This is a genomic window from Marinobacterium sedimentorum, assembly GCF_024267675.1.
GTDB classification, from domain to species: Bacteria; Pseudomonadota; Gammaproteobacteria; order Pseudomonadales; family Balneatricaceae; genus Marinobacterium_A; species Marinobacterium_A sedimentorum.
This window is the reverse complement of record NZ_JALDYX010000022.1, coordinates 1-57,671: the sequence shown is the minus strand read 5'-3', so window position 1 is coordinate 57,671 and position 57,671 is coordinate 1. Positions and strand designations below refer to the sequence as shown.

Below are 57,671 nucleotides of genomic sequence, written 5' to 3'. Positions count from 1 at the left end.
AGTGCACGGTGCATGCGGGCAATCTTGCCCTTCATGACGGCAAAGCGTGCGCCGGTCAGCTTGGCGGCGGTTTCAAAATCCAGCTCGCCGTGCTGCTCACCCAGATCAATGTGATCCTTTGGCGTGAAGTCAAAGGTGCGCGGCTGGCCCCAGCGACGCACCTCAACGTTATCATCTTCGCTCAGCCCTTCGGGTACGCTCGCATCCGGCAGGTTGGGCACCCCCAGCAGCAGATCGTCGAGCGCGGCCTGCAGATCAGCCAGGTTAACCTTGGCCGCGTCCAGCTGCTCGCCCAGAGCCTTAACTTCAGCCTTGAGCGGCGCTACATCTTCCTTGGCGGCCATGGCCTTACCGATCTGCTTGGAACGGCTGTTACGTTCATTTTGCAGGTTTTCGGTGATGACCTGCACTTCCTTGCGCTGCTGTTCCAGTTCGCTAAAGCGCTCGACGGGAAAGTCGAAGCCCTTTTTCTTTAACAGCTGTGCGACTTCTTCTGGATTAGAGCGGACGTATTTAGGGTCTAGCATGGGTTCTCAAAGCACCTTTTAAATCACAGCAGACGGGTTAGCGACATGCCGACATAAAGGGCGGCAAGGCACAGAATAACGCTCAATGATACATAGATTAAAGCGGACATGACATGCCCCTCCTGCAGCATCACCACCGATTCCAGCGCGAAGGTGGAGAAGGTGGTGAAAGCACCGAGAAAGCCGACCATCAGCAGGGGGCGTAACTCAGGACTCAGGCGTGCCTTTTCGAGCACCAGCACGAAGAGCGCGCCCATCAGCAGAGAGCCCGCGACGTTACACGTCAGGGTGCCCAGCGGAAAGCGGCCATTGGCATTGTTGAGCAGGCCACTGATCCAGTAACGCCCCAGCGCACCCAGGGCGCCCCCAGTGGCAATCGCTAACAAGTGCAGCATGAATCATCCTTATGTCTCGCGGGCATTCAATTCAGCTCAGACCGACAGCAACGCTATCGCTGCAGTTGAAATAATGCGGGTGAAATTATTCGGGCGCATAGCGGCGTCGGGCGCTGCGGGCATCGAGGCTGGCCAGATGATCCAGCTTGTCGGCAATCTTTTGCTCCAGCCCCCGCCGACTCGGCTCATAGTAGCGCCGATCAGCAATCGACTCCGGCAGGTAAACTTCTCCCGCTGCGTAGGCTCCGTCTTCATCGTGCGCATAGCGATACTCGTCGCCATAGCCCAGCTCTTTCATTAGTTTGGTCGGCGCATTGCGCAGGTGTACCGGCACCTCAAGGCTGGCATCGGCGGCAACATCGGCCCGGCATTGATTAAAAGCACGGTAGACCGCATTGCTCTTGGGCGCACAGGCGCAGTAGATCGCAGCCTGGGCGATAGCCCGTTCGCCTTCCGCCGGCCCCACCCGCTCGAAGGCATCCCAGGCGGACAGCGCGACCTGCATGGCTCTGGGGTCAGCATTACCGATGTCTTCAGAGGCAATGGCCACCAGACGGCGCGCCACATACAGCGGGTCACAGCCGCCATCGAGCATGCGGCAATACCAGTAGAGCGCACCGTCGGGCGATGAGCCGCGTACCGACTTGTGAAACGCCGAAATCATGTCGTAGAACAGATCACCCTGCTTGTCGAAGCGACGCCCGCCGGCACCGAGCACCTCCGTCATGACCGACTCATCAATGCGCTCAACGTCGCCGTCAGGCTGGGCCAGGTCTGTGGCAATTTCCAGCAGGTTCAGTGCCCGCCGCGCATCACCATCGGCCGCCACGGCAATCTGCTGCAGCACGCCTTCGGCGACATCAAGGCGCCGCTGTCCCAGACCACGCTCGCTATCCTTGAGCGCATGGTGCAACAGGCCCAGCAAGTCCGCTGTTTCCAGGCTGCGCAGCAGATAGACACGGGCGCGGGACAGCAGTGCGTTATTGAGTTCGAACGACGGATTCTCGGTGGTGGCGCCAACAAAGATGACGGTGCCATCCTCGATATAGGGCAGAAAGGCATCCTGCTGTGACTTGTTAAAGCGGTGCACCTCATCCACAAAGAGGATGCTCTTGCGTCCCGACTGGGCCTTGTAGGCACGGGCTTCCTCGATGGCCGCACGGATATCCTTGACCCCCGAAAGCACTGCCGACAGCGTCAGAAAGTGGGCATCAATCTGCCGCGCCATAAGCCGCGCCAGGGTCGTTTTGCCGACACCAGGCGGCCCCCAGAAGATCATCGAATGAGCGACACCCTGCTCCAGCGCCAGACGCAGAGGCTTGCCAGGTGCCAGCAGATGCTGCTGGCCGGCGTATTCATCAAGGTTGCGGGGGCGGATACGGGCTGCAAGCGGCTCATAACCTGGGGTGTCATCGGCAAACAGATCGTCCATCAGGCACCCGGATCGAGTATCAGGTCTGCGCCGTCGGGCACATCAAAGCTGAACAGGTCAGCGCCCAGAGACGGGTTCTGCTGCTGGTTGTGAAACTGGATGGTGGTGCGCTGACCCAGCGAGTCTTCCAGCATGAGCTGACCAATCTGATCTTCGACAAACAGCAGACGGATGCGGGTAAAGGTGCTCTGCTCGTTGCGTGGCAGCAGTTCAAACAGCGCCTCGCTGCCGGACTCATTCACCAGCCTGATAGTGAAATCCTCGCCCAGGCGGTCGATCTGGCCATTCAGAATCAGGGCCGGCGCGCTGTTGCCATTGGCATCAAAGGGCTTGCGCGTAACCTGCATCAGATCGGGGTCGTAAATCCACAGGTAGGTACCATCGTTGACGATCACCTGGGGGAACGGCTCTTCGCTGGTCCAGCGGAACAGGTTGGGCTTGCGCAGCAGCAGAGTGCCGTTGGTCGCCTCGGTGCGCTGACCATTGTCCGTCACTGAAAACTGCTCGAATTCGGAACTGAAGGTATCGTAGCCCTGCAACATCTGCTGCAAGCGCACATCCGCCTCCAGCGCCCAGAGCGGCGCCGAAAATAACGACAAAAGACCTGCAAAACCAACAGCAACTAACTGTTTCATAATCAATCTCTCGGTGGCGGTGGCGCGAGTACTTCGCGCTGACCATTGCTGCCTGCCGACGTAACTACGCCAGCAGCTTCCATGGTTTCAATCATTCGGGCGGCGCGGTTGTAACCAATCTTGAGCTTGCGCTGCACACTCGAAATCGATGCCTTGCGACTCTCCAGTACAAAAGCTACGGCTTCGTCGTAGAGCGCATCCTGCTCATCATCGAACATGCCGGCAGAAGGTGCGCCGCCTTCCGATGGATCGCTCAGAATGTCGTCTATATAGGCGGGCGCACCGTAGAGTTTCCAGGCATCCACGATGCGGTGCACTTCCTCATCGCTGACAAAGGCACCGTGCACGCGGTTCGGCACGCTGACGCCCGCCGGCAGATACAGCATGTCGCCGTTGCCCAGCAGATTTTCCGCACCCGACTGATCCAGGATGGTGCGCGAATCGATTTTGGAGGACACCTGAAAGGCAATGCGCGTCGGCACGTTGGCCTTGATCAAACCGGTAATAACATCCACTGACGGGCGCTGTGTCGCCAGGATCAGGTGAATGCCCGCCGCACGTGCCTTCTGGGCGATACGTGCGATCAGCTCTTCCACCTTCTTGCCGACGATCATCATCATGTCGGCAAACTCGTCGATCACCACCACTATGTACGGCAGCGTTTCAAGCGCTGGCGCCGGGGTATCAAACGGCAGACCTTCCTGTTCCGGATTCCACAGCGGATCCTTGATCGGCTGTCCCTGCTCCTGCGCCTTGAGCAGCTTCTCGTTAAAGCCCGACAGGTTACGCACCCCCATCTTGGCCATCAGCTTGTAGCGCCGCTCCATTTCGGCCACACACCAGCGCAGACCACCGGCGGCTTCCTTCATGTCGGTAATAACCGGCGTCAGCAGGTGCGGGATACCTTCATAGATCGACAGCTCCAGCATCTTGGGGTCGACCATCATCAGGCGCACTTCATCGGGCGTGGCCTTGAACAGCAGGCTGAGCAGCATGGCATTGACGCCCACCGACTTGCCCGACCCCGTAGTACCGGCCACCAGCAGATGGGGCATCTTGGCCAGGTTCACCACCACCGGATTACCGGCGATGTCGTTCCCCAGCCCCAGCGTCAGCTTCGATGCGGCCTCGCGATAGGGCTTGGAGTTCAAAACCTCACTCAGGCGCACTGTCTGGCGGGACTCATTCGGTATCTCGATACCCACCACCGACTTGCCCGGAATGACCTCCACCACCCGCACGCTGAGCACCGCCATGGAGCGGGCCAGATCCTTCGCCAGATTGGTGATCTTGCTGGCCTTGACGCCTGGCGCCGGCTGCAATTCGAAACGGGTGATAACCGGGCCCGGGTTCACTTCCACCACCTCGGCAACCACTCCGAAGTCCTTCAGCTTGTCTTCCAGCAGGCGCGACATCATTTCGAGCTGTTCGTCGCTGTAACCCTGCTCCTGATGCAATTCAGGCGGGTCCAGCAGGTCAAGCGAGGGCACCTGCTGGCGCGCTGGACGCAAACCTGTGGAGGCCTGATTATGATCAAGCCCCAGGTCGCTGTCCTGCATCGGCTTGTGAGCCTCGGCCAGTGGCACTATGCGCACACCCTTGCGCACCGCCTCGTCCATTCCCTGCCCTGCAGCGCCACTTGGTGCCGCCATGCGGCCTACTGCGCTATCCAGCACTTGCGATACGGCGACAGGCCCCGGCGCGACGGCTCTGGCATCTGTTGCGTTCGGCATAGCCTGTTCAACAGCAAAAGGCGCATCAGCATAATCGCTGTAGTCCTGACTCACGCTGTCGCGCGGATCTTGCGGCGCTGACCTGGCAGCCGGGTTTTCTTCGAACGAGAAGCTCGGTTCTACACGCTCAGGCCGGGGCACGGGACGGCCAGCTGCAGTCTCACTGCTACGGCTCTGGGCCTGAGAGGGCGCATCTTCATCGGCAAATTCAGGCGTCAGGAACAGCGGTGCCTGCTCTTCTGTCAAACCGCTGAATGTCGAGCCCTGAGCTGCTGTGCTCTGTAAAGGCTCAGTGCGAACCCGCGCGCTGGATACACTGCTGCTATAGCCCGGTGCAGCGGCCGGCTTCGCAGCGGCCGGCGTCTGCGTATGAGCACCGGAACGCGATACACGGCGCGCGCGCAAACTCCCCAGGGACGCAATCCGGGCGGGCAGGCTCAGCAACCCGCGCCCAACCCAATCCAGCGCCTGGCCGATCGACACTTCAACATAACAGGTCAGCCCCACCAGCATCAGGGTCCAGAGCACGACAGAGCCGCCCAGCACACTGAACCAGGACACGATCCAGTCTGACAATGCCTGACCAATCAGACCGCCGGCAGTAAAGGGATACTCAAATACCTCGTTTGATAGATGCAGCGATGCCAGCGCACAGAGCCCGGCCACGAACATCAGGCCGCCACTGGTGCGCAGAATCAGGTACGGCATGCCATCGAGCAAGCTAATCTTGCGGCGCAGCAAAAAGCGCAGGGACGGATAGGCGAGCAGTATCGGCACCAGCCAGGCGCCAACACCAAAGAAGGAAAACAGCCAGTCCGCCACCCAGGCACCGGCGGTACCGGCAAGGTTCCTGACCTCTGGCTGATAGCCCAGGTGAGACCAGCCCGGATCCCGGCCGTCGTACCCCAGCACCGCTATCATCAGGTAGAGACAGACACCCAGCACTAGCATCAGCGCCGATTCCTTGGCTATACGCACCAACAGTTCCGTAAACGACAGCGATGCTTTCAAATTCTGTTCACTCAAACAACAAGCCCTTAATTTAGCCCGATTTTTCAGGCCAACAACATACCACAATTGGCGGTTTGGGTTGACTCGCTATTGATGCAAAGACATGAATAAGCGATAGTTACCCGCGATGCGGCACTTGCGGTTACTGAATCAGCACACCGATAGCCGAACCCGATGTCTGAACCCCATAACAAAGACTATACAGGGCAATTCTGACAGCCGACTGAACAGATGCCCAGACACTCATATAGTTGGACACCCGCATATGCGCCAGGGATTGAATTCAGCGCCCAGTGCCCTCATTTTGAAAGCCTGTCACTTTTCACAGCGGGTTTTCACAATGAAAACAGGCGTCAACCCAAACAGGAATCCGGCCTGACGAGCACTAATCTGTGACCAATACGCCCGAGGCGCCCTGCACCTGCCTTGCAGCAGCCGGCCAACTCCCGTCATAGACAAGATGCCCGTCAGGCTCGCGACGCTACTCATCAAGCATCGAATCAGACATTTCATTTAACATCGACACGGACCTAACATGAGCGAAGTCAAACACCACCGCCTTATTATTCTCGGTTCCGGCCCCGCCGGTTACACAGCCGCCGTTTATGCTGCCAGGGCAAACCTTAACCCGGTGATCATTACCGGCATGCAGGCCGGTGGCCAGCTGACCACCACCACTGATGTCGACAACTGGCCAGGCGATGCCGAAGGCGTACAGGGTCCCGAGCTGATGCAGCGCATGCAGGCCCACGCCGAGCGCTTCAACACTGAAATCCTGTTTGACCATATCAATGAAACAGACCTGCGCAGCCGCCCGTTTCGCCTCAAGGGCGACATGGGCATCTACACCTGTGACGCCCTGATCATTGCCACTGGCGCATCAGCACAGTATCTGGGCATGGAATCCGAAGAAGCCTTTATGGGTAAAGGCGTTTCCGCCTGCGCCACCTGCGATGGTTTCTTCTACCGCAACCAGAAAGTTGCGGTTATCGGCGGCGGCAATACCGCGGTTGAAGAAGCGCTGTACCTGTCCAACATCGCTGCCGAGGTCACCCTGGTGCACCGTCGTGACAGCCTGCGCTCCGAGAAAATCCTGCAGGACAAACTGTTCGAACGCGCCAAGAACGGCAACATCAAGATTGTCTGGAACCACACCCTGGACGAAGTCCTGGGCGATGACACCGGCGTCACCGGCATGCGCATCCGCAGCACCGAAGACGACAGCACCCAGGACATGGAACTGGCCGGCGTCTTTATCGCCATTGGCCACAAGCCCAACACCGATATCTTTGAAGGCCAGCTGGACATGCACAATGGCTACCTGAAGATTCGCTCCGGGCTCGAAGGCAATGCCACCGCCACCAGTGTTGCCGGCGTTTTCGCCGCCGGCGATGTCAGTGACCACGTCTACCGCCAGGCGGTTACATCCGCAGGCTTTGGCTGCATGGCCGCGCTGGATGCCGAGCGCTACCTCGACGATCTGGAAAAGTAAGCCACGCAATACCCGGGCAGGCCCTGCGGCCTGCCCGCTGACTGACACTCGGGGAACCCTCGATGATTTCCTGGCTTTCCCGCACGTCCCATCAGTTCCCGCCCGCGTCCCAGGCACTCCAGGATCCCAACGGCCTGCTCGCAGCCGGTGGCGACCTGAACCCCGAACGCATACTCCATGCCTACCGCAACGGCATCTTCCCCTGGTACAACCCCGGCGAGCCCATTCTGTGGTGGAGCCCGGACCCGCGCTGCGTCATCTATAGCGACCGCTTGCATATTTCCCGCAGCCTGCGCAAACGCCTCAGGCGTACCGACTATCAGGTGACCTTTGACCAGGCATTCGGCGCTGTCATGGATGGCTGCGCAGCCCCCCGGGCCGGCAGTAGCGGCACCTGGATCAGCAGCGAGATGCACGCAGCCTATCGACAGCTGCACCGCAACGGGCATGCACATTCGGTGGAAATCTGGCAGGATGGTGAGCTGACGGGCGGGCTTTATGGCATTGCGTCTGGGTGCATGTTTTTTGGCGAATCCATGTTCAGCCGCCGCACAGACGCCTCTAAAATCGCCTTCGCCTGGCTGGTCGTACAACTTAAAAACTGGGGCTATCCTTTAATTGATTGCCAGGTACACAACCCGCATCTCGTCACCCTGGGAGCCGAAGAGATCACACGGGAAACCTTTCTTCAGGAACTGGATCGAATTATCGATACTCCCAACAGCCCGAGCTGGAAATTCGATATAGATGCCAGCGCATTTGGAGGCTAAGACTCCGTGACTACCCTGCGACAGCTGCACTTCTACTCCACACCGGAACACGAGTGCAGCTATATTCCCGGACGCATGGCCCGCACGCTCTTTGTCGACCCCCAGGCCGTCATCAGCACAGATGCCTATAGCCAGTTGTCGGACCTCGGGTTTCGTCGCAGCGGCAAGCACATTTACCGCCCCCACTGCGAAGGCTGCCAGGCCTGTGTCTCGGTTCGCATTCCCGTGGACAACTACCGCCCCGGCAAAAACCAGAAGCGTGTACTGAATCGCAACCGGGATCTGTCCTGCAATCGCGTGGCGCCGATCATGACCGATGAGCACTATGCCCTCTACGCGCGCTATATCAATGCGCGTCACGCCGACGGCGACATGTATCCTCCATCGATTGAACAGTTTCGGGCATTCCTGGTGGAGGGCCACGACAGCAGCTTTTTCTTCGAAGTGCGCCTGAACGACCAGCTGCTCGCCGTTGCGGTAACCGATCAGCTGACCCAGGGGCTTTCGGCGATTTACACCTTTTTCGACCCCGATATACCCAAGCGCAGCCTTGGCACCTACTGCATCCTGACGCAGATAGAACAGACGCACCAACTGGGCCTGCCCTACCTCTATCTTGGCTACTGGGTGAAGCAATGCCATAAAATGAGCTACAAGATTGGCTTCCGCCCCCTGCAATTACTGCTCGACGGACACTGGAGTGCATTACGCTAATCACTTCAACACGCGAATCTCTTTGATATAACACCGCTTTTAAGGCAGAATACTGCGCTTCACTGGGAAGCGCTGATGATATTCGTATTAAATCAGCGTGGAAGACTGGGTTAGCAACAGCCTTAACAAGGTAGGTACTGAATGGCCAAAGAAGATAGCATTGAAATGGAGGGCACCGTCATCGATACGCTGCCGAACACCATGTTTCGCGTAGAACTCGAGAACGGTCACGTTGTAACAGCACATATTTCCGGAAAAATGCGCAAGAACTACATCCGCATTCTGACCGGCGACAAAGTCAAAGTAGAACTGACGCCGTACGACCTGAGCAAAGGTCGCATCGTCTACCGCGCCCGCTGATTGCACGCCTTACCCAGCTCTCTTCCGCTTTATCAGCTTCAGTGGCAGCACCCTCGCTGTCACTGTGCTGCGCGTTTCAGCTCTGAAGAATGCCTGCGTTAACTTCATCGCCCGCCTGACGGCTAAAAGATACTGCCAAGCCCGCGCATCAGCCGCGAACACCAAGCTGTGCCGTTTTTTCGCAGGCACAGAAATTTGCCTGTACACGCGCTTTGAATCGGACGTCAAAATGCGGCGTATTGACGCAACGCAATAGGGTTTGGCTGGTAGCGACAAGCAAAAGGCAGCGCAGCTAAGTGCGTAAACACTTCGGATGACAGAATTCGGATGAAAGAAAAGAGCAACTGCAGCGACTGACAAGAATAGCCAGTCGCCGCAGTCAGATCAGTGACAGCCCTCCGGCTGTTCCGACACCACATGCAACGCCAGATCACCGTCGTCACCGACACTGATCTCCACAGTACCGCCCTCTTGCGCCAGCTCGCCGAACAGAATCATCTCTGCCAGCGGTTTTTTCAGCTGCTCCTGAATCAGACGCTTCATGGGCCGGGCACCCATAGTGTCATCGTAGCCTTTCTCCGCCAGCCAGGTACAGGCGGCATCATCGACATGCAGCACGACCTTTTTCTCATCCAGCTGCGCCTGCAGCTCGGTAAGGAACTTGTCGACCACCCCACGAATAATATCCGGTGACAGCGACTTGAACTGGATAATGCCATCCAGGCGGTTACGGAATTCCGGCGAGAACATGCGACGAATCGCGGCCATGCCATCGCTGGCATGATTCTGGTGCGTGAAACCAATGGACGGCCGACTCATCGCCTCGGCACCGGCATTGGTGGTCATCACCATGATCACGTTACGGAAGTCCGCCTTGCGGCCGTTGTTGTCAGTCAGGGTGCCGTTGTCCATTACCTGCAACAGCAGGTTGAACACCTCGGGATGCGCCTTCTCGATTTCATCGAGCAGCAGCACACAGTGCGGCGACTTGGTCACCGCTTCAGTCAGCAGCCCGCCCTGATCGTAACCCACGTACCCCGGCGGCGCACCGATCAGACGCGATACGGTGTGACGCTCCATGTACTCGGACATGTCAAAGCGCACCAGCTCAATACCGAGAATCCGCGCCAGCTGCGAGGTCACCTCAGTCTTGCCGACACCGGTGGGGCCCGCAAACAGGAAACAACCCACCGGCTTGTTGGCCTCCTTGAGGCCGGCCCGGGACAGTTTGATGGCAGAGGACAGCGTATCAATCGCCTGCTCCTGGCCCAGCACCACCATTTTCAGATTGGAATCGAGCTTCTTGAGCAGGTCCTTGTCGGAAGCAGACACGCTTTTCGGCGGGATACGCGCGATCTTGGCCACCACGATTTCCACTTCAGGCACATCGATCAGCAGCTTGCGACTTTCCTCCGGCATCAGACGCTGATAGGCCCCTGCCTCGTCTATAACATCGATGGCCTTGTCCGGCATATGCTTGTCATTGATATATCGATCCGCCAGCTCAGAGGCTGCACGCAGCGCCGCGTCGGTGTACTTGAGCTGGTGATGCTGTTCGAAGCGATTCTTCAGTCCTTTCAGAATCTGGTAGGTATCCAGCACGCTGGGTTCCAGCACGTCGATCTTCTGGAAGCGACGGGCCAGCGCCCGGTCTTTCTCGAAGATGCCGCGGAATTCCTGATAGGTCGTCGAGCCAATACAGCGAATCTCGCCGGAGCTGAGCATGGGCTTGAGCAGGTTGGAGGCATCCATGGAGCCACCGGAGGCGGCACCTGCACCGATAATGGTATGAATCTCGTCGATAAAGAGTATCGAGTGCTCCTGGCTACGAATCTCGCCCAGCAGCGACTTGAGACGCTTCTCGAAATCACCGCGGTACTTGGTACCCGCCAGCAGCGCACCCAGATCCAGTGAGTAAACCACGCTATCTGCAATCACCGATGGTACCTGCCCCTCGACGATTAGCTTGGCCAGACCTTCGGCAATGGCGGTTTTGCCAACCCCGGCTTCGCCAACCAGCAGCGGATTGTTCTTGCGCCGGCGCGACAGAATCTGGATAACGCGCTCAACCTCCGCATCCCGGCCCACCAGCGGATCTATACGCCCCTGCTGTGCCAGAATATTGAGATTGACGGCATACTTGGACAACGCGCTCTTGTCCTTGTCATCACCGGCCTCGGAATCTACCGACACCTCATGCTCCTGGGCGTCGTGATCCGAAACGCGGGAAATGCCGTGGGAAATGTAATTGACCGCATCAATGCGCTCCACGCCCTGCTGCTGCAGAACGAAGACGGCCTGGCTCTCCTGCTCACTGAAGATCGCTACCAGCACATTGGCGCCGGTGACTTCGTGGCGCCCGGACGACTGTACATGAAAGACAGCACGCTGCAGTACACGCTGAAAACCAAGCGTGGGCTGGGTTTCCATGTTGGGAATATTCTCCGGCAGCAGCGGAGTTGTCTCGTCTATAAAGGTAGTCAGCGACTGCCGCAACTTTGCGATATCAGCGCCACAGGCATTCAGTACCCCCTGAGCTTCGCGGTTATCTAGCAACGCGAGCAACAAATGCTCAACCGTCATGAACTCATGCCGCTTGTCCCGGGCTACCCGGAAGGCTGCGCTGAGGGTCTCTTCCAACTCTCTGTTAAGCATGGCGGACTCCTGATCAGACGCTTTCGACTTCACACAGCAAGGGATGTTTATTTTCCCTTGAGTATTGATTCACTTGCGCGGCTTTAGTTTCAGCCACATCGCGTGTGTAGATACCACAAACGCCCTTACCCTGAGTATGGACGGCCAACATGATCTGTGTCGCCTTTTCCTGATCCAGCGCGAAAAAAATCATCAACACCTCAATCACAAAATCCATGGGCGTGTAATCGTCATTCATCAACACCACCCGATACATGGGCGGGCGCTTCAATTTTGGCTTGGCCTCTTCAGTGGCCAGCCCTGAATTATGATCGCCATGCTGCTCATCATGCCCATCGTTGTCATTATCAGACGAAAGCCTGACTGATACGGAACTGCTCATGCCTGAATGTTAGCCTTTACTTTGGTCAGTAGATGAAATTGGGACTGACAATTAGCGTCCCGGATAGCCGGTGCTATACTGCCGTGACGCAGGAGGGATCCAGTATCAGCAGTACCTGCCTCAATGTAAAGAAGTCGCCCCGGGCCCACTTCATCATTGTAGCAAGTCAGCGTCTGGGAGTTGAGGCTTGTTTCCTGCAGACAAGCGCTCAGGGCAGTCAACGAGGGGAATTCGCGCATGCAGACAGGGAAAGTAAAGTGGTTCAACAACGCCAAGGGATATGGTTTTATTCTTTCGGATGACCACAACGAGGACTTGTTCGCCCACTACTCGGCGATCCAGTCCGACGGCTACCGCAGCCTCAAGGCAGGACAACTGGTCGAGTTCGAAACCCAGCCAGGCCCCAAGGGGACCCATGCTGTCAATATCAAGCCAATAGGCACGAACTGAGCCACAACACCCATACTGCCACTGACTGATTGAACTGAACCCGCGAAGCAGCCTGCCTGCCCGCGGGTTTTGTCGTTCCAGCCTCAGATTCAGGCCCCAGACAGCAAAAAACCAGCCCGACGGCTGGTTTTTTTATGGCTTTCTTACTGACAGGTTAAATCATCAGCTCACTGCATTCGGGCAATAATGGCGTCACCGAATTCCGAGCTTTTCAGCAAGGTGGCACCGTCCATCTGACGCTCAAAGTCGTAGGTCACTGTCTTGGCGGCAATGGCGCCATCGACACCCTTGAGGATCAGATCCGCCGCCTCCACCCAGCCCATATGTCGCAACATCATTTCAGCCGACAGGATCAAGGAGCCCGGATTGACCTGGTCCTTGCCGGCATACTTGGGTGCCGTGCCGTGGGTGGCTTCAAAGATCGCCACTTCGTCAGACAGATTGGCCCCAGGCGCTATGCCAATACCCCCAACCTCCGCGGCCAGCGCATCGGAAATGTAGTCACCGTTAAGGTTCAGCGTCGCTACCACATCGTATTCAGCCGGACGCAGCATTATCTGCTGCAGCATGGCATCGGCAATGACATCCTTGACCACTATCTGCTTGCCGGATTTGGGGCTTTTGAAACTCATCCAGGGGCCGCCATCCAGCAAGGTGGCACCGAACTCTTCCTCGGCGAGCTCATAACCCCAGTCCTTGAAGGCACCCTCGGTGAACTTCATGATATTGCCCTTGTGGACCAGGGTAACCGAAGCGCGGTCGTTATCCACCGCGTATTGAAACGCCTGACGTACCAGGCGCCGCGTACCCTGGCGGGACACGGGCTTGATGCCGATACCGCAATTCTCGTCAAAACGGATTTTGGTAACGCCCATTTCTTCTTTGAGAAAGCGAATGACCTTGTCGGCCTCCGGCGAACCGGCCTTCCACTCCACGCCGGCATAGATGTCTTCCGAGTTTTCACGGTAGATCACCATGTCCACATCCTGCGGGTTTTTCAAAGGGCTCGGCACCCCTTCAAACCAGCGTACCGGACGCTGACAGACATACAGATCCAGCTCCTGACGCAGCGCCACATTCAGCGAGCGGATGCCGCCACCCACGGGCGTGGTCAGAGGGCCCTTGATGCCCACCACGAACTCCCTGAACGCCGCCAGAGTTTCATCCGGCAACCAGGTATCCTGCTCATAGACCTGCGTCGCCTTCTCGCCGGCGTACACCTCCATCCATGAAATCTTGCGCTTGCCGCCGTACGCCTTGTCGACAGCAGCATCCACCACCTTGATCATCGGCGGGGTGACATCAACACCGATACCGTCGCCCTCGATGTAGGGGATGATGGGGTTGTTGGGGACATTCAGGGAAAAGTCGGTATTGAGCGTGATCTTTTCACCTTCGGTTGGCACCTGAATTTTCTGATATCCCATTCTCTACTCCACTGAATACATTCGTAGTAGTATCGCCCGACTGAGTATACACAAAGGCAATTCTGCCGCTATCGCACTATAGCCCATCAGGTCCAATGTCCCAGCTGATCCTGTTCAACAAACCTTTTCAGGTACTGACCCAGTTCACCGATGATCAGGGTCGCAAGACTCTGGCCGATTTTATCCGCCAGAAGGATGTTTATGCCGCCGGCCGGCTGGACTATGACTCTGAAGGTCTGCTGTTACTGACGGACGACGGCGCACTGCAGCATCAGTTGAGTCATCCGCGCCACAAGATGGAGAAGACTTATCTGGCCCAGGTCGAGGGCGACGTCAGCGAAGCGGCACTGGCGGCCCTGCGCAGGGGCGTGGAGCTCAAGGACGGCATGACAGCACCGGCCAGGGCCGTACGCGTCGAGGATCCCAAGCTGTGGCCACGCAACCCGCCGATCCGCCAACGGGCAGAGATCCCCACCAGCTGGATCGAGTTGCGCATCACCGAAGGGAAAAACCGCCAGGTCAGGCGCATGACCGCGGCCGTTGGCTTTCCGACCCTGCGCCTGATACGCACCGCCATAGGCCGCTGGTCACTGGATGATCTTAAGCCTGGCCAGCACCGCAGCATTGAAGCCCCTCAACCCGTACAGGGCAACAGAAGCACCACAGGCCGCGCTCCTGGCGGCGATCAAAGGCGCCCCAGCCAGAAACCCGCGAATGGAAAAAACAGGGGAAAAACGACTCCAAGAAAGCCACCAGGACGGCGACGCTAGACCATCACTATCCGTTCAACAGGGCCCTTTCGTAGCCTGGCACAGGGCAGCTTTGGGCTCTTAGGACTCACCAGTTACCATTTTGCAGCCGCATCCAGGTCAGTACCCTTTTGCTCGACCCAGCGCGCATCATCACCCAGCAACTCCTTTTTCCAGAACGGCGCATCGCGCTTGAGGTAATCCATGATGAACTGGGCCGCCTCGAAGGCCGCCACCCGGTGGCGCGATGCCACGCCAACGTAGACGATGTTATCGTTGCCCAGCAGTTCACCAATGCGATGAATCACGCAAACCTGCCCCAGCGGCCAGCGCTCCCGGGCCTGGGCAACAATTTTGGCCAGCGCCTTTTGCGTCATGCCGGGGTAATGTTCAAGGAAAATGCCCCGCAGCCGTTCGGCGCCTTCGAGCTCGCGCACAATGCCGGTAAAGGTGACAATAGCACCGCAGCTGGCATCCTCTGCACGCAGCTGCGCGTGCAGAGCGGCGATATCAAAGTCCTGGGTTTGAATACTGATAAAATCACTCATACATGACTCCTGTTGCGGGCGGGAAAAATCATAGCATTAATGCTATCGTGTGCACCCCTTGAATTGGCTGAGATGAAACCGATGTGCTGGACGCCCCACGCAACCGTCGCCACCATCGTCGAGCGGGATGGTCGCTTCCTTGTGGTCGAGGAAGAATCCGACGGCCTGCGGGTGTTCAATCAACCCGCAGGCCATGTCGAGGAAGACGAAACCCTGGTGGTGGCCGCAGTGCGTGAAACTCTGGAAGAAACCGGCTGGCAGGTGCGCCCGGACTCTCTGGTTGGGCTCTATACCTATAAGGCGCCGTCCAACGGAGTAACCTATTACCGTTTTTGCTTTGTTGCGACGGCGCTTGCGCGCGCGCAAGATTACCAGCTGGACGATGACATCATTGCGGCCCACTGGCTCAGCCGCGACGAGCTGCAGGAGCGCCGCGATCAGCTTCGCAGCCCGCTGGTGCTGCAATGCATTGATGACTACCTGGCGGGACGGCGTTATCCGCTTGAATTTGTGACAGAACATACCTCCCTGAGATCCGATCCGACATCACCATGAGCGCACACACCAACACCAAAGTAATCGTCGGCATGTCCGGCGGCGTCGACTCCTCCGTTTCAGCCCTTTTGCTCATGCAGCAGGGGTATCAGGTCGAAGGCCTGTTCATGAAAAACTGGGACGAAGACGACGGCACCGAATACTGCACCGCACTGGCCGACCTCGCCGATGCCCAGGCCGTCTGCGACCGCCTGGGCATAAAGCTGCACCAGGCCAACTTTGCCGCCGAGTACTGGGATAACGTGTTCGAACACTTCCTTGATGAATACCGCGCTGGCCGCACGCCCAACCCCGACATTCTGTGCAACCGGGAAATCAAGTTCCGTGCCTTTCTCGATTACGCCTGCGAGCTGGGGGCCGACCTTATCGCCACCGGCCACTATGTGCGCCGCCAGGACCAGGATGGGCACACCCGCCTGCAAAAGGGGCTCGACAACAACAAGGATCAGAGCTATTTCCTGCACCAGGTCGGCGAAGCTGAACTGGCCAAGACCCTGTTCCCGGTGGGCGAGCTCGAAAAGCCCGAAGTACGCCGCATCGCCGAAGAACATGATCTGGCCACCCATGCCAAGAAAGACAGCACCGGCATCTGCTTTATCGGCGAACGTCGCTTTGCGGACTTTCTGAAACAGTACCTGCCCGCCCAGCCCGGGGATATCGAAACCCCTGATGGCGAGGTCATCGGCCAGCACACCGGCCTGATGTACTACACCATAGGGCAGCGTCAGGGCCTGCGTATCGGCGGACTGAAAAACCATCCGGAAGAACCCTGGTTTTCCGCCTGCAAGGATCTGGAGCGCAACGTGCTTGTCGCCGTACAGGGCAAACAGAACGATCTGCTGTTCAGCGACTGGCTCAGCGCCACTGATATTTTCTGGATCAATGGCCAGTGCCCGCCGTTGCCCCACCGCTGCAGGGCCAAGGTGCGCTATCGCCAGGCCGATCAGGACTGCGTGATCGACGCCGGTACAGATGGCGGTTACCGGGTGCGTTTTGATCTGCCCCAGCGCGCCGTCACACCCGGCCAGTCCGTGGTGTTCTACGACGCAGAGACCTGCCTGGGTGGCGGGGTCATTGAAACCACGGGTAAAACCGGCTCGGAGTAAGCGCTCAAGATGTCACGCCAACAGGATCAACAGGCCATCGCTCTGGCCGCCATGTGCCAGGCCGCAACCCTGGTGGATCAGATCGCAACCCGCGGCATGATTCCGCAGAACAGCTTTGAAACCAGCCTCTACAGCATTTTCGTCACCAAGCCTGACTGCACCGAAGACATTTACGGCGGCGCCCATGACCTGCCCCACAATCTGCATCTGGGCCTGAAGACACTGGGCGACCTCATCGAAAAGCGCCGTGGCGATCAAAACCGCAACCTGATCAACTATGTGCTCAGCATGATCACCCTGCAGGCCAAGCTAGCCTCCAACCAGGAAATGCTCGCAACCCTCGGCAAGCGCATCGAGCAGATTAGCCAGCAGGCGCAGTATTTCAACGGCCAGGATGGCGATCTGATGGACAACCCGGCGGTGTTCACCCACACCAACGTGGTGGCCAATATCGCCAGCCTGTATCAGGAGACGATCAGCACCTTCAGTTTTCGCATCAACGTGGGCGGCGACCCGCGCCATCTGCAGAATGCCGACAACGCCGCCAAGATCCGCGCCCTGCTGCTGGCGGGTATTCGTGCCGCCATGCTCTGGCAGCAGGTGGGCGGGCGGCGCTGGCAGCTGCTGTTTTTCAAGCATCGGGTACGGCCGTCGCTGCAGCGCCTGCAGGCCCCGCAACAAACCGAATAGGCCCGGCATAGACTCGGACCTGAGGCTCGCCTGCGAATCTGCGCATAAGTCATACGCGGGCGCTGCATTTCCGGTATAATGCGCCCACTTTTTTAACCCTACAGTCACAGCGAGACGTTTCATGGAGCTCTCTGCCCTTACCGCCATATCCCCCATCGACGGCCGCTACGGCAGCAAAACTGCTGACCTGCGCGCCTTTTTCAGCGAATTCGGCCTGGTCCGTTTTCGTGTCGAAGTGGAGATCCGCTGGCTACAACAGCTGGCCAACCACCCAGGCATCGTCGAGGTTCAGCCGTTCAGCGCCGCCACAGACGCGCAGCTGAACGCTATCGTCAGCGAATTCAGCGAAGCCGATGCCCAGCGCGTCAAGGATATCGAGCGCACCACCAACCACGACGTCAAGGCCGTTGAATATTTCATCAAGGAAAAATTCGGCAGCAACGACGAACTGGCCAAGATCAGCGAATTCGTGCACTTTGCCTGCACCTCCGAAGACATCAACAACCTGTCCCACGCATTGATGCTGAAAAACGGCCTGGCCGTGATGCAGGATCAGATGCAGCAGGTGAAAGATGCCATCGCCACCCTGGCCCGCGATTTCGCCGCCCAGCCGATGCTGTCCCGCACCCACGGCCAGACAGCCTCGCCCACCACCCTGGGCAAGGAAATGGCCAACGTGGCGCACCGTCTGCAGCGCCAGCTCAAGCAGCTGGAGCAGATGGAGTTCCTCGGCAAGGTGAACGGTGCGGTCGGCAACTACAATGCCCACCTGTCCGCCTACCCCGATGTCGACTGGCAGGCCTACGCCGAGTCTTTCGTCACCAGCCTGGGCCTGGACTGGAACCCCTACACCACTCAGATCGAGCCGCACGACTACATCGCCGAACTGTTTGATGCGATCTGCCGCTTCAACACCATCCTGATCGACTTCGATCGCGATCTGTGGGGCTACATTTCCCTGGGTTACTTCAAGCAGCGCACCATTGCCGGCGAAGTGGGCTCGTCCACCATGCCGCACAAGGTGAACCCGATTGACTTCGAAAACTCCGAAGGCAACCTCGGCATCGCCAACGCCATCATGCAGCATCTGGCCGCCAAGCTGCCGATTTCCCGCTGGCAGCGCGACCTGACCGACTCTACGGTACTGCGCAACCTGGGTGTCGGCTTTGGCCACAGCCTGATTGCCTACCAGTCGGCCCTCAAGGGTATCAGCAAGCTGGAACTCAACGCCGTGCGCATGGATGCAGACCTCGAGAACGCCTGGGAAGTCCTGGCCGAGCCGATTCAGACCGTGATGCGCCGCTACGGCATCGAAGAGCCGTACGAAAAGCTCAAGGCACTGACCCGTGGTCACACCATGAACCGCGAGACTATCCAGAACTTTATCGATACGCTGGATATGCCGGACGATGCCAAGGCATCGCTCAAGGCTCTGACGCCGCAGAATTACATCGGCAATGCTGTGGCACAGGCCGAATCAATCTGATTGATCCGGGCTGAATGAACGGGGCCCTCGGGCCCCGTTTTCAATGCTGGCCGCAGTCTGAGCCTGGCCGACGCTGCCTGCGCAGGCCGATAGACGCATAACCCGAACTGCCTTCGGAACTCCCATGCTCAAGAATATCCGCATTGTACTGATCAACACCTTTCACCCGGGCAACATAGGCGCTGCGGCGCGGGCCATGAAGAACATGGGACTGACGCAACTCTGGCTGGTGGAACCGCGTGAATTCCCCCACCCCGATGCCGACTCCCGTGCCGCCGGCGCCAAGGATGTGCTGGACGACGCCAGGGTCGTTGGCAACCTCGATGAAGCCATCGCCGACTGCCAGCTGGTGATAGGTACAAGCGCGCGCAATCGCACCTTCGACCTGCCCCAGCTGGATGCCCGCGAATGCGGCATCAAGTGCGCGGCGGAGTCCGGCGACGGTGAAATCGCCATCGTCTTCGGCCGTGAAACCATGGGGCTGCATAACGACGAGCTCAAGCGCTGCAGCTTCCACGTCTATATTCCGGCTAACCCCGAGTACCCGGTGCTCAATGTGGCCCAGGCGATACAGCTGCTGAGCTATGAAGTCTGGATGGCCCACGAAAGGCCCGCCGTGAAGCAGGACAGCGCCCAGTATCCGCGCCAGGGTGAAATGACACTGTTCTACGAACACCTGGAGCGGGTGCTGCGCCTGACCCATTTCATTATTCCGCAGCATGAAGGCCGCGTACTCGACAAACTGCACCGCTTTTTCAACCGCAGCCGCCCGGAACGGGCCGAGTTGGGAATGTTGCGGGGGATTCTCACCTCGGTGGAAGAAGTCCTCGGCAAGCATAAAAAGTAAACAGCTGACAAAAAAGCAAAACAACGGACACAAAAAACAGTCATCGCGACCAGCCGGGCTGTTGTCCCGACAAGGTGCTGCAGGCTAGTCTTGATAACCCCGACGCTGGCCGTTCACAGCCAGCGTCGACACAGATGCAAGCTCAGTGAACCTGTCCGATAACATTGCCGGGATCCAAACGATGAACAACCAGATCAAGACACTGATGAGCCAGGCCGATGAATTGCGCAACGGCATCCACGACCTGGCCGAACGCACCCATAACTATCAACTCAATCTCGCCGGTATCGAGCGCTGCGTGGACACCATCAGCCACTGCGTCACCCTGGTGGGCAACAACCGCGTCGCGGCTATCGCCGCCAAGGATCAGCGCAAGATCATGGCTGAGCTTGAAAGCGCCGTGGATGAATTAAAGGAGCTGCTGCAGCGCTGATGAACATACTTAACCTGGGCGACCTGACCCCCGAACGCTTCCTGGCCGAATACTGGCAGAAGAAGCCGCTGCTTATCCGCCAGGCCTTTCCCGACCTGGAGCCGGTCATCGAGGCCGACGATCTGGCAGGCCTGGCCTGCGAAGAGGATGTGGAAGCACGCATCGTGTTGCAGGATCCCGCCAGCGATCACTGGGAACTGCAGCAGGGGCCCTTCGAGGAAGAACATTTCGGCCAGCTGCCCCCGTCCCACTGGACCCTGCTGGTGCAGGCCGTGGATCACTGGGTACCTGAAGCCGCCGAGCTGATGGCACAGTTCGACTTTATCCCGCGCTGGCGTCTGGATGACCTGATGGTCAGCTACGCCGTGGATGGCGGCGGTGTCGGACCGCACTATGACAACTACGATGTGTTCCTGATTCAGGCCGCCGGCCAGCGGCGCTGGGAAGTCGGCGGCGAATTCAATTCAGACTCGCCGCGGCGCAGCGATGCCCCCGTGATGATCCTGCCGGAATGGGATGCCGAGCAAAGCTGGGTACTGGAGCCCGGTGACATGCTCTATGTACCGCCGCGTCTGGGGCACAGCGGCATCGCCGTGGGCGATGGCTGCATGACCTACTCGGTAGGCTTTCGTGCGCCCTCCCATGGCGAAATCATGCGCAACTTTACCGACTTTGTCGGTGAGCGTCTGAGCAACGAACTGCGCTACAGCGATCCCGATCTGAAACCTCAGGCCAACGGCGCCCAGATTGGTGACGATGCAATCGCACGGGTGCGCGGCATTCTCAGTCAGTACATGAATGACGATGCGCTGCTGGGAGAATGGTTTGGCCGCTGCATGACCGAGCCCAAGTATCCGGATCTGGATCAGCAACCCGAAGAGCCCGTTAGCTGCGAAAACCTGCGCACCTATCTGGAGTCCGGCGGCACCCTGAGCCGCACCGAGGGCGCCCGTCTGGCCTGGCGGCGCAGCAGCAACGGCTGCGAACTCTTCGCCGATGGCATCCGCTATACCGGCACAGAGGCACAGGAATCGCTCTTCAGCGGCATTTGCAACAGCGGCGGCCTGGATCTGGGAGATGACACGGATCTTGAGCAGGCCCTGGAACTGCTGACAAAACTGATCAATCAGGGCATCTTCTACGCCGACGATCAGGACTGAATACGAAAGCAGGGGCAAGGGCCAAGTTAACGTTTAACGAACCTGCCCCAACCTTGGCTCCCACCCTGCGCTCTGACCTACAAAAAACCATTCCACAACAAAGGCTGCCTCGGCAGCCTTTGTTATTTCTACTAACTTTGGGCTCGCAGCGGCTGATTCAGCCTTTGGGCGCCGTTTTCAGCATCGACGGGCGCTGACTGAAACGCTCAAACCAGGCCCTAAGGCCGATATGAGTGTCGCGCCAGTTGAAGTCAGGAAAGCGGAAACCGAGATATCCCAGCGCGCAGCCCAGAGTGATGGTGCCGATATCGACTCGCTGCTCAGCCGATGCACCGGCGCCTTCGATGACTGCGATGTCGCGCTCCAGCAGATCCAGCGTGCGGGCGATCTTGCCCATCTGGCCGGCTTCCCAGTCATCCCACTGCAGCGCCTCTGGCCGGGTGATGCGCTCATAGCGCGCCAGCAGAGCCGCATCCAGCAAGCCATCGGCATGGGACTGCAGTACCAGCGCCGCCCAGCGCGCCTCAGCCTGGCCGAAAAGCGTGCCGCCGGCCTGGCTGTCGAGGTATTCGCAGATGACACGGCTGTCACACAACACCGCGCCTGCATCGGTTATCAGGGTGGGCACCTGCCCGAGCGGATTAAAGGCCGTGATCGTCAGATTGGGGTTCACCGGATTGGCCGCCGCGCTCAGCAGTTCGAGCCGATCAACCAAGCCCAGCTCATGGGCCGTAACCAATACCTTGCGCACAAAGGGAGATGCCGCCGAGTAGTAAAGTTGCATAGGGAGTCCCTGGCCATCCGTAGTTTCGAAGCTGGCAGAATACTCCGGCCCCCGGGGCTGAACAAGCCGCCCCTGCATCAAAGCGCAGCCTCAGCTCTCTTCTATCTTGCTGAACAGATCATGCAGTTTTTCGGCCCGGCTCAGGCGCTCAGACGCCCCACGCCCGATGTGATCCGACACAGAGGCGCAGAGGTAGTTCAGCATACTGAAACCGGAGATGTAGGAATCGAACAACGAGGTACTCTGCACCATGCAGCGCAGCGTCCAGTCTGCCAGGTTCACGGTCTTGTCCTCGGTATGATCGGTCAGATAGAGCACCTTGGCACCCAGTTCACGGGCATAGGTCATGACGCGATTAATAACTTCCTTGCGCCTGCGAAAACCGATCACGATCACCATGTCCTGCTCGGTCAGCCCACAGAGATCCTTTTCGATCGCCTGGGCCGGGCGCGGCAGCACCTCGACACAGGAGCGCAGCTGTATCAGCTGCTGGCGAAAATAGAGCGCCGGCATGTAGCTGTTGCCATAGCCGATAATCCAGATCTTGTCTGCAGCCTCAATGCACGGAATGACTTCCCGCAGCGTATCCTCGCTCAATGCCTCAAAGCTGCGCAACAGGTTCTCCATCTCGCAGTCAAGGTGCTGCTTGATTTCACTGCGAAAATCCCCGGCATGGTGATCGAAGGTGTTCAGATAGCGCGGCGAACCTTCAGACTTGGCCTCACGCACCTGCTTGCGTATCTCGCGGAAATCCTTGTACCCCAGACGCTTGATCAAGCGGGTTGCCGCGGCATTGGACGTATCGGCACGCTCGACCAGCTCGGAAATGGAATGGGTCGCAAGGTCACCGGGAAAGTCGATGATGATATCGGCAAGCAGCCGCTCACTGCGGGGCAGCTCTTCATATATCTCGCGCACGCGATCTTCGATTGGCAACTTCATAGCTATCCCCCTGTACCGACCCGTCTTGCCGGTGGCCTGAATCCTGATTACGCCATTCTATCTTCTCTGCACCGACAGTGCTGCGACCAAGGTACTGTTAAAACACAGAAATGCTCTGCCCCGCCCCAGCGGGTGTTTTTTTAACGGTGCCAGCCAGGCCGACCCTGCACCTGGATGTACACAAAGCCAGAACTACGGATTGCATCGCTCGCGCTTGCACGCCAAAGAGTCTGTGCATCTAAAGCACCCCTTTATTGTTTATTCACATTAAACAGGCGCCGGAACGATAATTTGTTTCAAGTATATATTAACTAAAAATTTGTTTTCATTTTGTATACATTAGCAGTTAAACATCAGCACAATCTTGTTCCGGTCAAATAAACATCATGCATAAAATTAATGTTGTATCAGTGCCTCCATAAACTCACCCAGTAAAAGATATGCTATTCACCGCCGCACCTTGTACAGCTGCACCCAAAAAACCTCGCCTATACACTTTCTGCTAAGTGGCAGGTCAGCTGCACAAACAAAAATGCCCCCCGGCTTTTAAGCCGGGGGGCATTAAGAGAGTCTATCTGCGTCTTACTGTTAACCCATCCACTGGGTCGCCTGTGCAAAGATCAGGAACGCCATGGCAATGACAATCCAGATACAGAACAGCGGCAGGAAGAACTTGACCCACTTGTTCCAGCCCACACCCGCCAGCGCCAGGGTGGCCATAAAATAGCCTGAGGTTGGATACAGGATGTTGCTCAGGCCGTCACCCAGCTGATAGGCGAGCACAGCAGTCTGGCGGGTAACGCCGATCAGGTCGGACAGCGGCGCCATTATCGGCATGGTCACCAGGGCCTGGCCACTGCCCGAGGGAATGACGAAGTTGAAACCCAGCTGCGATACAAACATGCCGATTGCGGACAGCATGGATGGGAAGCCCCCCACCAGCCCGCCCAAGCCATGTACCATGGTGTCCATGATATGGCCGTCTTCCAGCACCACGGCAACGGCACGGGCCACACCGCAAATAAAGGCACCGACCAGCACATCCCGGAAACCTTCGTTAAAGCCTTCACAGATATCCGCAGTCTTGAGCCCGGCAATCAGACCGACAACCACACCCATAATGACAAAGAGGCCGGCCATTTCCATCATGAACCAGTGACGCTCCAGCACACCCCAGACCAGAATGCCGAAGAAGGCGAAGGCAGCCACCGCAGCCAGCTTCTGCCGCGACGTCGCTGTCAGGGCACCCTCAGACTCGGCATGCAGGTAACGCTTGCGCTTGTCAGCTTCAGCCGCATCGCCGTTCATCAGGCTCAGCTCGGGGTTATTGCGCACCCGGCTGGCGTAGCGGATCACGTAAGCCACACCGGTTAGAAGAATCGCCACAAACGCCATGGAGCGCAGCCCCATGCCGGAGAATACCGGCAAGCCCGCCAGCTGCTGCCCCAAACCGGTATTGATCGGGTTGAGCACACCTGCCGTAAAGCCCGCCGTGGTCGCGCAGAGCGCAACCCCCGCCGCGGTGACCGAATCGAAGCGCAAGGCAATCATGAGCGGCAGTATCACCGGCACATAGACCAGCGCCAGTTCCTGGGTGCCGATTAACGTTGCAATGACCGCAAATGTCACCATCAGCACCGGAATGACCACTATGCTGTTATGCGCAAAACGACGCGTCAGCTTGTCGACACCGATCTCGATAATGCCGGTTCGCCGCAGCACCATGAACATGCCGCCGATGATAAAGGTGAAGAACACCACCACCCCGGCATCCATCAGGCCACGGGGTATTGCGAGCATGAAGTCCTGCAGGCCAACAGGCGTCGAATCAATGATTCGGAAGGAATCAGGATCAATGGTGGTACGGCCATTCGGGCCGGGTATGCGGTCATACTGACCGGCCGGCACTATGTAGGTCATCAAGGCCGCAATGGCACTGAAAACGAACAATATGACGTAGATATGGGGCATCTCGAATGATTTTCTGGTCTTCACGTCAACCTCCGGGGCTATCGTGTGGTTACCAGACAGAGACTCAGCCACACCTGGGTTGCTGCTGTTGGCGTCTGCCATAGTATATACACCTCATTTATGTTTTTTATTGGTGAACCCGCTTTTGTTCTCAGGACTACCTTGAGGCCTGTCAAGGCAGCCACGGGCAGCGTCATCTTTTCCTGACGCGTTACTCGAGCCTCTCGCCGCGGTGAAAACACCGACGGCGTGCTCCGCTGCCAGGATCCATCACATACACGAATTAGAAAATTTCGGGCACATCCCTGCACCAGCCAACAAATGATAATTAATTTTCAAAGAAAATAAAAGTGAAAATATAGTATTGATTAAGAGAACAGATTGCGTACAATCCTGTTTCGAAGAGCGTCCTACTCGGCGTGAGTTATATAAGATCACATGAATACAGCCGACCAATTAACTGACTATTTGATCAGGAAAATTACCGGAATATATTAACTGAGGCGATAAGGCTGAGTTAAGTATTATCGGCACAAGCGACGGCGCCCTTCGGCGAATAACTGAATATCAATAAGATGGAAAAACGACCATGACCAATACTGCGATTGATCTTGCAACCCGCTGGCCCAACCTGGCCGACGACCGTTTTGGCGCCGAGGTACTGTTCTGCACCGACGATTTCTTCGCGTCAGCCAGCCGCATGCTGTCTCACACTGAGCCGCAGTGGAAAGAAGGACTGTTCGACGACAATGGCAAGTGGATGGACGGCTGGGAGTCCCGCCGCAAACGCTGTGAAGGCTTTGACTACAGCATCATCCGCCTGGGGCTGCCAGGCACTATCAAGGGTATTGACCTGGACACCAGCCATTTTACCGGTAACTTTCCGCCATCGGCGTCGGTAGACGCCTGCCAGTGCGACAGCGGCGAACCAAACGCAGATACACGCTGGACGGAGATCCTGCCCTCAGTCGCCCTGTCCGGCAATGCGCACCATGTCCACCCCATTACGGATGAGCGTAGCTGGACTCACCTGCGACTCAATATCTACCCGGATGGCGGCATAGCCCGTCTGCGTGTATGGGGACGGCCGCAGTCGCGTATTGAAGCCGGCAGCCAGACCCCCATCGACCTCGCCGCCGTAGTGCACGGCGGGCGCACCCTGGCCTGCAGTGACGAACACTTCGGCCGCATGGCCAACATTCTCAACCCTGGCCGTGGCATCAATATGGGGGATGGCTGGGAAACCGCCCGCCGCCGCACACCTGGCAACGACTGGGTCATAGTAGCGCTGGGGCACCCTGGCGACATCCAGCGTATCGAGGTCGATACCGCCCACTTCAAGGGCAATTACCCGGACAGCTGCTCTATTCAGGCGGCCTTTGTCAAAGGTGGCACCGATGACCAGATCGAAACCCAGAGTCTGTTCTGGCAGGAGTTGCTGCCGACTCAAAAACTGCAGGCCCATGAACAGCACTTTTTTGGCCCTGAGGTGAACCCGATCGGCACCATTACCCATGTGCGCCTGAATATCTTTCCCGATGGCGGCATCAGCCGGTTGCGCCTGATTGGCACACCTGTCGACAACGCCCACAGGGAGTCCTGATCGATGACCAGAAGGCTGAAAATAGAAGCACTGGAACGTACCGCCTTTGCACCCTTCGGGGATGTAATCGAAATGGATGGCAGCAAGAATTTTGCCATCAACGGCGGCGCGACCATACGCTATCACGATATCGGGCGGATAATTGCAGCCCCCCAGGATGGCCACGCTGGCATCAGCCTGGCGCGGTCACAGCCCCTGCCCTCACCGTTATCCATCAAAGTGCTGGAGCGCCACCCACTCGCAAGCCAGGCATTTATACCCCAGGGTCAGAGGCCCTTTATCGTTGTCGTGGCACCGGCGGGGGAACAGCCTGAGAGCCCGGATATCCGTGCCTTTCTCTGCGACGGCACTCAGGGCGTCAACTACCACCCCGGTGTCTGGCATCACTCGCTGCTGGCACTGGCCCCCGATCAGGACTTTGTACTAATCGACCTCATTACACAGAAGCATAACTGCGATGAGCACCATTTAGCGGCTGACGCGCAGCCAGTACTGGACTTTGCACAGTTGCTGTGTGACTAAGGGTCGTTGACCGGGTGCCCGTCGGCAGAGGCCGCAAGACGAGGCACCCGTTTAAATTCGCGATCAGTCTTGCCACAACCCCACATCCTCAGTGGGAAGCCCGTTCACCCCAGATATCCTGCAACCGCGAAACGCGCCTGCACGCGGCTTTGTAGTAGCGGTAGCGGATCGGATTCTTGATGTAGTAGTCCTGGTGCCCTTCCACCACGGGATAGAAACGTGTTGCATCCAGCACCGGCGTGACGACCGTGCTGTCGGCAAACTCGTTCACAACTTGCTGGCGGGATGCCTCTGCCAGGGCGCGCTGGCTATCATCCAGCACAAAGATGGCGCTCAGGTAACTGGGCCCCTTGTCACAGAACTGCCCCCGGCTGTCGAACGGGTCGACGTTCACCCAGTAAAGATCCAGCAGCTGCTGGTAGCTGATCAACTTGGGGTCGTAGGTGATCTCAATCGCCTCGTAGTGTCCGTCGTGATTACCGTCATACACCGGGTTCTCCAGGGTGCCGCCGGTAAAGCCGGATACCACATCCGTCACCCCCGTCTGGGGCTGAAACGCCTGCTCCATGCACCAGAAACAGCCACCGGCAAAAATGGCCTTGTCGGCCAGCACCGCTGAAGGTTGCAATGCGCCCAGCAGCGCCAAGGTTGCGATTGCGTGAATTTTCATGGGTTCCACCTCGGTTAATCTCAGACTGAAGGTTAGTCTGCCCCAGGCCGACCCCATTCAGCCTGGCGCATGGCTGATGACCCGGTTGCCACCGAGTTGAATAAGCAGGCACGTATAAGATAACGGTATAAAAACAACAGCGACTAAGGCGCCGTCTAATTTGCACCCTGCAATGGCTTAAGCCCCGGGCCCATACTGGCAGCCTGTCGGACTTAACACGGATCTACTCGGCTCGGGCATCCTGCTTCGCCCTGCATCCTGCATCCATGCAGTCGTGCGGAAAAGCCGATTGTCTCCGGTAGAGAGAGGGGCATTTTTTGTACTCTTTCATGGCTCCACTATTCACCAGCGACATCCCTGTCGCTTTCCCCATAGGCAGCTCATGCTGTGTAAATCGGCTATCCTGCCGATTTATCGCCTTAAAAGAGCTCAAAAATTGCCTTATTCCATCGTCGGGAGCGATTGAATGTGCAATATATCCCAGCGGCATAACCTGCAGCGCCTGGTGCCTTTTATTATTCAAACCGTCAGGATATTACGATAACCGGCCACCTCAACCTCGAATGGCAGCGTTCGACGCAGGTGGTCACGCATGCCCTCAAGCGCATCGGGATCGCCGTGTACCAGTTGAATTCTGGTGCCGGGTTTGAGCGCCGAAGCTGCGAGCCAGTTGCCTATATCCACATAGTCACCATGGCCGGACAAACCGTGCAAGGTTCTGATCCGGGCGCGGTTTTTCACCCATTCACCATGAATTTTCACACTGTCAACGCCTTCCTGCATCTTGGCGCCACGCGTGCCACCCGCCTGATAGCCTGTCAGCAGTACCGTCGTGCGGTGGTCCGATAGCAGCGCTTTCAGGTGATGCAGTATCCTGCCCCCCGAGACCATACCGCTGCCGGCGATGATGATATGGGGAAAAGGCTGGTCGCCCAGCGCCCGGGAACCTTCCACTGTTTTCACATACTGCACGGTCCGGCACATGCGCCGGCAATCATCGGCACTCAGGCGATGCTCTGCATGAAAACGGCAATAGATGTCGGACACGTCAATCGCCATCGGACTGTCGAGGAACACCGGCATCCTCGGAATCCGGCCATCCGCCATCAAGGTGGCCAGCATATGCTGCAGCACCTGCGCTCGCCCCACCGCAAAACTCGGAATCAGCAGCACCCCGCCGCCCTTTGCGGTCTCATTGACAACATCCCTGAGCTGCTCATAAGGATCAATCTCTTCGTGCCGGCGATTACCATAGGTGGACTCAAGCATCAGCAGGTCGAGTTCCGGCAGAGGCTTGGGCGGGCGCATAAAAAGGTCGTCGGGCCGACCGACATCTCCGGAAAAACCGATCCGCTTACCCTCGGCCTCAATGATGACACAGCCGGCGCCCAGAATATGGCCAACCGGCTGCAGGGTGATTTTCATGCTGCCGATGCTGAACCTGTGGTCGAATTCGACCGGGTGCAGTAATTCCAGGCATTTCTCTGCCGTGGCACGATCATACAGCGGCTCAGGATGGGCATGCTTGCCCAGACGATGACGACCGTAAAAACGCGCATCCTCTTCCTGCAAATGACCGCTATCGGGTAGCAGCACACCACAAAGCGCCTGCGTCGCCGGATGACAATAGACAGGTCCCCGGTAACCGTCGCGATACAACACGGGCAAATAGCCCGAATGATCAAGGTGCGCATGGGTCAGAATGACTGCATCAAGTTGAGCTCGATCCAGCGGCAAGCCCTGCCAGTTGCGCTCGCGCAGCCATTTGTAGCCCTGAAAAAGACCGCAATCCACCAGCACCTGGGTATCACCGCTACTGACCAGATACTTGGAACCGGTAACAGTTTCAGTACCGCCGAGAAAAGTGATTTTCATGGTGTGCCTCCTGTTGCATACAGCTTAGTCCGACAGCCCCCATAAAGCCGGACAAGCTCAGGTGCGCACCTGCGGGTTGATGATATTTGCCGGGCGCCCGGCAAAGAACTGTACGACGTTGGAAAATGCGGCGTCGAAATAGAGCTCATAACCCGCGCGTTCGACATACCCCAGATGGGGACTGCAGAGCACCTTGTCCATTTTCAGCGCCCAGTACCCGGCGTCGATAACAGGCTCCTGTTCATACACATCCAGTGCCGCCCGACCAGGACGACCCAACTGCAGCGCCTGTTGCAAGGCGCCGGGCTCAACAAGCTCGGCACGGCTGGTATTAACAAAAAGCGCATCGGTTTTCATGCGGATCAGATCCTCGTAGTGCACAAGACCACGGGTATCGGCGTTCAAGCGCAAATGCAGACTCAGCACATCGCAGGCGGTAAAAAACTCAGCCTTGCTTGCAGCCACACCCAGCCCCAATTCACCGGCGGCTCGGCGCGAATCTTCGCGCCCCCACACCAGCACTTCCATATCAAAGGCCTCTGCATAGCGCGCCAGACGACGGCCGATCTTGCCAAAACCCCAGATACCCAGTGTCTTTCCGGCCAGACAGTCGCCAATATTCACCTGCCAGCGCCCCTGCTGCATCGCGTTAACCGCCGGCACCAGACCGCGCATCGCCGCCATGATCAGCGTCCAGGTGAGCTCAGCCGGCGCCACCGGCGACCCTGTTCCTTCGGCAATGGCAACACCGCGGCGATGACAGGCCGCAACATCAATATGCGCCGCGACCTTGCCGGTCTGGCTGATGAGTTTAAGGCGCGGTAGCCTGGCCAGCAGCGCGTCGTCGATACAGGTGCGCTCACGGGTCAGCACCAGCGCATCGGCCGAGGCAAAACGGGCCACCAGGGTATCCATGCTGGCAACTGAGTCATGGTAAACCTCGACCTCGAAATCCCGCAGGCGGGAAAAGCAGTCCAGCCCCTGCACTACATGCTGATAATCATCCGGTATTACAACTTTCACGATAGTGCTCCTGAGGTAGAATCTGCCTGGCGACAGGCCGGTCGCAGGGATACTCTATAGCGATGCTCCAAGGCACGCCAGAATCGTGGCCGTTACAGCACTCATGCACATCACGGGGTGTTGTATCGCGGGATTAGCGGGCGGCTTCATGCTCAACAGACGATTACAGCACTATCAGGAAGATACGCCCATGCTCGGTGACAGCCACCGCAAAACCCCCATTCCACGCGCGTCGCTCATGAGCATTCTGGTATACCTGCGCCCCTATAAACGCCAGATTGCCTATGCCCTGGGCGCGCTGCTGTTCACCGCGGCCATCACGCTGTCGATCGGCCAGGGCGTGAGACTGATCATTGATCAGGGATTTACAACCGGCTCCACCGCGCAGTTGCGCCACTATGTGCAGCTCTTTCTGCTGCTGGTCATCGCTTTGGCGCTGGGCACCTTTGCGCGCTACTACTGGGTCACCTGGCTTGGCGAGCGCGTGGTCGCCGATATTCGCAGCCAGGTTTTCAATCACCTGATTGATCTGCACCCCGGCTTTTTCGAAAGCAATCGCGGGCTCGAAATACAGTCACGCCTCACCGCCGATACCACCTTGCTGCAGGCCGTGATCGGCTCATCCGTTTCAGTGGCGCTGCGCAACCTGATCATGATGCTGGGCGGCACCGTCTGGCTGTTTGTCACCAACGCCAAGCTCAGCGCGCTGGTGCTGCTGTGCGTGCCGCTGGTGGTGGCACCGATTATCCTGTTTGGCCGGCGCGTGCGCGGGCTGTCCCGGCGCAGCCAGGACAGTATTGCCGATGTGGGTGTCTATGTAGGCGAAGTGCTGGGGCAGATCAAGACCGTGCAGGCCTACAATCATCAGCCGCTGGACAAGACCCGCTTCAGCACCGTGGTCGAACAGGCATTTGCCGTCGCACGGCTGCGCGCGGTGCAGCGCGGCCTGCTGATCAGCATTGTTATAGTGCTGGTGCTCGGCGCCGTGGGGCTGATGCTCTGGGTGGGCGGACTGGACGTTATCGCAGGACGCATTAGCGCGGGCGAGCTGGCGGCTTTTGTATTCTACAGCGTTATTGTGGGTGCCGCGGTGGGCTCGGTGAGTGAAGTGATCGGCGATCTGCAGCGTGCGGCAGGCGCCGCCGAGCGCATCGTCGAGCTGCTGGCCAGCGAAAATGAAATTACCGCGCCACTGGCGGGCCTGCAGCGGCTCCCCCCACGCATCAGCGGTACAATAGAACTGCACAGCGTGGGCTTTACCTATCCAGGTCGCCCCGAAACGCCGGCCCTCGACGCCATCAACCTGCGCATAGACCCCGGCACAACCCTTGCTCTGGTAGGCCCCTCCGGTGCGGGCAAGTCGACCCTCATCGACTTGTTGCTGCGCTTTTTCGACTGCAGCCAAGGCTACATTAGCGTTGATGGTATCGATATACGTACGCTAGACCCTGCCGACCTGCGCCGCTGCTTCGCCCTGGTATCCCAGACACCGTCGCTGTTTTTTGGCACCATCGATGACAATCTGCGCTACGGCAAGCCCGCTGCGAGTCAGCAGGAAGTGGAAGCGGCAGCCCGGGCCGCCCACGCCCACGACTTTATCTGCGCCCTGCCCCAGGGGTATCAGACCCGCCTGGGCGATGCCGGCAGTGGCCTATCCGGCGGACAAAAGCAGCGTTTGACCATTGCCCGCGCCATCCTTACCGATGCGCCCATCCTGCTGCTGGACGAAGCCACCAGCGCACTGGATGCCAGGAGCGAGCGTGCCGTACAACTGGCGCTCGAAAGCCTGATGCACGGTCGTACCACCCTGGTGATCGCACACCGTCTGGCGACGGTGCAGTCAGCCGATCGCATCGCGGTGCTGGACCACGGCCGCCTGGTCGCCCAGGGGACGCATCAGGAACTGATACAGACCTCTGCCCTCTATGCACAACTGGCCAAGCTGCAGTTCGATACGCACAGCTAGCTGCGAACGCGGCGTCCTACGCCACCCAGACCCTGGCTGCATTGTGCCAGCCCAGGCACTCGAATCCCTGCTGCGCTGCGCCGCCAGCGCACTCTATGACGCCCCAAAATCCGCCCGCAAGCAAATATGCAATTACCACCCGCAGACTCGTTTGCTACTGCGTTTGCCAATGCCTCCCGCGACCCCGCTCTCAGGAGCTGAATGCCCTGCGCACGAATATTTTGCAGCCGCAACGCAGCATCATATCTTTGCCATTACACTTAACACGGATCTTGATCTAACAGAGTCACGGGCGTCCGGGCACAGGCACTGTGCTTGCGGCCAGCGCCATTGTGGCAGCCACAGGAGAATCAGCATGATAGAACTCAAAGTGTGCAAGATGGGTAAAGGCCTGGGCGTAGAGCTGCCAGCCACGGTTATAGAGGCACTGGACGCCCACGAAGGCGATACCGTCTATCTGGTGAACATGCTAAATGGCAGCTATCGGCTGGCGCGGCACGACGAAAATTTTGTTGAGGAAATGGAACTGGTCGACGGCATGATGCACGAGGAAGACGCCTGAAGCTCAGGCGCCATGACGACAGCCTGCCCTGCGCGCAAAAAGGCGCGCAACAATGAAAAAAATCATCTGAAGTTGCCGGCACCTGCGATGCGAAATCGAAATCGCTGCTGTATGATGCTGTGCCTTATGTGTCTGTATTTATTATTAATTCCATCGTCACCGCCGGGAATATAATGAAAAAACTATCTGCATCGCTATTATTGGTACTGGCTTCATCGTTGTCCCTGGCCCATAGCGAACCTGCCGCCAAAACATCGGTCGCGGTCGAACAAAACACGAAAATTCACCTGGCCTCGGCCAGCGCAGCCATCGTCGAACTTAAAAGCGGCAAACGTCTGTACGACAAGAATGCGAATGTGCCGGTGCCCATCGCCTCCATCACCAAACTCATGACGGCCATGGTCATCCTCGACGGCAAGCAGTCGATGAAGGAAAACATCACCTTCACCCGCAACGACCGTACTCTGGCCCACAACTACTATTCGCGCATTCGCACCCAGTCTGAACTCAGCCGCGCCGATGCCATCCGCATCATGCTGATGTCCTCTGAGAACCTGGCCGCAACCGCGCTGGCCACCAACTATCCCGGCGGATTCAAGGCCTTCGTCAAGGCCATGAATGCCAAGGCCAAGGCACTGGGCATGCACCACAGCCGTTTCGTCGACTCCAGCGGCCTGTCTCCAAACAACGTCTCCACCGCCGCAGACCTGACCCGCATGGTCAGTGCCGCCGCCAAGTACGCGCAGATTCGCGACTACTCCACCACCAAGGTGTTTACCGCCAACTTCGAAAGCCCGCGCTATCGCCTGGCCTACACCAACACCAACGCGCTGGTACGCGGCGGCAGCTGGGACATTCGCCTGAGCAAGACCGGCTACCTGGATGAGGCCGGCCGCTGTCTGGTGATGCTGACGAAAATCGACAACCGCGAAGTGGTGATGGTCATGCTGGACTCATTCGGCAAGCGCACTCCCACGGGCGACGCCAACCGTATCCGTAAATGGATTCAGACCGGCGACAGTGGCGATATCGCAGGGGCCGCCCGCGACTATGAACGCACCCGCAACGCCGCGCTGCAAAAACACTAAGACAGCGCCCAGGCCTGCGAACAGCGGGCCTGCGAAAATCAGCAGATACAAAAATGCCGGCGCTTAAGCCGGCATTTTCATGTTCGCAAGACGGCGTTATTCAGCCCGTACCCGCCAGTGCAGTGCAAAGCCCGGATCAAACACCAGAATAGACTCACCCTGCGCCTCGACATTGGGCGGCAGTGGCTGTGCCTCAGTGGTTTTTTCCAGCAGCAGATACTCGCTGTTCGGCGCCAGACCATAGAAAGCCGGACCGTTGAGCGAGGTGAAGGCTTCGAGCTTATCCAGCGCGTTTTCCTGCTCGAACACCGTGGCGAGGGTTTCCAGGCACACCGAAACGTTGAAAATGCCGGCACAGCCGCAGGCACTTTCCTTGGCCGAACGCAGGTGCGGGGCGGAATCGGTGCCGAGGAAGAAACGAGAATCCCCGGAGGTGGCCGCAGCACGCAGCGCCAGGCGATGACTTTCGCGCTTGGCAACCGGCAGGCAATAGTAGTGCGGCTTGATGCCCCCCACCAGCATGGCATTACGGTTGATCACCAGATGGTGCGGGGTAATGGTGGCGGCGGTGTTTTCGGCACAGGACTTCACAAAATCAATGCCGTGGCTGGTGGTGACATGCTCCAGCACGATCTTGAGATTGGGAAAGCGGCTGCGTACCGGGCCCAGAGTGCGCTCGATAAAGACCGCCTCACGGTCAAAGATATCGATATCGGCATCCACCACTTCACCGTGTACCAGCAGTGGCATGCCGATTTCTTCCATGACCGCCAGCACGTCGTACACCGCCTCGACATTTTTGACACCCGCCGCGGAGTTGGTGGTGGCGCCCGCAGGATACAGCTTGGCCGCTACTATATAACCGGCGGCAAACCCCTGGCGCACATCCGCAGGATCCGTCTTTTCAGTCAGATACAGCGTCATCAGCGGCGTAAAGGGGTCCGTTGCAGGGCATGCTGCTTTGATCTGGTCGCGATATTCAATCGCCTGGGCGGTGGTGATGACCGGGTGTTTGAGATTAGGCATGATGATGGCACGGCGAAACCAGCGCGTGGTTTCGGGCAATACTTTTTGCAGTACTTCACCATCACGCACATGCAGGTGCCAGTCATCCGGATAGCGGATACGCACTTGGTTTGACATCGTCACGAACTCCCCCTGAAAAATTCTGCGAGGACCCAGAGCGTCCCCGCGTAACCGGCGCTAAGGGTACAACCAACGAGGGGGCCACGGCCAGTCAAAAACGCGGTCCGGTGCACGGCTTTGGGGTTTCGGACAGCCTCCTAAGGCCCGAGGCTCACCTTTTCCTGGTAGCGCTGGCGCAAAATCGCCACCCGTTCCACATAGACCTGGGTTTCGGCGTAGGGCGGCACCCCACCATACTTGCGCACGGCGCCTGCACCGGCGTTATAGGCGGCCACCGCCAGACGGGCATTGCCCTCAAAGGCCTGCAGCAATTCGGCCAGATGCCTTACTCCACCCTCTATGTTTTGCCCCGCATCAAAGGCATTCTCAACCCCCAGGGAGGCCGCGGTCGCCGGCATCAGCTGCATCAACCCCTGGGCTCCCATATGGGATAGCGCAGCAGGATTGAAGGCGGACTCGGCATGTATCAGCGCCCGCACCAGCGCGGGATCAACCTGATGCTCGGCGGCAGCCTTTGTCACCAGCTGGGCGTAGGCCGTCAGATTCAGCGGCGTATTGCGCCAGTTCACCGACGACACCGGATTACAGGCATAGCACTGGATCTTGACGATCTCGTAGGCCTGATTCTTCGGTTTCTGATCGGTGAAGCTCAATACGCCGGTGGGGGCGCGGTACTTGTAGATTTTCTGCCCGCGACTCCCCCCCAGCAGTTTGTCCCCCTTCGCGGCTTTGCCAACATTGGTGTACTCGATACGCCCATCCGGATGCACGATACGACGCAGAGTATCGGCCTGGGCAGCACCAACCCACAGCAGCGGCGAGGCGGCCAGCAGCAGGGTCACTAGGGTCATATTGGTACGGCGATCGAAAGTCATTACCTGAGTGTCAGCCATCAGGAGAAAATTTCAAGCTTTTAGAACATAAACTTAGAGCATTACCTTAGAGTATTGGCGGCCCACGTCAGCCGCCTTGCCATGCTTGCGCTTTATAGCGGCGTCAGCACTCGGCACTGGGGCGCATCAAGGGCCTGGTGGAGATGCGCGGTGCGCAGTGGCCAGCAAGCGCTATGTGCTCGAACTGCCCTCCCGCCAGTCTTGCAGCTGAGCTGTTTACGCCAAGTGATGACTACTAAGAGCCAAGCTCAAAGCTCTCGCCTGTCACCGCAGCCTCAACCGCCTCTAATCGATCCGCTTGAGGGTCGTCTTGTGTTGCCTCGCCCGTTCGACATAGTGCTCGGCACTGGCGCGCAGGCCGGCGATGGTCGCATCGTCAAGCTGCCTGATAACCTTGGCCGGGCTGCCGATAATCAGGCTGTTATCGGGAAAAACCTTGCCTTCGGTGACCAGTGCCCCTGCCCCCACCAGGCAGTTTTTGCCAATGACTGCGCCATTAAGCACCACCGCCTGAATGCCGATCAGCGACCCTTCGCCCACGCTGCAGCCGTGCAGCATGGCCTGGTGGCCAACGGTCACATTCGCAGCCAGGGTCAGCGGATAGCCCATGTCCGTATGAAATACCGCGCCTTCCTGCACATTGCTGCCGACACCGATCTCGATGGTCTCGTTATCGCCACGCAGCACCGCCTGGGGCCAGACACTGGCACCCTGGCGCAAAATGACCTTGCCAATTACCGTGGCCTGGTCAGCCACATAGCTGTCGTCGTGAATCTCCGGCACATGGCCGTCGTACTGGTAGATCGCCATTCGCGGCTCCCGTAGAACGTTGCTGATAAAAATGACCACAGATCAAACTTTAAAGCCAGAACAGCAGCGCAAGGCCGGCAAGGATTGCGGTCAGTAACGCATTCAGCGCCATGCCAATGGAACTGTACACACCCATCACGCTGCTGACCTGAAAGGCCGCCGCAGTGCCGATGCCATGGCTGGTGACACCCATGGCCAGGCCCTGGGCCCGTGCATCCCTTATGCCTAAGCGCGTCATCAGCGGTACGCCGATAATGGCACCGAAAATCCCGGTCACGGCACAGAGCACCGCGGCAAGCTCGGGGATACCACCCAGATCCTGGGCAATGCCCATGGCCACCGGAGCTGTGACGGACTTGGGCACAAGGGTCAGCAGGATGGTGCTGTCCAGGCCCAGCGCCCAGGCCAGCCCCACGGCACTGAGTACCGACACCAGGGAGCCTGCCAAAAGTGCGGGGATCAGCGCCGGCAGACTGCGCCTGATACTGCGCCTGTTCTGCCATATGGGCAGCGCCAGGCAGACCACCGCAGGGCCGAGCAACACATGGATAAACTGGGCACCGGTGAAATAGGCGTCATAGCTGACGCCGGTAATACTGAGCAGCAGCACCAGCTGGCACACTGTCAGGGCCATGGGATTGAGCAGCGCCGACTGCCCTGCGCGCTCGTACAACCAGCGCGACAGCACAAAAGCACCGAGGGTCAGCAGCAGCCAGGCCAGCGGGTCACGCCCAAGATAGACCCACAGCGGTGTGAGATCGGCATTCATGGCAGCAGCTCCTCGTCACTGGCAGGCGTAAAGCGGCGCGCAAGGCGGGCAAATATCAGCGCCGATACAATCAGCCCCGCCAGCAGGCTCAACAGCAGCACCAGAAACAACCGGCCCAGAATCGGGCTAACCAGCTCCAGATGGCTGACAATGCCCACGGCCGCCGGTACAAAGAGCAACGACAGGTTGGCCAGAAAGAAGTTGTTAACCTGCTCCAGCTCCGCCCAGGGCCGCCGGATAACAGCCAGCACCAGCAGAAACAGCACCATGCCGAGCACCGGCCCCGGTAACGGCAGCGCCAGTAACTCGGCCAGAACGGTACCTAATACCTGCAGGCCGATAATCAGTGTCAGCGCACCCAGCATGACACTATCCTTTGCTGTGCCTTGTTCAGCCTTTCAGCAGCCTGGCGGCCTTGGCACCGAGCCTCAGGCCGACGCACGCTGCACCGGCCGCGTGCCGCCGATCGCCAGGGTGATTGCATCGGCTGCGCGCATCACAGCCGCGCTGTAGTGATCCAGCCGGTCGCTGCTGACCCGTACCGAAGGCCCGGAAATGGACACCGCGGCTATAACTTCGGCGTTCTCATCGTAAATATTGGCGGCGATACAGCGCAGGCCATAAACCTGCTCTTCATCATCCACGGAGAAGCCCTGCTGGCGGATTTTGCGCAGCTCCTCCATAAAGACCGCAGGTGTCGTGATGGTGTTCTGCGTCAGGGACGCAAGCCCGGTGTGGTTGATGATATTGGTGACTTCCTCATCGCTCAGGCCCGACAGCAGCGCCTTGCCGACACCGGCGGCGTGCAGGGTGCCGCGACTGCCGATCTGCACCACCATTCGCATGACTTCGTTGCACTCCACCTGGCCAACGAAGACATGATTGTGGCCGTCCAGAATCGCCAGATTGGAGGTTTCCCCGGTTTCAGCCACCAGCCGTTTCATATGGCTGCGGGCTTCGGCCACGAAGTCGCGCTTCTTCAGATAGGCGCTGCCGACCGAGAATGCGGTCACGCCCACGGTCCAGAGTCCGCTCTGCTCGTCGAAATCGACAAAATCAAGCTGCCGCATGCTGTTCAGCAGGCGGTGTGCCGTGGACGGCGCCAGTGCCAGCTCACCGGCCAGTTCGGTCAGATTCAGGCCGTTGCTGGAGGCGGAAATGCGTTTGAGCAGCAGCAGTGCACGGGTCAGGGACTGCACCTGCACCGCACCGGAGGAGGTTTTCTTGCCGGCTTTGGGCCCGTCGTTCAGGCTGTCGTTCATCGGTTCTGTAATCCTTGCAGAAGGCCTGCGCCACACCAACTGCCGCTCCTAACGAACCTGATCGCTGGTAGAAAGCCTTGAAGATCAAGGCATGCCAAGCGATATAGTCAGCGGAGGCCGGCAGACTCAATGGGCGCCAGTTTATCACCCAAATGCCCACATCGCTGCCCCCTGTTTGCTCTGGGCGTTAGCCTGGCTTTTTAGACCGCCCCTTGAGACGGCCTGTTTAGCTTGCCCATTGACCTGACCTCTTTGGTTCAGCGATCCAACAGTTCGATCCAGTGCTGCACCGGACGGTCGGACTTTGACTCCAGATGCAGCTGACAGCCGATATTCGCCGTAACGATGCGCTGCGGGTCGTCCAGCGTCAGTGCCTTGAGCTTGTTTTGCAGCAACTTCTGACTCATTTCCGGCTGCAGGATGGAGTAGGTGCCGGCAGAGCCGCAGCACAGATGCTTGTCCCTGGTTTTAGCCAACTCTACACCGGCTTTTTCCAGTACCTGCTCCACTACGCCGCTTTGCTTCATGGCATGCTGCAGCGTACAAGGGCAGTGAAAGGCCACCTTGCCGGTGTCAGCAGGACTGGGTGCCAGCACCGACAGATCCTCCTGCAGCAGAACCTCACCCAGATCACGGGTCAGTTCGCTCACCCGCCGCGCCTTGTCGGCATAGGCCGGGTCATGGCGCAGCAAATGGCCGTATTCCTGCACCATGGCGCCACAGCCCGACGCCGTCATGACGATGGCTTCGGCACCGGCTTCAATGGCCGGCCACCAGGCATCGATATTGCGGCGCATGAAATCCAGGCCTTCGTCATGGGCCGACAGATGATAGCTGACCGCACCGCAACAACCGGCCCGGGGTGCTTCCACCAGACTGATGCCCAGGCGATCCAGCACCCGTGCGCTGGCCGCATTGGTGTTGGGCGCGGCCGCGGGCTGGGCACAGCCGGCCAGTGCCAGCATCACCCGGGGGTGACCGCTGGCGGGCCAGGGGCGTGATGTCCGCCTGGGCGGCAGCTTGGCCTTGAGCGCCGCCGGCAGCAGCGGTCTGATGCCCTGGCCCAGGCGCAGCAGGGGCCCAAAGCGGGCAGGATACGGCAATATCTGGCGCAGGCCCCAGCGCAACAGACGCTGCGCCGGCGGGCGCTCCAGCTTTTCGTCGACGATGGCGCGGCCTATATCCACCAGCCGGCCGTACTGTACCCCCGATGGACAAGTAGTTTCACAGCTGCGGCACGTCAGGCAGCGATCCAGGTGGGTACGGGTTTTTTCCGTGACCCGGCCCTCTTCCAGCAACTGCTTGATGAGGTAAATGCGCCCGCGCGGGCCATCGCGTTCATCATTCAGTTCCTGGTAGGTCGGGCAGGTCGCCGTGCAAAAGCCGCAGTGCACACAGCTGCGCAGAATGGACTCCGCCTCCTGCCCCCGCGTGCTCTGTTTAAACTCGGGAACTATGTTCGTTTTCATTGCAAACCTGCCTGTTACATCCAGCTATACAGACGACCGGGATTGAACACGCCATCCGGATCGAAAGACTGCTTGAGTCGCTGTTGAAGAAGCTGCAGTGCCCTGGCCTGCGGGTGCATCACATCCGCCTGGCGGTCACCACCGCGAAACAGGCTCACCTGCCCGCCTGCGGCCTCGGCCAGTTGCTGCATCTGCGCCATGCTGGCAGCACCACGATACCAGCGCTGGGCGCCGCCCCAGTCGATCAGCCAGTTGCCCGGCAGATCCGGATTGACCGCCGTGGACTTGATTGAAAAGCGCCATAGCGGCGCCTCGCCCTCAAAGAACGCCAGGGTTTGATCCCGCAATGCCGCCCAGAAGGACTCATCATCTTCCAGCAGCCGGCCCTGACTCCCTGAAAGCGGGCTCCCCGAATGCTGTCCCTGCCATTGCGACAGCGTGGCATCGACCGCGGCCCGGGCACCACTGAGGCGCAGATAGAGACGATTATCGAGCCAGCAGGCCGCCGACAGTGGTTTGGGCTCGGCAGCTCGGCGATTCATCAGTGCCACAGCGTCTTGCAGCGCCACATCGAACACCAGGGTGCGAGTGACGGCGGGCTTGGGCAGCACCTTGAGGCTGACCTCGGTAATCAGACCCAGGCTGCCCATGGCACCGGCCTGCAGCCGTGAGACATCGTAACCGGCGACGTTTTTCATCACCTGGCCGCCAAAGCGCAGGTGCTCGCCACGGCCATTCAGCAGGCGGACACCCAGCACCTGGTCGCGCACCGAGCTCCACCAGGGCCGGCCGGGGCCGGACTGATTGCACGCCAGGGTGCCGCCGATAGTGGCACCGCCGCCAAAGCCTGGAGGCTCGAACGACAGCATCTGATGCTGTTCATCCAGTGCCGCCACCAGCTCGGTCAGGGGCGTGCCGGCCCGGGCCGTGAGCACCAGCTCCACCGGCTGATAGCTGACGATACCGCTGTGGCCCGCCACCCTCAGGGGCTCACCACTGGCAACCCGCCCCATGAAGGCCTTGCTGTTGCCGCCGATAATATTCAGTTTGCGTGCGTCAGCCCGCGCCGACAGAATCTGCTGCTGCAGAAGGTTGGCCATGTCCGCCATATCAGGCTGCTCCCGTGTCAGAGGTGGATGCCGGCATCGGTCTTGTTTCCAGCGCCCGGTACTCCTGGCAATGGCGCAGCGTAGGCACACCCTTGCCGGGGTTCAGGGTACCGGCCGGATCAAAGGCATGCTTGATGGCGTTGAACTGCAAGAGCTCCTGCTCGTTGAACTGAATCGGCATCTGGCGGATCTTTTCGATACCCACGCCATGCTCGCCGGTAATGCAGCCGCCAACTTCGACACAGAGTTCCAGAATGCGGCCACCGAACTCCTCGGTTTTTTCAAACTCGCCCGGCACATTGGCATCGAACAGAATCAGCGGGTGCAGGTTGCCGTCGCCGGCATGAAAGACATTGGCGACGCGCAGCTGATACTCATCGGACATGCGCTGCATTTCGGTCAACACATGGGCCAGCTGGCCCCGGGGGATAGTGCCGTCCATGCAGTAATAATCCGGCGATATACGCCCCACCGCCGGGAAGGCCGACTTGCGCCCTTTCCACAGCAGGGCCCGCTCTGCTTCACTCTGGGAGCTGCGTATCGAAGTGGCGCCAAAGGCGGCAAACAGGCTCTCGACCTGGGCGATATGCTCCTGCACTTCCTCGGCGGTGCCATCCACTTCGCACAATAACAGCGCCTCGGCGCCCCTGGGATAGCCTGCCTTGGCGAAGTCTTCCGCCGCACGGATAGCATGGGTGTCCATCATTTCGAGACCTCCCGGAATAATGCCGCGGGAAATAATGCCCCCCACCGCATCACCCGCCTTTTGCACGCTGTCGAACGCCGCCATCACCACCTGGGCCTTTTCGGGCTGCGGCAGCAGCTTGACGGTGACTTCGGTCACGATGCCCAGCAGGCCTTCGGAGCCGGTAATCAGCGCCATCAGATCCATACCACAGCTATCCAGCCCCTGGCTGCCGATACTGAGCTTCTCGCCTGCAACACTGAGCATCTCGACACTGAGGATGTTGTGCACCGTAAGGCCATACTTCAGGCAATGCACCCCGCCTGAGTTTTCCGCCACATTGCCGCCGATGGTGCAGGCAATCTGGGACGACGGATCGGGCCCGTAGTAGAGCCCATGCTCGGCGGCCGCCTCCGTTATGGCCAGATTGCGCACGCCAGGCTGTACCCGGGCCGTGCGCGCCAGCGGGTCTATGGAGATAATCTGATTGAATTTGGCCAGGGACAGCACCACCCCTTCGGCGTGGGGCATGGCACCTGCGCAAAGCCCGGTGCCGGCACCGCGCGCCACCACCGGAACACTATGCTGATGGCAAATCTGCAGCACCCGCTGCACCTGCTCAACGGTGTCGGGCAGCACCACAATCAGCGGCATTTCACAGTACATCGACAGGCCATCGCACTCGTAGGGACGCTGGGTTTCGGCATCCTCGATCACGTACTCAGGCGAGATGAAACTGCGAAACAGCTGCACCAGCCGGGCCTTGTCGGGTTTGGATTTTTCAGTCATGACGGGAGCTCCGCGGCATCCAGACGCTTTGTTCAACGGCTCTGGTGTCGGCTTTGCAAAAAGTGATCAATACCGGCCTGGGCACAGTCCATATCCTGTGTCGGCGTACCGGAACTCAGGCCGATGCCGCCAACGACTTCGCCGTCCACCATCACCGGCAAGCCGCCGCCCACCACACACAGTCGTCCGCCCAGCGCAGTGTGAATGCCGAACACCAGATTACCCGGCACACAGGCGGCGTTGTATTCATGGGTCGCCTTGCGCGCCGCGCTGGCAGTAAAGGACTTGTCCTGGGCCAGGGTAATGCTGCTGACCTTGCCCCCGTCCATTCGCTCGAACGCCAGCAGATTGCCAGACTCATCGGTGATGGCGATGCACATGGGTACGCCTATTTCGATCGCCCTTGCCACGGCACCTTCAATAAGCACGCGGGCATCGGCCTGATCGAGTCGGTTGATGGTTAACATAAAAACTCCTGGAAAAGTGTGCGGGCGAGAACCTGAATGTCTTCGCCCGGGATCCGCCTGGCGGCAGCGCTCGTTACTCTTGGACAGACGACCCTATCAGCTTGTCTGTTGTGCTGTGTGCGATGCAGCCCGCTGCAGCACTTGCAGGGCCGCCGGTAGCGCCTTGTATTCACGCCGGCGCTGATGCAACAGCGGTTCGGTATAGCCACTGGGCTGCTTACAGCCCTCGAAAATCAGATCACAGGCCGCCTGAAACGTCACACTGCTGTCCAGATCAGGCGCCATCCTCTGGTACCCAGGGTCCGTTGCGTTTTGCGCATCCACCACCACCGCCATGCGCTTAAGGGTATCCATAACCTGATCGTCGGTACAGATGCCATGCAACAGCCAGTTGGCCAGGTGCTGGCTCGATATGCGCAGGGTGGCACGGTCTTCCATCAGGCCGACATTGTGAATGTCCGGCACCTTAGAGCAGCCGATACCCTGATCAATCCAGCGCACTACATAGCCGAGGATACCCTGCACGTTATTGTCGACCTCGGCCTGCACCTGCTCCGGTGTCAGACGCATGTCCCCCATCAGCGGCTGCGTCAGCAGGGTCTGCAGCGGAGCAAGAGTCCGTTGCTGCAGCGCCTGCTGGCGCTGCGCCACCTTCACCTGGTGATAGTGCGTCACATGCAGTGTCGCCGCCGTGGGCGAAGGCACCCAGGCACAGCTTGCGCCAGCCTGCGGATGGGCAATCTTGGCCTGCAGCATCCGCTTCATTTCATCGGGCATGGCCCACATGCCCTTGCCGATCTGTGCCCTACCCCGCAGGCCGCAGGCAAGACCTATATCAACATTGCGATCTTCATAGGCGCCAATCCAGGGCTGCGCCTTGATGGCATCCTTGGGCAGCACCGGGCCCGCTTCCATGCCTGTGTGAATTTCATCACCGGTGCGATCCAGAAAACCGGTATTTATGAAGAATAGCCTTTCACGTACCGCCCGAATGCATTCCGCCAGGTTGGCCGAGGTACGGCGTTCCTCATCCATAACGCCGACTTTAAGCGTATTGGGGGCCAGATCCAGCAACTGCTCTACACGCCCGAACAGCTCATTGGTCAGCGCGGCTTCTTCGGGGCCATGCATCTTGGGCTTGACGATATAGAGACTGCAGCTGCGACTGTTGCGCCCGGGCGCTGTGCCGCGCAGGTCATGCAGCGCGCACAGACTGGTGATCAGCGCATCGAGAAAACCTTCCGGCACCGGCTGATTGTCTCTGTCCAGCACCGCATCGGTGGTCATCAGATGGCCGACGTTGCGCACCAGCAGCAGGCTGCGCCCGTGCAGACGCAACTCCTCGCCCTCGGGCGTACTGTAATGACGATCGTCGTTCAGGCGCCGGGTGATGATCTCGCCGCCCTTGCTGAAAGTTTCCTCCAGCGTGGCTTTCATCAGCCCGAGCCAGCTGCGATACACCTGCACCTTGTCGGGCCCATCCACTGCGGCCACTGAATCTTCACAATCCATGATGGTGCTAAGCGCAGACTCCAGCACGACATCCTTAAGGCCCGACGCCGACAAGGCACCGATGGCGTGCTCGGGATCCAGCTGCAGCTCGATATGCAGACCGTTGTTACGTAGCAATATCGTCCTGGCGCCGTCCGGGGCGGTACCAAAACCGGCAAATTGCTGCGGGTCCTGCAGCGCGATGATTTCGCCACTGCCAAGGGTGACCACCAGACGGGTGATACCTGCGTCCTGCACCAAGGCGTAATCGGTGACCTGGACATGACTGCCACTGACCAGCGGCACCGCCTGATCCAGAAAATTCGCCGCCCAGGCAATGACGCGGGCTGCACGCTTTGGATTGAACCTGGCGCCTTTCTCGCACCCCTCGGATTCATCGATGGCATCAGTGCCATAGAGGGCATCGTACAGGCTGCCCCAGCGCGCATTTGCCGCATTAAGGGCAAAGCGGGCGTTGTTCACCGGTACCACCAGCTGGGGGCCGGCAATATGGGCGATTTCATCATCGACATTGCGGGTAGCGATCTCGAAGGGCTCGCCTTCGGGCACCAGGTAACCGATATCCCTCAGGAATGCCTGATACTGGGCCATATCGATGGGCCTGGTGCCATTCTGGCTGCGATAGCTGCGGTGCCAATCATCAACCTGCTGTTGCAGCTGATCGCGCTTGTCCAGCAGGCGACGGTTTTGCGGGCCCAGATCGTCCAGCAGGGTTTCGAACCCGGCCCAGAAGCGCCCGGGGTCTATGCCCGTGCCGGGTGCAGCCTCGTTGGCTACCAATGCATAGAGGTCGGCCGATACTTTCAGCCCACCGGTTTTGATTCTGTTGGTCATGGTCTCTACTCGCTTTGGTGATGGCCGGCGACAGGGCTGCCCTGCCACCGCCCATACCAGTCCCGTGAATGTGGGTCTCGATCCCTGAGCGGGTTCTGTGTTGAACGGGCCGCCGCAAAGGCGACCCGAAGGTAAAGGTCTATCCGTACGCCCTTAGCCGTACACCAGGCTCGGCAGCCAGGTCACCACGCCCGGAACCAGCACACAGATCATCAGCCCGAATGCCTGCAGCGCAAGGAACACCAGTGCGGACTTGAAGATGGTCGCCATGGTGATTTCCGGCGGGCATACACCGCGGATATAAAACAGCGCATAGCCAAAGGGCGGGCTGAGGAAGGACATCTGCATGTTCACCAGATAGAGCACGCCGAACCAGAGCACCACATCCTCCCCAGCCACACCCGGCAACCCAAACAGGCCGTCGAACTCCAGCGCCTGCACGATGGGAATGAAGATCGGCACCGCCAGCAGCAGAATGCCCACCCAGTCGAGGAACATGCCTAGAACCACCAGCAGTATCATCAGCAGAAACAGAATGCCGTAGGCCGACATGCCCGTGGACAGGATCGACTGGGTAATGAATTCCTGGCCGCCCTGTAGAATGTAAAAGCCGACGAATACCGAGGCGCCAAACATGATCCACAGCACCATGGCGGACGCCTTGGCGGTGGTGACAGAGGCATCCTTGAGCGCTTCCACCGAGAAAGCACCGTGTTTCATGGCCACCAGCATGGCACCGAAGGAACCGATACCGGCCGCTTCTACCGGTGTGGCGATACCGCCAAACAACAGCCCCAGCACCAGCATCACCAACACCAGCGGTGCGACCAGGTCCTTGAGAAGCAGCAATTTCTGCCCGAAGGTGATGCGCTCTTCCAGCGGCACCGGCGGCCCCAGCTTGGGGTTAAGTTTGGTGCGGATCAGTACATAGGCGATATACATGCCCGACAGCATGAGCCCCGGAATGATGGACCCGAGGTAGAGTTCGCCCACCGACTGCTGTGCCACCACGGCATAGAGGATCGCTAGAATCGACGGCGGAATCAGGATACCCAGGGTACCACCGGCCATAATGGAGCCCAGGGCAATCTGGTGATCATAGCCACGCTTGAGCATGGCCGGCAGTGCGATAATGCCCATGGTCACCACAGCGGCACCGATAACGCCCACCATGGCGGCCAGAATGGTCGATGCCAGGATGGTGGCGGTCGCCAGACCTCCACTGAGGCCACCCATCCACTTGTAGACGACGTTGAACATTTCCTCGATAAGGCCGGCCCGCTCCAACATAGACGCCATGAAGATAAACAGCGGTATGGCAGCCAGGTCCGAGTTGGTCATCATCGGGAAGATGCGCCCCGGTATGATATTCAGCATGGTGGCGTCGCCGACCAGATAGATAAACATGACCCCCAGACCGCCGGTAACGAAGGTCAGCGGGAGCCCCATCATCAGAGCGACCAGCAGGGAGCCAAACATCAGGTAGGTCAGGGGGCCAATAGCCACATTTTCCAGACTGCCGGCCAGACGAAACAGAAAGTAATCATCTTCGTAAGGGTCGTAGAAGAGCGTATTGATCATCTCGACACCGATGACCAGCGCCATGGACAGGGTCGCCAGAATCATCAGCCAGGTACCCAGGGTACCCATGACTGAGCCGCCCGTGCGGGCGCCGGCCAGGTTCAATTGCATCACTTTGGTATTCACGTGTTTGCCTCCCGTCCCATCAGGACGAACAACGCTATGTCCTTGATCAGTTTCGAGATCCCGGCCAGCAGAATCAGCACGGCACCGAGCAGCATGACCGCCTTGACCGGCCAATACTGGATACCCCAGGTTTCCACCGTGGTCTCATTCATGGCGTAGGCATCGGCAAAAAAGGTCCAGGACGTCCAGACCAGCGCCAGCGCGAAGATGAAAAAGAACATGGACGTAAAGATATCCATGCCGACACGTCCACGCTCGGGCAGGAAGTTGTACATCACATCCACCCGCACATGGGAGCCGTGCAGCAGCGCGAAGCCGCCCGCCAGCAGGTACTGCATGCCCAGCAACAGGAAGCTGGCCTCATGCACCCAGACCGTCGGCATGTTGAACACATAGCGCATGATGACTTCGAAAAAGTAAAAGCAGACCGCGTTTACCGTCCAGAAAGACACGAAAACACCGGATTTCTCGCTCGTCCAGTCGATAATCCGCGTCAGGCGATTACCTTTGAAAGGGTATTTGATAACGGGATCGTCATCGGCCTTGAGTTCGCTTTCCGGCGTCGTCGAAGATGCTAGCGCCCCCCTTTTTTTCACTTCCCGCTTATCCAGCGCAATCATGATCAGCGGCATAACCGCCAGCCAGCCCCAGTAAAACCAGTGCGGCAAGACAAAGCCGAAACCTTCCAAATCAGACATGACGTACTACCTCGCATAATGAACAGGGAGGGCTGGCAGCCCTCCCCCGAATTCAGCCCGCTTCGTTACTTCATGCCCTTGATGTCATCGGGAGTGATGTAGCCGACGGTATCGTTCATCATGTAATCGAGCTGTATGTCAAAGATGGCGCGGGCATCTGCATCCTTGTTGGCCCAGTTGAACCAGATGGGAATCGCAGCATGGCGAAACGCCTGTACATCCGCCTGTGACAGACGCGATACAGTGGTGCCATCGGCCTTGAACTTTTCCATGGCCGCGATATTGCGCTTCTGGATGGTCAGGTAGTGGCGCTGCGAGTAGTTGCGTACCTCGTCTTCGACGATCTTCTGCACCTTGGGTGGCAGCTTGTTCCAGGAACGCAGGTTAACGGTGAGATCCATCAGATCCACCGGCTGGTAGATCGACATCACGCCCGGAGGCCCCATCAGGATGGTATCGGTCACCTGTGAAAAGCCCAGTTCATAGTTGACCGCAGGACCGACATAATCCGCAGCGTCTATGGTGCCCTTCTCCAGCGCCGGAAAAATATCCGAGCCCGGCAGACTCACACTGGAGACGCCAAACTTGCCAAAGACTTCCGCCACCATGCCACCCGGCAAACGGATCTTCATGCCCTTGAGGTCGTCGAGTGACTTGACCGCCTTCTTGGAGTGAATGATATTGGCGTCGTGCTGGATCGGGCCTACATAGAAGAGGCCAAACTTCTTGTAGATCTCGCGGGTTTTTTCCAGCATGCCCATGCTGTAGAACATGGTGTCCCACTGAGCGGGCTGATCGGGGCCCGCCGGATAGGAGGTCAGGAACACGGACGCGGGGATCTTGCCGGACCAGTAAATGGTAAAGGGGTTCATGCCCTGAAGTACATTGTTGCGCACGGCATCGAACAGGGCATTGTTATCTGCGGCGACGGACTTGGCCGGGAACGGCTTGATCTTCAGCTCGCCGCCGGTCTTTTCCTCCATCTCGCCGGCCCACTGCTCAAACAGGTCGTAGCCCACGGTGCCTGCGTCCCACACGGACTGCACCTTCCAGGTCTGGGCGGCTGACGCCTGGGCCGGTGCCAGCAGAGTGGCACCAACAAGCGCGGCGGATGCCAGAGCGACGGATTTGATAAATCCACGCCGGCGCGGTGCGGTAGACTCGGTCTTGCTGTACTCGTTGATCATCGGATGATCTCCAGATGCCTTGTTATTGTATGAGTGACTCTGCATGGCCTTGTGCCACGGGTTTGGGCCCGGGATCTCGCGTCCCCGCTGCATCCAAACGCCTCGGCATATCCTTGCAGGCACCGAGATTCACCATATCCACCGACGACGTCTATCGAATTCATAACTGGTCAGACCAGTTTGTTCAGCTCTCGCATGGACGCTTCAGGACCGATAGCCGATAGTATGCGGGCTTGCACCCCTGCAGCCGGCACTTGCCGACACGCACCGGAGAACTGGTCCAACCAGTACGGAAGAATGGAAAACAAAGCCCCACCCATTGCCCAGTCGATCGCACGCCACCTCGAAGAACTGATCCTCGATGGCACCCTGGCGCCTGATCAGAAGCTGCCGTCGGAACGCGCACTGGTCACCAAGCTCGGGGTTTCCCGCGCCATTATTCGCGAGGCACTGCATGAACTGCACGGCCGCGGCATTATCGAGACCCGCCACGGCAAAGGCTCCTTCGTGTCCGGTATCGTCTCGCAACCCGAGGACACGGGCCCGCTGATGCAGCTGTACTTTGGCCACGCCCGCACCCTCTATGATCTGTTTGAAGTGCGGGAACAACTCGAAGGCCAGGCCGCCTTCCTGGCCGCGGAACGCGCCACCGAGACAGATCAGTACCGCATTACCCAGGCATTCGAAGCCATGGAGGCCGCCGACCCCCTGACCAATGCCGACCTGGACCACGCCTTCCACCGCGCCATCGCCGGCGCCGCCCATAACCCGGTGCTGGTGCATATTCTTAACAGCCTGAAGAACCTGACGCTCTATTCGGTACAGGCCTCGGTGCTGAACCTCAGCCACCGCAGCAGCTTCAAGCAGCAGATCGACAAGCACCACCGCCAGATCTACCACGCCATCATCAGCCGCCAGGCCCAGTGGGCCCAGAAAGCCGCAATGGCCCATGTACGCCACGTCAGCGATTCACTGCGCCAGATCGAGCAGCAGGAAAAGAACATTATTCGCGCAGCTCTGGTCGAGGGCGACGACGCCTGACCAGCGGGATGTCACAGGCCTGGGTGATCAGCGATCCTTGCCAGGCCGTGGAGCCGGTCGGGTTGCATTGTGCGCTCGCAACAGCGCCGACCTTTCGATAGCCGCCTTCCTTAAACTGCTTTGTGTAACCGCTTGCTCTCAGGCCGTTACAGACCCCCTCTCACTATCTCCCTACAAGTTGTTACGCCCTATTGCCCTGCCAAAAGGCTCTTTAGCCGATTCCGCACTTTAGTGCGCCAGCGGCACCCATAAGAAAAACATTTTTGAAAGCCACTTCTACCCAATGGAATTTTTATATTGCGGGTAAAAATGCCCACAAAAAAGACACAACATTTTGTTTTTATTGAAATTATACTGATTTTTATGCCTTAAATTTACGATTCCACATTACGAAATTCACTTCCATAAATATTGTAAAACACTTCCATAGCTGTTTTACTGGCTCCATCAGCGCGGCACAGCCGATGACAGACGCCTCTAAGGCAACCTCATCGACGCAGCGCTACCCGATCCGGATTTATCAGCTAACCTGGGAGGCCATCACCATGGCGAAAATGAGAGCAATTGAAGCGGCAGTTGAAATTCTGAAAATCGAAGGCATTGATACCGCCTTTGGCGTTCCGGGCGCGGCGATCAACCCGATGTATGCCGCCATGAAGAAACTTGGCGGTATCGACCATGTACTGGCACGCCATGTAGAAGGTGCCTCCCACATGGCCGAGGGCTATACCCGCAGCGCACCGGGCAATATCGGTGTCTGTATCGGCACCTCCGGCCCCGCCGGTACCGACATGATTACCGGACTTTATTCCGCCTCCGCCGACTCCATCGCCATGCTGTGCATCACCGGCCAGGCACCGCGCGCACGCCTGCACAAGGAAGATTTTCAGGCCGTGGATATCGAGTCCATCGCCAAGCCGGTCACCAAGTGGGCAACCACCGTACTGGAGCCGGGCCTGGTACCCCAGGTGTTCCAGCAGGCTTTCCACCTGATGCGCTCGGGCCGCCCGGGGCCGGTGCTGATCGACCTGCCCTTTGATGTGCAGATGGCGGAGATCGAATTCGATCCCGAGATGTACCAGCCGCTTAGCGCCTACAAGCCCGCTGCCAGCCGCAAACAGATAGAACGTGCGCTGGAAATGCTCAATGCATCGGAACAGCCCTTGCTGGTGGCAGGCGGTGGCATCATCAATGCCGATGCCTCCGAGAAGCTGGTCGAGTTTGCCGAGATCATTGGCGTACCGGTTATTCCGACCCTCATGGGCTGGGGCACCATCAGCGACGACCATCCGCTGATGGCCGGCATGGTGGGTTTGCAGACTTCGCACCGCTACGGCAACGCCACCATGCTTGAGTCCGACTTTGTACTGGGTATCGGCAACCGCTGGGCCAACCGTCACACCGGCTCGGTCGAGGTTTACACCAAAAACCGTACCTTCGTGCACGTGGATATAGAGCCGACCCAGATTGGCCGCGTCTTCACGCCGGATCTGGGGATAGTGTCCGATGCGGGCAGCGCGCTGGACCTGTTTGTCGAAGTAGCGAAAGAATGGAAGGCGGCGAACCGCCTCAAGGATCGCTCGGCCTGGGCGGCAGATTGTCTGGAGCGCAAGCAGACGATGCTGCGACGCAGCGATTTTGACAATATTCCGGTCAAGCCGCAGCGCGTTTATGCCGAGATGAACGCAGTCTTTGGTGAGGACACCTGCTACGTATCCACCATAGGCCTGTCTCAGATCGCTGCGGCCCAGTTCCTGCACGTGTACAAGCCGCGCAACTGGATCAATGCAGGCCAGGCCGGCCCCCTGGGCTGGACGGCGCCTGCGGCCCTGGGTGTCGTCAAGGCCAACCCGGATCGCGAAGTTGTCGCTATATCCGGCGACTATGATTTCCAGTTCATGATCGAGGAACTGGCGGTGGGTGCGCAGTTCAAACTGCCCTACATCCACGTTCTGGTGAACAACTCCTACCTGGGGCTGATTCGCCAGGCACAGCGCAACTTCGACATTGATTACTGCGTGCAGCTGGCGTTCGACAATATCAACGCGCCGGAACTGGATGGCTACGGTGTTGACCACGTTGCCGTTGTTCAGGGCCTGGGCTGCAAGGCCATACGGGTACGGGATCCGAACGAGATCGGCGCCGCACTTGAAGAAGCCAAGCGACTCAAGGCACAGTACCAGGTACCCGTTGTCGTCGAGATCATTCTGGAGCGTGTTACCAACATCTCCATGGGAACCGAAATCGACAACGTTAATGAATTCGAGGCCCTGCCGGCCTGATTGAGCGTATAAGTAGCTTCATCAACCGCAGCCCCGGTAGCGACCCCGGGGCTGCGACTGACCCGAAAACAGGAGATTTCCATGCCACGTCTGTGTGCCAACCTGTCCATGCTGTTCACCGAACATGACTTTCTCGAGCGCTTTGACGCCGCCGCCAGAGCGGGCTTTAGCGGTGTCGAGTACCTGTTCCCCTACGACTTCGCCGCAACGGACATCAAGGCGAAGCTCGACGCCAACGGCCTGACCCAGGTGCTGTTCAACCTCCCCGCCGGTGACTGGAATGCCGGCGAGCGCGGTATCGCCTGCCACCCGGATCGCACCGAAGAATTCCGCGCAGGCGTGCAGCGCGCCATCGACTATGCAAAGGTGCTGGGCAACAGCCAGATCAACTGCCTGGCCGGTATTCAGCCTGCAGGCGTCAGTACTGAGCAGGCCCAGAGCACCTTCGTTGCTAACCTGAAATACGCTGCGGCAGAACTTGAAAAGGCCGGCATCCGGCTGGTGATGGAAGCGATTAACACCCGCGATATCCCAGGTTTTTTCCTCAACACTACCGCCCAGGCACTGGCCATTCGCGATGCCGTTGGCAGCAGCAACCTGAGCCTGCAGTACGACATCTATCACATGCAGATCATGGAAGGTGACCTGGCGCGCACCATCGAGGCCAACCTCGGCGCCATCAACCATATTCAGCTGGCCGACAATCCGGGCCGGCATGAACCGGGCACCGGCGAGATCAACTACGACTTCCTGTTAAACTTCATCGACACTCTGGGGTACGACGGCTGGATAGGCTGTGAGTACAAGCCCGCCACCAGCACCGAAGCCGGTCTTGGCTGGCTCAAGGCCTACAACCAGATCTGACCCTGCAACGAAAGGAGAACACAGATGGCACGTATTGGATTTATCGGCACCGGCATCATGGGCAAGCCCATGGCAGAAAACCTGCAGAAGGCAGGCCACAGTCTTTATTTTTCCGAGCACCACTCCAAGGCACCAGCGGATCTGCTGGGCAGCAACGGTACCGCCCTGCCAAGCCCCAAAGCGGTAACGGAGGAATCCGAGTTCATCATCCTGATGGTGCCAGACACCCCCCAGGTTGAAGAGGTACTGTTCGGCGCCAATGGCGTGGCCGAAGGGGCTGCGGCGGGCAAGATCATTATCGACATGAGCTCGATCTCCCCCATCGCCACCAAGGAATTCGCGGCTCGCATCAACCAGACAGGCGCGGACTATATAGATGCACCTGTGTCCGGCGGTGAAGTGGGTGCCAAGGCGGCAACACTGACTATCATGGTGGGCGGCAGTGACGAGGCCTTTGCCCGTGCCAAACCGCTGTTCGATGTCATGGGCAAGAACATCACCCTGGTGGGGGGCAACGGTGACGGCCAGACCACCAAGGTGGCCAACCAGATAATAGTCGCGCTGAACATCCAGGCCGTGTCCGAAGCCCTGCTGTTCGCCTCCAAGGCAGGTGCCAATCCCGCCAAGGTACGTGAAGCCCTGATGGGTGGCTTTGCCTCCTCCAAGATTCTGGAAGTGCACGGCGAGCGCATGGTCAAGGGTACCTTTGATCCTGGCTTCAAGATCTGCCTGCACCAGAAGGATCTTAATCTGGCCCTGGAAGGCGCCCGGGCGCTCAAGCTGAATCTGCCCAACACCGCCAGCGCGCAGCAGAATTTCAGCACCTGCGCCGCACTGGGTGGTGAAAACTGGGATCACTCAGCCATGATCAAAGCCCTGGAACATATGGCCAATCACTCGATTCGAGACTGAAGCGTCTCTATGTAAGAGCAAAACTGGGGCTAGCCACGGCAGCCATGATCAACGTACTGGAACACCTGGCGAATCATGCAATCCCTGTCTGATTCGCCTCTGTAAAGCACAGATCGAAAAACGCAAAAAAAGGCGCCGAGCTTAGCCCGGCGCCACTTGCTCACCATAAACCGCGATTGACCCCTTAGACCTTTTTCAGGCATGTCCGCGCAATGGCTCGCGATGGAGTTACCTGAGTGTACCGGGCCGGCGCCCGGTTTTTTCGTTTAGGAGCCTCTGGCTATATAACAGCATCTGCCCTCGTCCCCTGCGTTCCCCTCGTCGACACCGGCCTGAACTAAACTTGAGATTATCCGCACAGTGCTGAGAAGCGTCTGGAAAAGCGCAGGACCATTTTTTGCCGGAGCAAGATCATGCCCATCGCAGCGACCCTGACAGAGCAATTGCAGCGTTATGCAATTCTGTTCGAATCCCATCCCCACCCCTATAGTCCCTCCTCCAGCGCCCGCATCGCACAAGCAGCCCATGTGCCCGGCCACCAGCTCGCCAAGGCGGTGGTACTCAAGCGCAGTGACGACAGCTACCTGGTAATGGTGCTGCCGGCGGATCATCGTATCCAGCTCGGGCGTCTGCACCTGATGCTGAACGAAAGGGTCGGCCTTGCGACCGAAACGGAAGTAAGGGAGCTTTTCCACGACTGCGACCCCGGAGCCCTTGTGCCCACCGGCGCAGCCTATGGTATCAAGACCCTGATTGACCGCCGACTGCTGGCCGAACCCTGCGTCTTTATCGAATCCGGCGACCACCAAACACTGCTAAAGTTGCCCGGCAAGGAATTCTGCCGGCTGATGGCAAGCGCCCAGCCGGTTGAAGCGGTAAAACACCTCTAGGAGATTGAAAATCTACCTGCATGGCTTCGCCAGCGCTTTCAACGCTCGGCAGACCTAAGGCAGTCTTAACTTGCCGCCAGGCGGCTTTCAAGCCAGGCGCTAAGCTGGGCTGCCGGCAGCGCACCGACCTTGGTATGCAACACTTCGCCATCGCGCAGCAACATCAGCGTCGGCAGACCACGAATACCCATATCACCGGTAATCTGCGGGTTTTCATCGACGTTAAGCTTCACAAAACGCACCTTGCCGGCATAGTTCTGCGCCAGGTTTTCCACCACAGGCGCTACGTCCTGGCAGGGCTTGCACCAGGGTGCCCAGAAATCGACAACCACCGGCAGTTCGCTGGACAAAACCTGCTGCGCGAAATCCGCATCACCCACGCTGTTTACATGTACGCTCATCTTTCTTGCTCCTTATGCACTGAATTAAAGCTGATAGGCGACACTGGGATCGCTCTTTGCGGCGACGGCCTTATCCACCGGCGTGACGCTCATGCCCGGCATGACCCGCATCAGACTGTTGACCATCACCTTGTCGCCCGCATTAAGCCCCTGTAGCACCAGGCGTCGCTCGCCCACCGCAGCGCCGAGCGTCACCGGGCGATAAGTCACCACATTGTTTTCATCGACGACATAGACGTATTTCTGATCCTGATTGGTTCCCAGTGCGCGCTGCTCAATCAGTAGCGCCTGCCCCTGCACCGGTGCAGCGATGCGCACACTGGCAAACATGCCGGGAATCAGGGCTCCGTCCGGGTTATCGAAGAGTGCACGGGCACGAATGGTGCCGGTCTGGGTAGAGAGATGGTTATCAAATGCATGCAGCTCTCCCGTGTAAACAGCATCATCGCCGCCGGACAGGCTCAGCGTGACCGCCAGAGGCCTTGCGCTGTGGTTGCGCACAAGGTTCAGGTAGGTCTGCTCATCCACATCGAATTCGGCATACAGGCGGTCGCTGGAAACAATGGTCGTCAGCACCGGACCATTGGCGCCGCCTTCCACCAGATTGCCGCGAGTCACTTCACTGCGGCTGATGCGCCCGCTGGTCGGTGCCTTGATGTGGGCGTACTCCAGATCCAGCTGCGCCAGATCCAGCGCGGCCTGGGCCGCATTCAGATCCGCCTGGGCAACACGATAATCATTGTTCACTGAATCGAACTGGCTTTTGGAAATGACCTTGCGGTATTCCAGCCCTTTGACGCGATCAAGCTCAACCCGGGCAAACTCGACCCTTGAGCGCGCCGACGTCAGGGCCGCTTTGGCGCTGGCGACAGCGGCAGCGTAAGGACGCGGATCAATCACGTAAAGAGGATCACCGGCCTTGACCTGCGCCCCTTCGCGAAACAGCACCTGATCGAGGCTACCGCTGACCCGGGGCCGGACCTGCACCACTTCCACAGCCGCAAGCCGGCCGGAAAATTCGCTCCAGATATTCACGGATTCAGGTTGCAAGGTCGAAACTTCCACCTGGGGTGCCACCGGTTGCGCCTGTGCCTGGGCGCCTGCGGCATGGGACTGCTGCGCGTACTCAAAGCCCGCCGCCCCGATAACCAGCATGGTGGCCGTTGTCATTACGAGCGCGATACGCCCCCTGCCTTTGCCGATACCCATTGTTCACCTCCGAACAGGCCGTTAAGAACCGACAAACATACCGGTCGGTTTAGTAGAAGGCAAGTTAACCATACCGGTTGGTATGCGTCAAGCAGAAAGCTATTCTGGGCGGCAAGAGGCAAGAGGCAAGAGGCAAGAGGCAAGAGGCAAGAGGCAAGAGGCAAGAGGCAAG

53 protein-coding genes and 2 pseudogenes (1 of these 55 running past the window's edge) are annotated in these 57,671 nt (G+C 58.8%); 23 read left to right on the top strand and 32 right to left on the bottom strand.

The annotated features are described in order from the left end of the window. The 6 genes and pseudogenes from serS to MRS74_RS24345 form a co-directional block, all read right to left on the bottom strand. A protein-coding gene (serS, locus tag MRS74_RS16740) for a serine--tRNA ligase (RefSeq protein ID WP_254581418.1) crosses the window boundary here: on the bottom strand, nt 1-527 show its beginning. 748 nt of this gene lie to the left of the window's left edge; only the first 527 of its 1,275 coding nucleotides appear in the window; the start codon lies at nt 525-527; the stop codon falls past the left edge of the window. 23 nt (nt 528-550) lie between these two features. Further along, entirely contained in the window at nt 551-922 is a 372-nt protein-coding gene (gene crcB, locus MRS74_RS16735; protein WP_254581417.1) for a fluoride efflux transporter CrcB, read from the bottom strand. An 85-nt stretch (nt 923-1,007) separates the two neighbouring features. Further along, nucleotides 1,008-2,354: a replication-associated recombination protein A gene (locus MRS74_RS16730; protein ID WP_254581416.1), complete on the bottom strand. Its 1,347-nt coding sequence runs from the start codon at nt 2,352-2,354 to the stop codon at nt 1,008-1,010. Next, nucleotides 2,354-2,989 carry an outer membrane lipoprotein periplasmic chaperone LolA gene (gene lolA, locus MRS74_RS16725; protein ID WP_254581415.1) on the bottom strand — a complete coding sequence of 212 codons (636 nt, stop codon included), beginning with the start codon at nt 2,987-2,989 and terminating at the stop codon, nt 2,354-2,356. Before lolA ends, MRS74_RS16730 begins: the two co-directional genes overlap by 1 nt. Before the next feature lie 2 nt (nt 2,990-2,991). Next, nucleotides 2,992-4,479 (bottom strand): annotated as a pseudogene (locus tag MRS74_RS24350) (DNA translocase FtsK); the annotation flags it as partial. Nucleotides 4,480-5,184: 705 nt separating this feature from the next. Further along, nucleotides 5,185-5,700: pseudogene (locus MRS74_RS24345) on the bottom strand (DNA translocase FtsK 4TM domain-containing protein); the annotation flags it as partial. A 568-nt stretch (nt 5,701-6,268) separates the two neighbouring features. Here MRS74_RS24345 and trxB point away from each other — a divergent pair. The 4 genes from trxB to infA all read left to right on the top strand — a co-directional run bounded on the left by trxB (nt 6,269) and on the right by infA (nt 9,069). Continuing rightward, nucleotides 6,269-7,225 (top strand): thioredoxin-disulfide reductase, encoded by a 957-nt coding sequence (trxB, locus tag MRS74_RS16715; protein ID WP_254581414.1) that lies wholly within the window; start codon nt 6,269-6,271, stop codon nt 7,223-7,225. A 62-nt stretch (nt 7,226-7,287) separates the two neighbouring features. Further along, entirely contained in the window at nt 7,288-7,995 is a 708-nt protein-coding gene (gene aat / locus MRS74_RS16710; protein ID WP_254581413.1) for a leucyl/phenylalanyl-tRNA--protein transferase, read from the top strand. A 6-nt stretch (nt 7,996-8,001) separates the two neighbouring features. Beyond that, on the top strand, nt 8,002-8,709 hold the full coding sequence (locus MRS74_RS16705; protein WP_254581412.1) for an arginyltransferase: 708 nt from the start codon (nt 8,002-8,004) through the stop codon (nt 8,707-8,709). A 141-nt stretch (nt 8,710-8,850) separates the two neighbouring features. Next, nucleotides 8,851-9,069: a translation initiation factor IF-1 gene (infA, locus tag MRS74_RS16700; protein ID WP_007019821.1), complete on the top strand. Its 219-nt coding sequence runs from the start codon at nt 8,851-8,853 to the stop codon at nt 9,067-9,069. A gap of 384 nt (nt 9,070-9,453) precedes the next feature. Here the strand turns inward: infA and clpA are convergent, their stop codons facing one another. Beyond that, nucleotides 9,454-11,724 (bottom strand): ATP-dependent Clp protease ATP-binding subunit ClpA, encoded by a 2,271-nt coding sequence (gene clpA, locus MRS74_RS16695; RefSeq protein ID WP_254581411.1) that lies wholly within the window; start codon nt 11,722-11,724, stop codon nt 9,454-9,456. A 13-nt stretch (nt 11,725-11,737) separates the two neighbouring features. After that, the gene (gene clpS / locus MRS74_RS16690; RefSeq protein ID WP_067382598.1) at nt 11,738-12,106 is read right to left on the bottom strand and encodes an ATP-dependent Clp protease adapter ClpS; all 369 of its coding nucleotides are present in this window, start codon (nt 12,104-12,106) and stop codon (nt 11,738-11,740) included. Nucleotides 12,107-12,343: 237 nt separating this feature from the next. On the opposite strand from clpS, the gene cspD reads away from it, so the two are divergent. Beyond that, nucleotides 12,344-12,556, top strand: coding sequence for a cold shock domain-containing protein CspD (gene cspD, locus MRS74_RS16685; RefSeq protein ID WP_067295063.1), 213 nt, complete (start codon nt 12,344-12,346; stop codon nt 12,554-12,556). 167 nt (nt 12,557-12,723) lie between these two features. Here the strand turns inward: cspD and icd are convergent, their stop codons facing one another. Next, a complete protein-coding gene (gene icd / locus MRS74_RS16680; protein ID WP_254581410.1) occupies nt 12,724-13,983 on the bottom strand; it encodes an NADP-dependent isocitrate dehydrogenase in 1,260 nt (419 codons plus the stop codon). 95 nt (nt 13,984-14,078) lie between these two features. Here icd and MRS74_RS16675 point away from each other — a divergent pair, with 95 nt between their 5' ends. Further along, nucleotides 14,079-14,753, top strand: coding sequence for a pseudouridine synthase (locus MRS74_RS16675; RefSeq protein WP_254581409.1), 675 nt, complete (start codon nt 14,079-14,081; stop codon nt 14,751-14,753). 74 nt (nt 14,754-14,827) lie between these two features. On the opposite strand, the gene moaE is transcribed toward MRS74_RS16675, so the two are convergent. Next, a complete protein-coding gene (gene moaE / locus MRS74_RS16670; RefSeq protein ID WP_254581408.1) occupies nt 14,828-15,280 on the bottom strand; it encodes a molybdopterin synthase catalytic subunit MoaE in 453 nt (150 codons plus the stop codon). A gap of 72 nt (nt 15,281-15,352) precedes the next feature. Here moaE and MRS74_RS16665 point away from each other — a divergent pair, with 72 nt between their 5' ends. From MRS74_RS16665 to MRS74_RS16635, 7 genes are all read left to right on the top strand, one after another. Next, nucleotides 15,353-15,835, top strand: a complete 483-nt coding sequence (locus MRS74_RS16665) for an NUDIX hydrolase (RefSeq protein WP_438362344.1) — start codon at nt 15,353-15,355, stop codon at nt 15,833-15,835. Further along, complete coding sequence (mnmA, locus tag MRS74_RS16660) at nt 15,832-16,941, top strand: tRNA 2-thiouridine(34) synthase MnmA (RefSeq protein ID WP_254581407.1); 1,110 nt, start codon at nt 15,832-15,834, stop codon at nt 16,939-16,941. The genes MRS74_RS16665 and mnmA overlap by 4 nt, the downstream gene beginning before the upstream one ends. A gap of 9 nt (nt 16,942-16,950) precedes the next feature. Beyond that, complete coding sequence (hflD, locus tag MRS74_RS16655) at nt 16,951-17,631, top strand: high frequency lysogenization protein HflD (RefSeq protein WP_254581406.1); 681 nt, start codon at nt 16,951-16,953, stop codon at nt 17,629-17,631. Between the two features lie 121 nt (nt 17,632-17,752). Then, nucleotides 17,753-19,117 carry an adenylosuccinate lyase gene (gene purB, locus MRS74_RS16650; protein ID WP_254581405.1) on the top strand — a complete coding sequence of 455 codons (1,365 nt, stop codon included), beginning with the start codon at nt 17,753-17,755 and terminating at the stop codon, nt 19,115-19,117. Between the two features lie 124 nt (nt 19,118-19,241). Then, nucleotides 19,242-19,964, top strand: coding sequence for a tRNA (cytosine(32)/uridine(32)-2'-O)-methyltransferase TrmJ (gene trmJ, locus MRS74_RS16645; RefSeq protein ID WP_254581404.1), 723 nt, complete (start codon nt 19,242-19,244; stop codon nt 19,962-19,964). Between the two features lie 181 nt (nt 19,965-20,145). Then, complete coding sequence (locus MRS74_RS16640; RefSeq protein ID WP_254581403.1) at nt 20,146-20,397, top strand: hypothetical protein; 252 nt, start codon at nt 20,146-20,148, stop codon at nt 20,395-20,397. Then, nucleotides 20,397-21,557 carry a ribosomal protein uL16 3-hydroxylase gene (locus tag MRS74_RS16635; RefSeq protein ID WP_254581402.1) on the top strand — a complete coding sequence of 387 codons (1,161 nt, stop codon included), beginning with the start codon at nt 20,397-20,399 and terminating at the stop codon, nt 21,555-21,557. Before MRS74_RS16640 ends, MRS74_RS16635 begins: the two co-directional genes overlap by 1 nt. A 157-nt stretch (nt 21,558-21,714) precedes the next feature. Here the strand turns inward: MRS74_RS16635 and MRS74_RS16630 are convergent, their stop codons facing one another. The 3 genes from MRS74_RS16630 to MRS74_RS16620 all read right to left on the bottom strand — a co-directional run bounded on the left by MRS74_RS16630 (nt 21,715) and on the right by MRS74_RS16620 (nt 25,278). Beyond that, nucleotides 21,715-22,341: a glutathione S-transferase gene (locus MRS74_RS16630; RefSeq protein ID WP_254581401.1), complete on the bottom strand. Its 627-nt coding sequence runs from the start codon at nt 22,339-22,341 to the stop codon at nt 21,715-21,717. A 90-nt stretch (nt 22,342-22,431) separates the two neighbouring features. Continuing rightward, nucleotides 22,432-23,283 (bottom strand): MurR/RpiR family transcriptional regulator, encoded by an 852-nt coding sequence (locus MRS74_RS16625; RefSeq protein WP_254581400.1) that lies wholly within the window; start codon nt 23,281-23,283, stop codon nt 22,432-22,434. Nucleotides 23,284-23,871: 588 nt separating this feature from the next. After that, on the bottom strand, nt 23,872-25,278 hold the full coding sequence (locus MRS74_RS16620) for a YfcC family protein (RefSeq protein WP_254581399.1): 1,407 nt from the start codon (nt 25,276-25,278) through the stop codon (nt 23,872-23,874). 565 nt (nt 25,279-25,843) lie between these two features. Between MRS74_RS16620 and alc the strand changes: the two genes are divergently transcribed. Together alc and MRS74_RS16610 are read left to right on the top strand one after the other, a co-directional pair. Further along, complete coding sequence (gene alc / locus MRS74_RS16615) at nt 25,844-26,857, top strand: allantoicase (protein ID WP_254581398.1); 1,014 nt, start codon at nt 25,844-25,846, stop codon at nt 26,855-26,857. Between the two features lie 3 nt (nt 26,858-26,860). Continuing rightward, nucleotides 26,861-27,379 (top strand): ureidoglycolate lyase, encoded by a 519-nt coding sequence (locus MRS74_RS16610; RefSeq protein WP_254581397.1) that lies wholly within the window; start codon nt 26,861-26,863, stop codon nt 27,377-27,379. Nucleotides 27,380-27,467: 88 nt separating this feature from the next. Here MRS74_RS16610 and msrA read toward each other — a convergent pair whose 3' ends face one another. The 3 genes from msrA to MRS74_RS16595 all read right to left on the bottom strand — a co-directional run bounded on the left by msrA (nt 27,468) and on the right by MRS74_RS16595 (nt 30,947). Next, complete coding sequence (msrA, locus tag MRS74_RS16605; RefSeq protein ID WP_254581396.1) at nt 27,468-28,049, bottom strand: peptide-methionine (S)-S-oxide reductase MsrA; 582 nt, start codon at nt 28,047-28,049, stop codon at nt 27,468-27,470. 519 nt (nt 28,050-28,568) lie between these two features. Continuing rightward, nucleotides 28,569-29,924 (bottom strand): MBL fold metallo-hydrolase, encoded by a 1,356-nt coding sequence (locus MRS74_RS16600; protein WP_254581395.1) that lies wholly within the window; start codon nt 29,922-29,924, stop codon nt 28,569-28,571. A gap of 57 nt (nt 29,925-29,981) precedes the next feature. After that, complete coding sequence (locus MRS74_RS16595) at nt 29,982-30,947, bottom strand: D-2-hydroxyacid dehydrogenase family protein (RefSeq protein ID WP_254581394.1); 966 nt, start codon at nt 30,945-30,947, stop codon at nt 29,982-29,984. Between the two features lie 190 nt (nt 30,948-31,137). Between MRS74_RS16595 and MRS74_RS16590 the strand changes: the two genes are divergently transcribed. From MRS74_RS16590 to pbpG, 3 genes are all read left to right on the top strand, one after another. Continuing rightward, nucleotides 31,138-32,913, top strand: a complete 1,776-nt coding sequence (locus MRS74_RS16590) for an ABC transporter transmembrane domain-containing protein (RefSeq protein ID WP_438362345.1) — start codon at nt 31,138-31,140, stop codon at nt 32,911-32,913. A 355-nt stretch (nt 32,914-33,268) separates the two neighbouring features. Further along, a complete protein-coding gene (locus MRS74_RS16585; RefSeq protein WP_254581393.1) occupies nt 33,269-33,475 on the top strand; it encodes a hypothetical protein in 207 nt (68 codons plus the stop codon). A gap of 173 nt (nt 33,476-33,648) precedes the next feature. Continuing rightward, nucleotides 33,649-34,563 (top strand): D-alanyl-D-alanine endopeptidase, encoded by a 915-nt coding sequence (gene pbpG / locus MRS74_RS16580; RefSeq protein ID WP_254581392.1) that lies wholly within the window; start codon nt 33,649-33,651, stop codon nt 34,561-34,563. A gap of 96 nt (nt 34,564-34,659) precedes the next feature. On the opposite strand, the gene pyrC is transcribed toward pbpG, so the two are convergent. The 14 genes from pyrC to dctP form a co-directional block, all read right to left on the bottom strand. After that, nucleotides 34,660-35,706, bottom strand: coding sequence for a dihydroorotase (pyrC, locus tag MRS74_RS16575; RefSeq protein WP_254581391.1), 1,047 nt, complete (start codon nt 35,704-35,706; stop codon nt 34,660-34,662). Nucleotides 35,707-35,846: 140 nt separating this feature from the next. Next, the gene (locus MRS74_RS16570; protein WP_254581390.1) at nt 35,847-36,584 is read right to left on the bottom strand and encodes a lytic transglycosylase domain-containing protein; all 738 of its coding nucleotides are present in this window, start codon (nt 36,582-36,584) and stop codon (nt 35,847-35,849) included. A 303-nt stretch (nt 36,585-36,887) separates the two neighbouring features. Then, entirely contained in the window at nt 36,888-37,412 is a 525-nt protein-coding gene (locus tag MRS74_RS16565) for a gamma carbonic anhydrase family protein (RefSeq protein ID WP_254581389.1), read from the bottom strand. A gap of 49 nt (nt 37,413-37,461) precedes the next feature. Beyond that, the gene (locus MRS74_RS16560; RefSeq protein ID WP_254581388.1) at nt 37,462-38,181 is read right to left on the bottom strand and encodes an LrgB family protein; all 720 of its coding nucleotides are present in this window, start codon (nt 38,179-38,181) and stop codon (nt 37,462-37,464) included. After that, the gene (locus MRS74_RS16555; RefSeq protein WP_254581387.1) at nt 38,178-38,546 is read right to left on the bottom strand and encodes a CidA/LrgA family protein; all 369 of its coding nucleotides are present in this window, start codon (nt 38,544-38,546) and stop codon (nt 38,178-38,180) included. The genes MRS74_RS16560 and MRS74_RS16555 overlap by 4 nt, the downstream gene beginning before the upstream one ends. Nucleotides 38,547-38,609: 63 nt before the next feature. Continuing rightward, nucleotides 38,610-39,443 (bottom strand): IclR family transcriptional regulator, encoded by an 834-nt coding sequence (locus MRS74_RS16550; protein WP_254581386.1) that lies wholly within the window; start codon nt 39,441-39,443, stop codon nt 38,610-38,612. Between the two features lie 257 nt (nt 39,444-39,700). After that, nucleotides 39,701-40,912, bottom strand: a complete 1,212-nt coding sequence (gene glcF, locus MRS74_RS16545; protein WP_254581385.1) for a glycolate oxidase subunit GlcF — start codon at nt 40,910-40,912, stop codon at nt 39,701-39,703. A gap of 14 nt (nt 40,913-40,926) precedes the next feature. After that, the gene (gene glcE, locus MRS74_RS16540; RefSeq protein WP_254581384.1) at nt 40,927-42,021 is read right to left on the bottom strand and encodes a glycolate oxidase subunit GlcE; all 1,095 of its coding nucleotides are present in this window, start codon (nt 42,019-42,021) and stop codon (nt 40,927-40,929) included. Nucleotide 42,022: 1 nt separating this feature from the next. Continuing rightward, the gene (locus MRS74_RS16535) at nt 42,023-43,495 is read right to left on the bottom strand and encodes an FAD-linked oxidase C-terminal domain-containing protein (protein ID WP_254581383.1); all 1,473 of its coding nucleotides are present in this window, start codon (nt 43,493-43,495) and stop codon (nt 42,023-42,025) included. A gap of 32 nt (nt 43,496-43,527) precedes the next feature. Then, on the bottom strand, nt 43,528-43,962 hold the full coding sequence (locus MRS74_RS16530) for a GlcG/HbpS family heme-binding protein (RefSeq protein ID WP_254581382.1): 435 nt from the start codon (nt 43,960-43,962) through the stop codon (nt 43,528-43,530). A gap of 96 nt (nt 43,963-44,058) precedes the next feature. Further along, the gene (locus MRS74_RS16525; RefSeq protein ID WP_254581381.1) at nt 44,059-46,308 is read right to left on the bottom strand and encodes a malate synthase G; all 2,250 of its coding nucleotides are present in this window, start codon (nt 46,306-46,308) and stop codon (nt 44,059-44,061) included. Nucleotides 46,309-46,461: 153 nt separating this feature from the next. After that, on the bottom strand, nt 46,462-48,015 hold the full coding sequence (locus MRS74_RS16520; RefSeq protein ID WP_254581380.1) for a TRAP transporter large permease: 1,554 nt from the start codon (nt 48,013-48,015) through the stop codon (nt 46,462-46,464). Then, on the bottom strand, nt 48,012-48,713 hold the full coding sequence (locus tag MRS74_RS16515) for a TRAP transporter small permease subunit (RefSeq protein ID WP_254581379.1): 702 nt from the start codon (nt 48,711-48,713) through the stop codon (nt 48,012-48,014). The genes MRS74_RS16520 and MRS74_RS16515 overlap by 4 nt, the downstream gene beginning before the upstream one ends. A 65-nt stretch (nt 48,714-48,778) precedes the next feature. Further along, nucleotides 48,779-49,900 (bottom strand): TRAP transporter substrate-binding protein DctP, encoded by a 1,122-nt coding sequence (dctP, locus tag MRS74_RS16510; protein ID WP_254581378.1) that lies wholly within the window; start codon nt 49,898-49,900, stop codon nt 48,779-48,781. A 297-nt stretch (nt 49,901-50,197) separates the two neighbouring features. On the opposite strand from dctP, the gene MRS74_RS16505 reads away from it, so the two are divergent. From MRS74_RS16505 to MRS74_RS16485, 5 genes are all read left to right on the top strand, one after another. Beyond that, the gene (locus MRS74_RS16505) at nt 50,198-50,941 is read left to right on the top strand and encodes an FCD domain-containing protein (RefSeq protein ID WP_254581377.1); all 744 of its coding nucleotides are present in this window, start codon (nt 50,198-50,200) and stop codon (nt 50,939-50,941) included. Nucleotides 50,942-51,486: 545 nt separating this feature from the next. Next, entirely contained in the window at nt 51,487-53,223 is a 1,737-nt protein-coding gene (gene gcl, locus MRS74_RS16500) for a glyoxylate carboligase (protein ID WP_254581376.1), read from the top strand. An 81-nt stretch (nt 53,224-53,304) separates the two neighbouring features. Next, nucleotides 53,305-54,087, top strand: a complete 783-nt coding sequence (gene hyi, locus MRS74_RS16495) for a hydroxypyruvate isomerase (protein WP_254581375.1) — start codon at nt 53,305-53,307, stop codon at nt 54,085-54,087. Nucleotides 54,088-54,111: 24 nt separating this feature from the next. Then, the gene (locus MRS74_RS16490; RefSeq protein ID WP_254581374.1) at nt 54,112-54,999 is read left to right on the top strand and encodes a 2-hydroxy-3-oxopropionate reductase; all 888 of its coding nucleotides are present in this window, start codon (nt 54,112-54,114) and stop codon (nt 54,997-54,999) included. A 413-nt stretch (nt 55,000-55,412) separates the two neighbouring features. Further along, nucleotides 55,413-55,889 (top strand): aminoacyl-tRNA deacylase, encoded by a 477-nt coding sequence (locus tag MRS74_RS16485; RefSeq protein ID WP_254581373.1) that lies wholly within the window; start codon nt 55,413-55,415, stop codon nt 55,887-55,889. A 65-nt stretch (nt 55,890-55,954) separates the two neighbouring features. On the opposite strand, the gene trxA is transcribed toward MRS74_RS16485, so the two are convergent. Further along, nucleotides 55,955-56,290: a thioredoxin gene (trxA, locus tag MRS74_RS16480; protein WP_254581372.1), complete on the bottom strand. Its 336-nt coding sequence runs from the start codon at nt 56,288-56,290 to the stop codon at nt 55,955-55,957. A gap of 24 nt (nt 56,291-56,314) precedes the next feature. Next, nucleotides 56,315-57,499, bottom strand: coding sequence for an efflux RND transporter periplasmic adaptor subunit (locus MRS74_RS16475; protein ID WP_254581371.1), 1,185 nt, complete (start codon nt 57,497-57,499; stop codon nt 56,315-56,317). Between the last annotated feature and the right edge of the window lie 172 nt (nt 57,500-57,671).

Coding starts and splice junctions, on each gene's coding strand:
- mnmA (WP_254581407.1), top strand. CDS start 15,832: ATGAGCGCACACACCAACACCAAAGTAATCGTCGGCATGTCCGGCGGC.
- alc (WP_254581398.1), top strand. CDS start 25,844: ATGACCAATACTGCGATTGATCTTGCAACCCGCTGGCCCAACCTGGCC.
- MRS74_RS16630 (WP_254581401.1), bottom strand. CDS start 22,341: ATGCAACTTTACTACTCGGCGGCATCTCCCTTTGTGCGCAAGGTATTG.
- MRS74_RS16610 (WP_254581397.1), top strand. CDS start 26,861: ATGACCAGAAGGCTGAAAATAGAAGCACTGGAACGTACCGCCTTTGCA.
- MRS74_RS16640 (WP_254581403.1), top strand. CDS start 20,146: ATGAACAACCAGATCAAGACACTGATGAGCCAGGCCGATGAATTGCGC.
- MRS74_RS16585 (WP_254581393.1), top strand. CDS start 33,269: ATGATAGAACTCAAAGTGTGCAAGATGGGTAAAGGCCTGGGCGTAGAG.
- trxB (WP_254581414.1), top strand. CDS start 6,269: ATGAGCGAAGTCAAACACCACCGCCTTATTATTCTCGGTTCCGGCCCC.
- clpA (WP_254581411.1), bottom strand. CDS start 11,724: ATGCTTAACAGAGAGTTGGAAGAGACCCTCAGCGCAGCCTTCCGGGTA.
- crcB (WP_254581417.1), bottom strand. CDS start 922: ATGCTGCACTTGTTAGCGATTGCCACTGGGGGCGCCCTGGGTGCGCTG.
- cspD (WP_067295063.1), top strand. CDS start 12,344: ATGCAGACAGGGAAAGTAAAGTGGTTCAACAACGCCAAGGGATATGGT.
- pbpG (WP_254581392.1), top strand. CDS start 33,649: ATGAAAAAACTATCTGCATCGCTATTATTGGTACTGGCTTCATCGTTG.
- lolA (WP_254581415.1), bottom strand. CDS start 2,989: ATGAAACAGTTAGTTGCTGTTGGTTTTGCAGGTCTTTTGTCGTTATTT.
- MRS74_RS16525 (WP_254581381.1), bottom strand. CDS start 46,308: ATGACCAACAGAATCAAAACCGGTGGGCTGAAAGTATCGGCCGACCTC.
- hyi (WP_254581375.1), top strand. CDS start 53,305: ATGCCACGTCTGTGTGCCAACCTGTCCATGCTGTTCACCGAACATGAC.
- gcl (WP_254581376.1), top strand. CDS start 51,487: ATGGCGAAAATGAGAGCAATTGAAGCGGCAGTTGAAATTCTGAAAATC.
- MRS74_RS16590 (WP_438362345.1), top strand. CDS start 31,138: ATGCTCGGTGACAGCCACCGCAAAACCCCCATTCCACGCGCGTCGCTC.
- MRS74_RS16485 (WP_254581373.1), top strand. CDS start 55,413: ATGCCCATCGCAGCGACCCTGACAGAGCAATTGCAGCGTTATGCAATT.
- MRS74_RS16560 (WP_254581388.1), bottom strand. CDS start 38,181: ATGAATGCCGATCTCACACCGCTGTGGGTCTATCTTGGGCGTGACCCG.
- MRS74_RS16555 (WP_254581387.1), bottom strand. CDS start 38,546: ATGCTGGGTGCGCTGACACTGATTATCGGCCTGCAGGTATTAGGTACC.
- glcE (WP_254581384.1), bottom strand. CDS start 42,021: ATGGCGGACATGGCCAACCTTCTGCAGCAGCAGATTCTGTCGGCGCGG.
- infA (WP_007019821.1), top strand. CDS start 8,851: ATGGCCAAAGAAGATAGCATTGAAATGGAGGGCACCGTCATCGATACG.
- MRS74_RS16550 (WP_254581386.1), bottom strand. CDS start 39,443: ATGAACGACAGCCTGAACGACGGGCCCAAAGCCGGCAAGAAAACCTCC.
- MRS74_RS16675 (WP_254581409.1), top strand. CDS start 14,079: ATGTCCCAGCTGATCCTGTTCAACAAACCTTTTCAGGTACTGACCCAG.
- MRS74_RS16530 (WP_254581382.1), bottom strand. CDS start 43,962: ATGTTAACCATCAACCGACTCGATCAGGCCGATGCCCGCGTGCTTATT.
- moaE (WP_254581408.1), bottom strand. CDS start 15,280: ATGAGTGATTTTATCAGTATTCAAACCCAGGACTTTGATATCGCCGCT.
- MRS74_RS16565 (WP_254581389.1), bottom strand. CDS start 37,412: ATGGCGATCTACCAGTACGACGGCCATGTGCCGGAGATTCACGACGAC.
- MRS74_RS16625 (WP_254581400.1), bottom strand. CDS start 23,283: ATGAAGTTGCCAATCGAAGATCGCGTGCGCGAGATATATGAAGAGCTG.
- trmJ (WP_254581404.1), top strand. CDS start 19,242: ATGCTCAAGAATATCCGCATTGTACTGATCAACACCTTTCACCCGGGC.
- MRS74_RS16600 (WP_254581395.1), bottom strand. CDS start 29,924: ATGAAAATCACTTTTCTCGGCGGTACTGAAACTGTTACCGGTTCCAAG.
- glcF (WP_254581385.1), bottom strand. CDS start 40,912: ATGAAAACGAACATAGTTCCCGAGTTTAAACAGAGCACGCGGGGGCAG.
- MRS74_RS16665 (WP_438362344.1), top strand. CDS start 15,353: ATGAAACCGATGTGCTGGACGCCCCACGCAACCGTCGCCACCATCGTC.
- MRS74_RS16570 (WP_254581390.1), bottom strand. CDS start 36,584: ATGACTTTCGATCGCCGTACCAATATGACCCTAGTGACCCTGCTGCTG.
- trxA (WP_254581372.1), bottom strand. CDS start 56,290: ATGAGCGTACATGTAAACAGCGTGGGTGATGCGGATTTCGCGCAGCAG.
- hflD (WP_254581406.1), top strand. CDS start 16,951: ATGTCACGCCAACAGGATCAACAGGCCATCGCTCTGGCCGCCATGTGC.
- MRS74_RS16515 (WP_254581379.1), bottom strand. CDS start 48,713: ATGTCTGATTTGGAAGGTTTCGGCTTTGTCTTGCCGCACTGGTTTTAC.
- pyrC (WP_254581391.1), bottom strand. CDS start 35,706: ATGTCAAACCAAGTGCGTATCCGCTATCCGGATGACTGGCACCTGCAT.
- MRS74_RS16635 (WP_254581402.1), top strand. CDS start 20,397: ATGAACATACTTAACCTGGGCGACCTGACCCCCGAACGCTTCCTGGCC.
- icd (WP_254581410.1), bottom strand. CDS start 13,983: ATGGGATATCAGAAAATTCAGGTGCCAACCGAAGGTGAAAAGATCACG.
- MRS74_RS16490 (WP_254581374.1), top strand. CDS start 54,112: ATGGCACGTATTGGATTTATCGGCACCGGCATCATGGGCAAGCCCATG.
- purB (WP_254581405.1), top strand. CDS start 17,753: ATGGAGCTCTCTGCCCTTACCGCCATATCCCCCATCGACGGCCGCTAC.
- MRS74_RS16505 (WP_254581377.1), top strand. CDS start 50,198: ATGGAAAACAAAGCCCCACCCATTGCCCAGTCGATCGCACGCCACCTC.
- dctP (WP_254581378.1), bottom strand. CDS start 49,900: ATGATCAACGAGTACAGCAAGACCGAGTCTACCGCACCGCGCCGGCGT.
- msrA (WP_254581396.1), bottom strand. CDS start 28,049: ATGAAAATTCACGCAATCGCAACCTTGGCGCTGCTGGGCGCATTGCAA.
- clpS (WP_067382598.1), bottom strand. CDS start 12,106: ATGAGCAGTTCCGTATCAGTCAGGCTTTCGTCTGATAATGACAACGAT.
- MRS74_RS16535 (WP_254581383.1), bottom strand. CDS start 43,495: ATGACTGAAAAATCCAAACCCGACAAGGCCCGGCTGGTGCAGCTGTTT.
- MRS74_RS16475 (WP_254581371.1), bottom strand. CDS start 57,499: ATGGGTATCGGCAAAGGCAGGGGGCGTATCGCGCTCGTAATGACAACG.
- aat (WP_254581413.1), top strand. CDS start 7,288: ATGATTTCCTGGCTTTCCCGCACGTCCCATCAGTTCCCGCCCGCGTCC.
- MRS74_RS16730 (WP_254581416.1), bottom strand. CDS start 2,354: ATGGACGATCTGTTTGCCGATGACACCCCAGGTTATGAGCCGCTTGCA.